Source organism: Paenibacillus germinis (assembly GCF_013141785.1).
Classification (GTDB): domain Bacteria; phylum Bacillota; class Bacilli; order Paenibacillales; family NBRC-103111; genus Paenibacillus_E; species Paenibacillus_E phytorum.
The window spans coordinates 1-57,671 of record NZ_WHOC01000167.1; the positions used below are offsets into that span (position 1 = coordinate 1).

Sequence of the window (57,671 nt, forward strand, 5' to 3'; positions counted from 1 at the left end):
TGCAATCTCAATTGTAGTCACTTGCGTGACTGAATTTGCTGATTTGCTTCATTCATTTGTTCAGTTTTCAAGGAGCTTTATTGCGTTACCGTTTAAAGCGTTAATGCATCGCTCTTGCGGTGACAAGAAGTAATATTATCAGGTTTCAAAACGAATTGCAAGCAATTTTATACATCCATTATCTTACATCTTCACAAACCCCGTAGAGATGCCATTTCGGCGCCATATATCCTTTTTCCCAAGCAGATGAACGCCGCCAATCCAATCATCAATGCCATTTAGGTACTGATGATCCAGCTCACAAGTATGAACTAGTTTACCCATGTCCGTCCTAAATAATCGCCATTTTTCAAATTGAAGCGGCAGTGCTTCGCTGTAACTAGGCAGCTTGTCCCCTCCAGCAAGACGGACCAGCGGAATCTCACATTTGCGGATACTATCCACAGTAGCCCAGAACTGCAAATCTCCGAGGCCGTAGTGACTAGCCGTTTTACTTACTTTTTGAAATAACGACAGAACAGACAACTCTCCGTCCCCAATCAGATCAAGAATTAGCTGCTGGATGGTGTTCAAGCCATTTCGCATAGATGGATAGCGTTCTGAATTGGCTTGTAGGGCCTTTTTAAGAAAAGGCAGTGCTGATAAATCCTCTTCCAATAAAGTCGTCATAAGAAGTGGCTCAGAAGCTGCGTAAGCTGTCCAGACCTTGCAGGCCAAAAGAAGTTGTTCTTCATTTACAGGCAACCACTTGTCGTGCAATAGAGTAATTTGATCAACGTTTAATTGTCCTAATCCATGAAAGAACTCAACGCCAGGATAATGATTGATACTTAACAAAGATAGTTTAAAGGGTCGATTAGGGAGAGCGAATAATCTCGATAGCAAATAACAAAGCATCAATTGGTCATATAAATCATGCTCAAACCACAGGACAATTTCGTCTACTTCCACTGCGACACTGTCCAGCACTTCTTCCTGCTGTAGGGTAATGGACTTGAATATTTCCTCAGGAATGCCGTGCAGGCGATTCATATAGGCCGCCCTCATAGATAAAAGGACACTATCAGACATCTGCATGCCGATAGGTCCTTCATATAGTGACTCGCGCCACACCAATATATCTCCATCGATACCCGAAGCACGCAGCTTATCTCCAAATGCGTCTCCATTCACTATATGAAGTTTATTCGGCATGGCACTGTCCCCTTATTTGTGATTTAAGCTTCACCTAAAAGCTGTAAAAGCTCCTGTTCATCCTCAATGATCCGAATTCCAAGTTCTTGCGCTTTCGTCAGCTTGCTTCCGGCGCTTTCCCCTGCGATCACGATGTCCGTTTTCTTAGAAACACTGCCAGTAATCTTAGCTCCTAGCGCTTCCAGCTTCTTGGCACATTCGTCACGTCCCATGGTCGATAGCGTACCTGTGAGGACAATGGTTTTACCAAAGAACGGATTGTCAGGGCTAGCCAATACAACCGCAGGCTCTTCAGCTATTGGATTGACGCCAGCAGCGAGCATACGCTCAATACTGGACACCATTACAGGGTCACGGAAGAATGAGTAAATACTCTCAGCTACTATTCCGCCTACATCTGGAAGCCCGATTAGCTCCTCAGGCGTAGCCGCCATAATCTTCGTTAGGCTGCGATAGTAGTCTGCCAGCACCTTGGTCGTGGTTTTACCCGAGTTAGGAATGCCTAGGGCATAAAGGAACGAAGCTAGATCGCGCGATTTACTTTTTTCAAGGGCATCAAGCAGGTTGCGGGCCTTCTTCTCGCCAAAGCGATCGAGCTTGACGAGATCCTCGAATTGTAGGGTGTACAAATCCGCAGGATCACGGACATCCAGCTCTTGATGCAGCTGTGAGGCAGTCATTTCGCTGAAAAACTCAATATCCATCGCATCGCGCGAAGCAAAATGCGCCATACGCCCAACCAGCTGCGGACTGCAGCCGAGACGGTTCAAACAGAATAGATGCGCACCACGCATCTCAAGTTCACTGCCGCAGGAAGGACAATGCGTCGGAGCTACAATCTCCTCGCCGTCATTCTCCTCGGTTACTTTGCCGAGAATCTCAGGAATGACATCATTGGAGCGACGGATGTAGACGAGGCTGCCTAAGGCGTGCTTGAGGTTTTTGCGCTCGATATCGCCGACATTGTTGAGCGTACAGTTCTGTACGGTAACTCCAGCGAGATCTACGGCTTCAACGCGGGCAAGCGGCGTTATTTTGCCGGTGCGGCCGACTTCCCATGACACACTTTGCAAAATGGTTGTTGCTTCTTCAGCCTCGAACTTATACGCGATCGCCCAACGAGGGAATTTCTCGGTGTAGCCGAGCACTTCTCTTGTTCGCATGTCCGTAATCTTGACGACACTTCCGTCAATCAGAAAATCAAAACCAAGGCGCTCTTCGGCAATCTGCTCCAGCTCTGCGCTTACTTCTTCAATCGTGCTGAAATACCGTGTACGGTTGCTCACTTTAAAGTGGTTGTCACGAAGAAATTGAACCATATCGAAATGATTTTCAAATTGGATACCGTCGGAGTAACCCACATTATAGAAGAAAGCGTTCAGCTTACGCTCTGCCGTTACTTTGGGATTGAGATTGCGCAGCGCTCCGGCTGCTGCGTTGCGGGCATTTTTGAGCGGATCCGTTGCAGTTTGATTGTACGCCTCGAGAACGGAGAGGAACATCATACCCTCACCTTGCACTTCAATGGTTCCGTCCTTATATGGGATCTCCAGCGGGATGGATTTGATCGTCTTGATCTGGGCTAAAATGCCCTCACCAACCGTACCGTTTCCTCGCGTAGAGGCTTGAACTAGCTCTCCTTGCTTATAGGTAAGGTTCAGCGTGAGTCCGTCGAACTTCAATTCCACCACATACGTCGGGTCTGGCAGCGGGTTCTCAGGATTCTTGCTGTTGTAATCTGCAATTAACTTAAGTACACGTGTATGCCAAGCCTGCAGGTCTTCGGCATTTTGTGCTTTGTCCAAGCTCCAGAGTCGGGCCAGATGCTTGTGTGGATTAAAGCCTTTGAGAATGTCGCCGCCCACGCGCTGAGTAGGAGAAGAAGGCAGGGTAATCCCTGTCTCCTTCTCCAACGCGGTCAATTTATTGTATAAAGCATCCCACTCGGCATCGGAAATCGCCGGTTCATCGAGCGTGTAGTAGTTATGGTTATGTTTGTTGATTTCTTGGATGAGGGTTTTCATTGCCGCGATGGCATCTGTCATTACGGGCTCTTCCTCTCTAATGGGTAATAGGGGTTAGTGCGGCAAATAAAGGCGCAAGCGGCTCCTATTCTTTCGTAATAGGAGCGAACTTCGCAAGCAGGCGCTTCAAGCCAACAGGCGCCGGGAAAGCAATTTGCAGCTCGGTATCATCACCCGAGCCTTTCACTGACACAACGGTGCCGATGCCCCACTTGCCATGCGACACTTTGTCGCTGGCTTTGTAGTCCGGCACCGCGCCGCCTGCGGCAGGCTGCGGAGCCCGGAACGCAGCCGGCTTCGCCCCGGCTGCAGGGCTTGGCGCAGCCGCGCCCGTACTAGGCCGTCCGAACGAGGACGGCGTGCCCCAAGCTGACGAGCCGGCGGAGCCGCGGCCCGCTTGTGAGGCAGTGGCGCTGCTGCCACTGCTGCCCCACGAGCTGCCACTGCTGCGGCCAGCTCGCGAGAAGCCTCCACCGATGGAGCCGCCCATCGAGACATTCTCCAGGAGTTCCTTCGGAATCTCCTGAAGGAATCTCGATGGCGCGTTCGCCGCGGTGCGGCCGAAGAGCGTGCGCATACGGGCGCACGTGAGGAAAAGCTCTTGCTCTGCGCGCGTGATACCGACATAAGCCAAACGGCGCTCCTCTTCGAGCTCTTCGTTATCGGCGAAGGCACGGCTGTGCGGGAAGACACCTTCTTCCATCCCGATGATGAATACAACCGGGAACTCTAGACCTTTGGCGCTGTGCATCGTCATGAGCACAACGGCATCTTGCTCTTCCTCGCTTTTTTCTTTATCCAACGTATCGATATCGGCGATAAGCGCCAAATCGGTCAGGAACGAGATGAGTGACTTGTCCTCGTTACGTTTCTCGAAGTCCATCGTCACGGACAGAAACTCCTCGATATTTTCGAGACGAGCCTTGGATTCAATCGTATTCTCACGCTGCATCTCCAAACGGTACTGCGACATCTCCAGTATTTTCTCCGTCAGTTCAGTTACTGATAAGTATTCAACCATGCGGTTCAGGTTATCAATCATTTCGCGGAAATCAGCTAAAGCGTGCTTAGCCTTCGACGTGATCTCGAGTGAATCGACTTCCTCCAGCATGGCATATAAGGAAATACCTCTTCGTCCCGCCATTTCGGCCACTCGATCCATCGAGGTGTCACCAATGCCCCGCTTCGGCACGTTCACAATTCGGCTCAAGCTGATATCATCGTCCGGATTGGAGATAAGGCGCAGATACGCCAAAATATCTTTGATCTCTTTCCGATCGTAGAACTTTACGCCGCCAACGATGGTGTATTGGATATCGGATTTAATGAGAATTTCCTCAATTACCCGAGATTGTGCGTTCGTCCGGTACAGAATAGCGTGATGGCCGAACTTTTTACCATTGGACTTATTTTTATTAATTTCACTCGTAACGAAATAGCCTTCTTCGTGCTCAGAATCAGCTTGAAACAGCTTAATCCTTACGCCGCCCTCTTTATCCGTCCATAAATTTTTGGGTTTACGACCCGTATTATTGGCAATGACCTTATTGGCAGCCTGCAAAATATTAGATGTGGAGCGATAATTTTGCTCCAAAAGAATAGCAGTAGCATTCGGATAATCTTTTTCAAAATTAAGGATATTCGAAATATCAGCTCCGCGCCAACGGTAAATGGACTGGTCACTGTCTCCCACAACGCAAATGCGCTTATGTTTGGCCGCAATCATTTGACACAACATATACTGCGCCCTGTTCGTATCCTGATACTCATCGACATGGATATATTGAAATTTATTTTGATAAAACTCCAGAACCTCTGGAACTTCATTAAACAAATGAATGGTTGCCATAATTAGGTCATCGAAATCCAGGGAGTTGTTGCTTCTAAGCTTCTTCTGATAAAGCGTATAAATTTTCGAGGTCAATCCGTCGAAGTAGTCACCGATTTTATCTTCAAATTGTTTAGGAGAGATGAGTTCATTTTTGGCTGTAGAGATGGCCGCTTGAAAGGTCTTAGGTTCGTACTTCTTGGTATCAATGTTCAGTTCTTTGCAGCACGTTTTGATGACCGATAACTGATCACCGGAATCTAGAATGGTAAAATTCGAGGTGAAACCGATGCGTGAAATGTCTCTGCGCAGCATGCGTACACACATCGAGTGAAACGTGGAAACCCAAATATCACTCCCGCTGCCGCCAACCAGCTTGCCGACACGATCCTGCATCTCACGTGCCGCTTTATTCGTAAACGTAAGTGCCAGAATGCTCCATGGCGCCGCTCTACGCGTGCCAATCAAGTAAGCAATACGATGCGTTAGCACTCGTGTCTTCCCGCTTCCCGCTCCAGCCATAATCAGAAGTGGGCCGTCAACAGCTTCGACTGCTTTGCGCTGCTCGGGATTCAACCTTTTTATCGCGTCTAAAATATTGACTGTCTCGTTCATAAGTTACCTTCCTGTTCTATCAAAGTTCACGGTCTGAAGCGCCTGCTCCAGATCACTATAAATAATGTTACCGACGACGATGGTATCTGCGACCTCCGCTGCTTGCTGCGCTTTATCTAGGCTGTCAATGCCTCCGCCATAGAATAAACGGGCATCCTCCAGCACTTGTCGCGTCCGCCTTACCAGCTCCATATCACCAAACACACCGCTATATTCCAAATAAACAATAGACATGTGAAAAAGCTTGTCCGCCATGCGTGCGTATGCCGCAACATCCTTGACATCCAAGTTCCTACGAGCCGATGTTAATTTCGCCGCTGTAGCTTCGCTATTCAGAATAATATAGCCTTCGGCTATTATCTCGTCCCAATTGAGCATAGAACCATATTCCTTCAACGCCTCGTGATGCTGCCCAACGATCCAATTCGGATCACCCGCATTCAGAACAATCGGAATTAGGAATAAATCGAACCCTGGGACGATGGCCTCTTGATTGGATATCTCAAGCACACAGGGCACCTCATACTGACGAATGCGAGATAGAAGATCTACTGTGTTATCAAAAGTTACCCCTGTTGAGCCACCCACCATGATTGCATCCGTCCCAGACTGGCATAGCCGATCGAGCGCTTCATCTGAGATGTCCCGATCTGGGTCAAGCTTAAATACATGCTTCCACTTACGTATATCGACGATCAATTGTTTCCCTCCGATTAGGCGGCAATACTGCCATACTATCAACAGTCTATGCTACGTATTCAGGTGTGTCAAATGCCAAAAGACGGGCTAAGCGCCCGCCTTTTCAAGGAATATGTACGTAATGTTATCTGATCTACGCCCAAGCTAGATTTCCAGTCAAATACGCACAAATGTTCCCAATTATTTTACTTCAATATTAAGAATTTTCTCTACATTGATATCCGTATGATCATTCTGCTGAAGCTCGAGTCTAATTTCATGTTTACCTGCTGCTAGATTATTTAGTGTTAACGGACCTGTTTTGGCAATCATCGTTTTCATCTTACCATCCACATACAAATGAAGATGCCCTTCTCCTTGTACTGCTTTTTGATCCATATGATCAGCTAATTGGAAATTATTTGTCTGATACGTGATCGTTACGTTTCTTCCCTCAACTTTAGTTACCTGTGCATCGATGGCTGGCTTGGCGCCTGCGGTCACCGTCTTCACACTGCTTTCCGTCTTCCCTTGAGCCACTGTAGTCGCTGCCTTGGTGTCCTTCAAGCCTGTTGAACCGCTGCTAGCAACTTCCTCTTTGGAACCACATGCTGTTGTTAATGCTCCTAGTACAATTAAAGTAGCTGCGCCGTAAATCCACGTTTTTCTCATCAGCATTAGCACCCTTCTCCCATAAGTTTGGACATCCTATGTTCCTTATATATGTGTGACAAGCTGGTTCCATACCATGATTAGAGAAAAGTGGGACAAATAAATATTTGATAATAAAAAAGACGCCCTATAGCTAAAAGCTAGGACGTCTTGGTCTTGAGGGAACAATGCGATTTAGAAGCTGTATTTACTTCCCTCATGTTGTTGCTTACTGAGATAAGAGCTTTCTCCTGCCGTCGAGGTCTGAGCACCTGTGTGACTGCGGGAAGCGTTGGTAGAACTTGCCGATTTGCTTGTAATGCCAGTAATGCCAGCATTTTCAGATGCGCTATATCCGGATGATGCGGCATAACCCTGAGATTGACCGTAGCCGGTTTGTCCATAATTCTGATCTTGAAAATTTTGTCCTTGCTGGTTGCTAATATAGGCTTGCTGTTGACTTGTCTGGTTTGGTGAAGGCTGTGTATGGGTTGAATATCCTTGCCCTTGATTATTGTACACAGCATTAGGATATTGAGAGGCACTAATCATGGGTTGGATAGGTGTCTGTGTTTGATATAAAGCAGCAATCTGGTTCTGTTGTTGGCTCTGCGGCTGATGTTGCTGCGCAATAGTTATCTGGTCTTGCTGCTGATAGCTAGCCGTGTTGGTTTGACTCAAATTTTGTTGTACAAAGGACTGCAGCTGAGCTGCGATCTGGCTTTGTTTCTGCAGTTCTTGTTGAATGTGCTGCTGAGGAGCAGCTTGAATCTCATATTGGCCAAGCTTCTGGATTTCCTGAAATACGGCAGCTTGATCCTGCAATGTCTTTTGCAATAACGACTGGAAGGCCTGCCTGATCTGCGGATTAGCGGCTTCCAAAGCTGCAGTCGTATATTCACGAGCACTACGTTTCAACTCGGAAAGGACAAAGTTCGCGAAATCCTCATCTTTTAATTGTCCTTGTTGCTGCTGGTTTGGCTGTTGCTGCTGTTGTTGATACGGGTTTTGCTGATACATGCTTCTTGCACCTCCTATTATGTACGAATTAATGGGTAATGCCTGATTGCTGCTGTAGGGTGTTGATGAGGACGCTAATGTTTTGCAGCCGCTCCTGAGAAAGATGAGACAAGGTTTGCTTCAAGGACTGACTTTGGCTATTCAATGCTCCTTGTACACAAAGCTTTGCTAACAAATCCTCATTTTTCAGTGTATCCGCTAGGTATAAAAGCTCTTTGGTGGAAATGTTTTGGTTCTCTTGATTGCTGTACATGTGAATGTTACCTCCTTTCCTTTCCTTTTTTGTAGGTTTCCCAAATTATTCCGTTTTATGTGTCATTGGAAAAAAAAGTTAATGAAAAAAACTGCCCCAACACAGCACGTTTGAACTGTACGGAGCAGTTTTCCTGTTAAGAGGCGGGCTGAGCCGGTTTGCCGGCATAGGCATCCGCCAATTTCTGTATATCTGCGGCAGTAAGCAGGTACGCCCATTGTCCGCCTTGCTTCGCCAACCAGACTTGATCTTGGCTTAGCTTGCCTTCATAGAGCTCGGTGACCTCTTTGCCATCTACAGACAATACAAGCTCCACTTTGAGCTCACCGCCCGCAGTTGGTTTCTGAGCCGCTGGCTGTGGAAGTTCAGTGCTGTGCAGGAAGATCAGCTCATCCAGCAGCGGATTCGCTTCCGCGCCTTTCAGCTCTTTATCACCAAGCTTCCAGTTAGCCTCAGCAGCTACCTTGTCTTTGTCTGTTTTGGCAAGCGTCCAAGTCTGACCTTTCCACGTCAGCTTTACGCTCTGCACCTTGTCGCTTTCGAATTGGACTGGGCTAGCATCGGCAAAGTCTACCGGTTCTTTGCTGAGCGCAGAGAGCGACTGGTCACTCACCTGATACACAGCAGGAGATCCCTCCACCTGAACATAGGAGAAGCCTTCAATAGGAAGAGCCGTACCCACCAGCAGTCCTTTCTTCGAGCCGTCTTTTAACGTAACTTCATAAGTTCCAAGCGGCTTATCTAACCCATAGTTGGATAGATTACTTACCTGATCTTCAACTAGTTTCGTTGATGTCACCAAACCGAGGCCATCCAACCACGAACCCACTTGATTCGTATTAATCGGCGCTGCTGCCGGGCTTTTCATTTCCCATCCGCTGCCGCTCCGAGCTAATTCGATCTGCTGTACCTCTGTTTTTACATGAATGGACTGCACGTCTTCTTGCTTGAGTGTGATGAGCGATTTCGGTTCATCTTTTTTCTCTTGAAAGAAGTCTTTGCTCGAAGCGTACCAAAAACCGCCGATACAAATTACGACTAACAGAATTGTTGGAATAAACCGTTTCATCCTCGTCTCCTCCTCCACCAGATCAAGCCGCCAATGACTAGGAACAAGAGCGGTAAGAACACGATCGTTACGAGGAAAATGGTATTCGCTTGGCTAGGCGTAATCATCGCTTGTTGGAATGCATCCCCTTGACGCGGACGAATTGTGATCTGATCCTTCTGTTCCTGCAGCCAGCCAATACTGTTCAGAGCAAAATCCTTATTTCCTTGATTCTGAATATCTTCATCCAGTACGAACGTAGATCCCCCTAGAATAACGGCTTTAGGCTTGTTATCCTTACCCGAAATCGCGTAGCCAAGGTTGAGCGGTCCTTTGACATCTGTCGCATCCTGTTTGGTTTTGGATTGTGCAAGAAGGTTGATATCGGTTTCCCCGTAAGCTTTATCTGTCGTTTTCAAAAGCAGGGACTGGGTGTAGTCTGGTGCACTGCCATCCGCATTCAAGCTTACAGCCAGCGACAGCATCGTAATCAAATTATTGCTGGACAGCTTGTTGGTAATGTCATGCGGGCCATACTCCGGAATAATCGTCAGCGGATCATAGAGCGACGTTTGTTTCGGCTCAATCGCAATCGCATGTTGATCCTGAATGCCGTATGTTTTCATGATCGCATCGATATTTTTCCACTTGGTTGCCATATCTTTATTGAAGCCTAATGCCATATAAATCTTGCCTTTATCCTTCAAATAAGCTTCAATCAGCGCTGCTTCTTTATCATTCAGGTCATTTTGCGGGCCAAGCAGCATCAGCATCTGCGCATCGTCCGGTATTTTACCCTCAACGAACAGATTAAGGTCCTTCACGACATAGTTAGCGGCTTCCAGACTGCTTTTCAAAATGGTCATGGCATTCAGTGGATATTCCTGATGACCGGAAAGCAGATAAACCGTATGCTTCTCTGTGGACGTGAGGCTCTTAATGGCCTGGGTAAACTTCTCTTCCCCTGAGAACGTGTAGGAGCCATCCTGTTGGCCGACAAACAATTCATAGAAATTGATATTCTGCTTTTTAGAACCCATTTCAAAAATAATCGTTCCGCCTTGATCGACACCATACTGCTTGGCCATCGAAGGCTGTTTCAGCATATCGTATTCATCATACGTAATCTTACCGCTTTGCTTCTTATATTCGGTCACCATATCAGTGACTTGTCGCGTCACAAAACCGTTGTTGTCCCCGCTATTCGTAAAGGCAACGATGTGAATATCTTGATTTAAGTTTTTGAGTGTGGCAACTGTTTGCTCGGAGAGCGTAAAGCTCTTATTTTTCGTCAAATCGACCTGAAAGCCTTTCAGCGAGTGAAGGAAGATGGTCAAAATGATGAAAATGCCGATAACGGCGATCGATAGAACAGTCGCATTAGTTCCCCGTATCCACTTATTCATCCCGCTCACCTCCAACGCTTTCTTTCAAGGACTTGTATGCAAAGAACCAGGAACACAGCTGTTAATGTGATATAAAAGAGGATGTCTCCGCCGTGCAGGACGCCCTTTTGCAAGTTCGTCAGATGGCTCGTCAATGAGAATTGAGCGACATAATCCTTCAGCTTGCCTGTCATGCTGCCGCTTACCCAATCAAGCAGCCACAGCAAAAGCAATATAACAAAACCTGAAATACCGGCAACCATCTGATTGTTGGACAAACTGGAAGCGAACAAGCCAATGGCCATCATCGCGCAGCCTAATAGGAACATACTTAGATAAGACAGCCACATAACAGGCTTATCCAGCGTTCCGAAGGCAGACATAATGAGCGGGTAGATCAAGCTGATCCCTACTAGCCCCACTTGTACAATAAAAGCGGACAAATATTTACCCAGCACGATTTCACCAATACCTGCTGGTGAAGTCAGAAGCAGCTCATCGGTGCCTTGACGGAACTCATCCGCGATGAGACGCATCGTTAAAAGCGGGATGATAAATAGGTACACGAATGTGGTATTTCCAACAACGGAACGCGCATCCACAATCGGTGGCTGACCGTTAACGAAGTTGATGTAGAAGAAAAAGCTCGATAGCAGCACATAGAAAGCGAACGCCACGTAAGCAACAGGCGAAAAGAAATACATTTGAAGCTCTTTCGAGCAAATGGCCCAGATTCTACGCATCGGTGTCTACCTCCTCCTTCGGAGAGCTGTCGGCTTCGGCAGGTTCATCCGTTGTCAACTTGAGGAAGATATCCTCTAGGCTGAGGCTTTCCCGCTTCATCTCGAGGATTGGATAGCCTGCGCCTGCCAAGCGGAAGAACAACGCCTCGCGGATATCGGAGCGATCTGCGGAGGTGACGAGCAGCTTCACAGTTTCGGCAGCTAGCGTTGGTGCTGCTGCTGGCGGTTCTGTGGTCGCTGCTTCTTTCGATGCCTCGTCGTTGACGAACACATCCTGCGCTGCAGAGGCAGCGATAGTTGCAGCGTCGCTCGGCGCGTCGACTTCTTTCACTTCTGCGACCGCCTCAAGGCTGCGCAGCTCGGTTAAGATCCGCTCGCGAGGTCCCTTGACCTCGAGCGACACCTCGAACGTCTCGCCCATCGTGCGTCCGAGATGTTCTGGGCGCTCGTCGAGAACGACGCGGCCTTGGTTAATAATGAGAACGCGGTTGCAAATTGCGTTAATTTCCGGGAGAATGTGCGTGCTCAGCAGCACCGTATGGTTCTCGCCCAGCTCATGAATCAGCTGGCGGATCTCGATGATCTGCTTCGGATCGAGGCCAGACGTGGGCTCGTCCAGGATAAGCAGATCCGGTTGGTGCAGAATCGCTTGCGCGAGGCCCAAGCGCTGCTTGTAGCCCTTAGACAAGGAGCGAATGATTTGCTTCTCGCGGCCTTGCAGACCTAGCTTGTCGATCGCTTCACCGACACGCAGCTTCTGCTCCCGTGCAGGCACATCGCGAAGATTTGCGATAAATCGTAAGTAAGCTTGCACCGTCATCTCTGGATAAAGAGGCGGTGTTTCGGGTAAGTAGCCGATTTTGCGGCGTGCTTTCTTCGGATTATCAGCCATGGAGTGACCATCCACCCATATTTGACCATGCGTAGGGTTCAAATACCCCGTAATCATGCGCATTGTCGTTGTTTTGCCAGCACCGTTCGGCCCTAAGAAGCCGACGATCTCACCGCGCTGCATCGAGAAGTCGATGTTGTGTACGCCGCGATCATTTTCGTACAGCTTGCTGACTTGTTTGACCTCAAGCATCCAAGATCCCCCATTTCTACTCGTTCATATAACCATCATCACTATACCCGTGTAACAATAAACCAACCTTAAGCAAATCTGAAAAATAGATTAAAATATTGTGTCTAAATTGTGAACGAACAGAGTGGGAGGGATGACGAGGCTAAATCGTCGATTGCTAACTGATATTTGTATAAATGATGAGGATTAAATGATAGCCTAAAAACCTAACATTTTAGAGATCTTTTCAAGTAGTCGTTGCTGTGATGTCAATTGTTGAGATATGTCATCATATCGTTTGTTTAGTGATTCTGCAGTATCAAGCATTTCACTTCGGATTTCTTGCTCCAACATTTTACTTACCTTTTGCGTGTGAAGATGAAGCAAATTGCGCAGGTCCTTTACATCCTCCAAAACGCCTTCATAACGTTGGTTCAGTAACTCCGTTGTGGCAGTAAGTATTTCACCTTTGGGATCTTGATCCGACTCTTCAGTTACTTTTTGTTGAACGGTTTCGATCGCATGCTGCAATCCCGATACTTCTGTAGAAACACCCTCGATTTGTCTATTCAGTAATTCTAGTGCAGCAGCAACTTCACTTCTAATGCCCCGTTCGAACACATTAGCTACATTTTGCGTTTGGAGATGAATCTCATTTCGCAGGTTCTTTACATCCTTTGAAACGCCTTCATAGCGTTGGTTCAGTAACTCCGTTGTGGCAGTAAGTATTTCACCTTTGAGATCTTGACCCGAAACTTCAGTTACCTTTTGCTGAGCGGTTTCGATCACGTTTCGCAGTACCGTTACTTCATCAGATATGGTGCCGTAGCGTTTGTCTAGCGATTCTGCAGTAGCATTTATTTCACTTCGAATTTCTTGTTCCAACTTTTCACTTACCTTTTGCTTGTGGATATGAATCTCATTACGCAGGTTTTTTACATCCTTTGAAACACCTTCATATCTTTGGTTCAGTAACTCCGTTGTGGCAGTAAGTATTTCACCTTTGAGATCTTGCTCCGAAACTTCAGTTACCTTTTGCTGAACGGCTTGGATCACGTTTTGTAGTTCCGTTACCTTTTGTGTATGGAGACGAATCCCATTATGCAGGCTCTTTACATCCTCCGAAACGCCTTCATATCGTTGATTCAGTAATTCCGTTGTGGCAGCGAGTATTTCACCTTTGAGATCTTGCTCCGAAACTTCAGTTACCTTTTGCTGAACGGTTTCGATCACATTCTTCAGCCCTATTACTTCTACAGATACACCCTCAATTTGTCTGTGTAGTAATTCTAGCGTAGTAGCAATTTCACTTCTAATGTCCTGTTCGAACAAATCAGTTACATGTTGGGTGAGAATTTGGATCACGTTTCGCAGTTCCGTTACTTCTTCTGAAACGTTCGAAACTTCGATAACCTTTTGCTTGACCGCATGGATGATGTTACTAAGTTCCGCGACTTCATTACTTAATTGAACGAACTGAGAGTTTGAGTGATCCATCATAGGTGACAAAAGCCTGCCACCTGCTTTAGACGAGATACCAACCTTTTGATTCAGGTCGTCTATATGGTCCTTTAAATTCCTTGGAGATTTATTCGCTTCTATCTTTCGCGTGAGGAGCTGTACCATGTTACTTAATTCCATCGTATCTTTACTTAATTGCAAGTTGGCGTTGTTCATAACTGGAGGTAAAATTGAGTTGTCTACGGTAGGAAGTAAATTGGAGTCAGGAATAGTAGTAGGTGTAGGAGGTAATGGCTTTTCATCATTGAGTGCGATAATTGCTTTCTGACGCATTTCCTGTAAATATTCTTTTATAAATCTAGGCGGTTTATTGTCATCGCTCAACTTGGAAATGATCTCAAATATTCCAATGGCTTCTTCTGTGTACCTTTGGGATCCGCCAAATACTTTAGTTGGAAGAAATTCGCGATAATAATTTGACCAACCCCTTACAACTTCTCGTGTTTTTCCGATTTTACCAGCGATTTCGGTGAACTTATATGTCCTTTTCATTGTTATCTATCGTCATCCTTTCTTCTTATGTCCATTAGGCTTAGGCATTAGTTGTAACATATTATTCAGGACATCAAACAAGTGACAACAAATGAAGGAAACATTTAATAAAGTCCGCGTTTCCTTTTCTTCCAGAAACAACAAAAACCCAGTGCCTAAGCGGCACTGAGTCTGTTTTTCACACTATAGATCCTCTATTTCACCAGCTGGCCGCGAGTAACACCTAATTGGTTCGTCGCTTTCAACGAACGCCATACTTGCGTACCGCTAATCTCACCATCAATCGCGCGACGGTACAAGTCGAGAATTTCGCGCACTTTGTCTGGCGTCTCTTCAAGGAACTCCACACGGAAGGATCGGATGCCTAAATCCATGAAATGACTCAAGTACTCGGCACCAGATTGATCCACCGCGTTATACACCGTATTACGACAACCTTCATCGACACGCACCGGGTGAGACATACCGACACGGTCTTGCAAAGAAACGCTGTGATCCTCACAAGGACGACCGCAGTTTGTAAAGTCAGTGCCTTCGCTCAGGAACGTACAGTACACGCAGTGCTCCGTATGGAACATCGGCATGTGCTGATGGATAACAACCTCAAGCTTCGAGGTCTCAGCACGGCGAAGTAAATCGACCATTTGCTGAATGTTCAAATCGTAGGAAGGCGTAATCTTCGAAAGGCCCGCTTCTAGGAACAAGGCAGCTGTTTTGTGGTTGGCCACATTGAGCGAGAAATCCCCGATTAACTGCGGTTTCGGCGCGTCCGGATTTTCCAACCGATGCTTCAAGAAGAAGTAGGCTGCGCCCGTATTGCGGATCAATACCGCATCCGGATTTAGTTTTAATATATGGTTAAAATAGCCCGTTTCCCCTGGCATATGAATACGCGGTGTCACCAAGGCGATTCTGCGCCCGGCTGCACGAACGGCTTCCACGGCCGCAGGGAACTGCTTAATAAATTCGAAATCCGCATAAATAAACTCGATATCCGTTGTCTCGAGCACGGCCTTCACCTGATCCAGGTTACGGCAAAGTGCAGTAAGCTCCACAGCCTTGCGTTCCGCTAGGGAAAGCGCAGGAGCATTCGCGGTAGCGTTGGTGATAGCTGCCTCAGCAGCTGACTGAATCACGTCGTCATACACGCCGATTTCACGCTTCATGTAAGCCGGTGGTTTCTGCCGCTCGTCTTCCATCAGCTCCACAGCCATGCGGCGCATGCTGTTAAGTTCACGCATCGGCACGATCAGCTCGCCGGTCAACTGCACATCCAGCTGACTGAGTGCATAAATCGTACCGCCAAGGCGTCCGAACTGCTCCGTAAAGAGCTGTTCGTCCATCGGTCTTTTCTCCGCGCGAACCAGCGGCAGCTCGGATTGTACGAAGACGGTATGTCCGCCTTGAATATCCGTCCACCAGCTTTTGAGCGGCTCACCTTCTACACCGCTGACCTTCACGCTTACAGGGAAAGTCCGGTAAGGCTTATCGGTCTCAAATGTCTGGCGCAGGCGCTTGTCCAGCTGAGGATCATTCGTCTTCCAGATACGGTCTCCGACATGCAGACGGCCCAGCTCCACATCATTGCGTCCCATAATGATCTCGATGAGTCCGCCCTCGGCTTCACCTTCGAGCTTTTCTCCCTTGCGGCGCAAATCGTAGATGCGCCCGCCTTCTTCCTTCTTCGTCGGATCCCCGGCGTCGAAAACAAGCCCGTCACCGCGCTTGAGCGGCGCCTCCAGCTCACAGATCACGCCATCGCGCAAAATCTGTTTGATGCGGCCTACGAAAACCCCACGGCTCTTCGGAAACGTGCCGTCGACAAGCTGCTTATTGTTGGTTCCATTCAAGAAACCAACCGTAAATCCACGCGAGAAGCTTTGCTGAAGCTCACGAACCTCTTCTTTGGTCGGACGGGCATCCTCCCCATCGAAATAACGGTCAATCGCACGGCGATACTTACTCACGACATTGGCCACATATTCAGGGGTCTTCAGACGCCCTTCAATTTTGAAAGAGCGTACGCCAGCTTCAATTAGCTCCGGCACGATCTCTATCGCTGCCAAATCCTTTGGCGACAGCAAATACGTGACATCGCCCATCGGCTTTTGCACGCCATCGACCATCAGATCATACGGCAAGCGGCAGGCTTGTGCGCATTCTCCGCGGTTTGCGGAACGCCCGCCCCACATTTCAGAAGTCAGACACTGACCGGAATAAGATACGCAAAGCGCACCATGTACGAATACTTCCATTGGAAGCTTCGCTTGATCACCGATTTGTTTAATCTGCTTCAAGTTATTTTCGCGGCCTAAAACAACGCGTTCAATATCAAACGGCTTCGTAAATTCAACCGCCTCAGGCGATGTAATCGTCATCTGTGTGGATCCGTGAATTGGGAAATCCGGGGAGATTTGGCGAATCATTTTAACCAAACCAAGATCCTGTACAATAACCGCATCAACACCGGCGTCCACACAAGCATCTATTAATTGCTTCGCATCATTCAGTTCTTCCTCAAACACAAGGATGTTGAAGGTCAGGAAGCCCTTTACTCCATATAGATGAAGAAACGACATAATATCCGGCAGTTCAGCCATCGTAAAGTTATGTGCGCGTGCTCTAGCATTAAATTTCTCCACACCAAAAAACACGGCATCCGCTCCATTGGCAACAGCCGCTCTCAAACAATCCCAATCCCCCGCAGGGGCCAACAATTCTATATCTTCTCTGCGTATCGTACGCATGGCAGCAAATCCTTTCAATAGTAGATCCTCGGGTCATCCTCAAAGTCTTCTCTTTAGTGTAACAGAAAGGGTAGGTAGTAATCTAGGGTGGGGGGTAATTACAAGCTTAGCCAATATCCGACAGTTACGCCTCATTGTCAAACGTTTCCTTCTCAAGCTGAAACCCTTTAGAAGTTAACAAAGTTTCCTATGAATGCTATAATGGCAAGGATAGTGACCTTTTTAGTAATTGAGGGATACCTTTGGTTTTGTCGAAAATTCGTGTTCTTAAACTATGCGTCATCAGTATCCTATTTATATTCATCCTTCTACTATTTTTACCAAAAGTAGATGAAACTAAGCTCCTCTATGCGACGAGCGGGGATCATTATGATGCGGCAGCCTATGGAAATTTTCAGCAAACCTTGCAAGCAGGCGTTCACATTGACAAACAAAACCTACTTTACCTATCAACGAGCCAGCTTCGTAAATACGATGCGATTTATCTGGATCCTGCCCTTGCGCAAGATGCCGGGTGGGCGGAACAAACTTCAAAACTAGTAACATTCGTGAAGCAGGGCGGACATTTATTAGTGGAAAATGAGTTCTCGAGCGGTTTTACACCGGAATTTATAGGTGCTAAAGAGGTTGTGGACTTAAAAAAAGTGCCGCTCACGAGTATGGGTGGACCCCAATTGGCAGCTTCAACACAGAGTCTGAGTTACCCACATGTGCCTGTTAACCTGCAAGGTATACAGCAAACTTTTCAATTGTTTAGCCAGAGCTATCTCAAACATAATTCACTGGAAGACTTACCCGGCTTTAACTTGGGATATGGCTTCGTTCCTTCTACTGGTCAAACGATAGTCTCAATGAACATGGCCGGGAAGCCTGTTTCGCTAGTTATGCAGAACCGCGTTGGAAGAGGCACTGTGCTGATCAGCAGTAACTTTCTGCCGAATCGGTACTTCCTAACAGGCTACGACATGATGAGCGGCATGGATCCGAAGCTAGGCTTCTCTCAGCTGGCTGAAAAGTATCAAGCAGCAATAAAGCGGGTCCCGGGAACGACTTATTTCAATAGAAAAACGTTACCGATTGAGCCTTACTTTAACTTTGCTTTTGCCGCAGCGAACATGCAGTATCGCAGTGAGCTGCTGGCTTATGTATCGAAAGAAACACTTGGTTACAGCGTGAAAAAAATTCTTGGCCCTTATGGAAGGCCTGCGATGGCTTTTCAGAATCATTTTGAGGCGATGCCCGCAATTCAGCAGAAAGACGGCATTGCTTGGGCGGAGAAACTGAAGGAATATAACGAGATTCCCTCGTTTACACTCGTGCGGAACGCCTTCTACTGGGGGCAATGGCGCGAGAGCGTGACAGTGCAGCTGGGCACGGGGACGAACGCGCAGCCGAAGTTCGTCGGTGAGCTGCCTGGCTCGGGTTACGCGAGCGGGCTGCATGTGATGGCTGCCGGCAAGCCCCTGCGGCAGGCTTTGTTCCCGCAGTATCGCGATCTATCGAGCGCGATTGAGCTGCCTTACCGCGCGTACCCGACAGCCGCGGATATGAACGGCGACGGCCGCACGGACCTCGTGGTCGGCAGCTCGGATGGATTCGTGTATGTGTACACGAATCAAGGTGTTGACGCGGCGGCCTATACGAGTGAGCCGCCGCCTGAGGGCTTGGCGCTGCCAGACACGTTCGGCGCGCCGGTGAAGCTGCAGCTGGAGTCCGGCGTGCCGCTCCAGCTTGGCCCTTACAGTGCCGTTCACGCGGTAGACGTGAACGGGGATGGCCGCACGGACCTCGTCGTCTCCGACGAGTCTGGGGCGGTACTGCTCCTGCCGCAGCTCGCTAGCGGCAGTTTCGCGAAGCCCGCGGCGCTGCTCGCGGGCGGGAAGCCGCTGCAGCTGCCCGGAGGGCCTGCAGCGCCGTTCGTCGCCGACGTCGATGGCGACGGCAAGCTCGACCTTGTCCTAGGCGGAGCCGATGGACAAGTGTGGCTCTACAAAGGCCGCAGCGCAGCGGCCCTCACGCTCGAGCAGGGCAGCGCACTGTTCCCGCTGCCGCAGCATGCCACGCACGCCGCACCATCCGTGCGTGACATCAACGGCGATGGCCGACTCGATCTCGTGGTCGGCAGCAGCGATGGGGACCTGCAAGTGTATCTTCAAGGCGCTGATGGCGCTTGGGCGGATACGGGTCCCCTACAGGGCACAACCCTGAACCAAGTCGGCGATCACGCCTTGGTTGCTGGCCACTACTCCGTCCCGCTTTGGATAGATCTTAATCACGACGGCAAAGATGACCTGGTCGTCGGCGGTATCGAATTCGGGTCCCCCGTTTCGATCGACGACCCGCAGTTTCCTTATCAAGCGGAGTTGAAGGAGTTCATCCAATACGCTCGCGATAATCATTTACAAATCGATCCGCACGTGTTCGTGCATAATTTCAAAAGTGCTGAGCAGGAACGCATCGAGCTTTCCCTTCACAAGAAAGCTTTCGATAAGCTCGGCATCCCTTGGCTGAACCTTGGAACGAACCAACACACATGGCGCATCAATAACATAGACCACCAGCAAACACTGGAGAATGAACAGCAGCAAGGATTATGGTACAATTTCGGATTTTTATCGCCCGATTCGCCCGTAATTCCACGTCCCGAAGAAATTTGGTCACTTCCCTTCCTATTACAGGATAAACAAGGGAATACAGATCATACGATGCTGATTCATACACCAACGCCGGTACTACGGACAGGAGATTATGCAACGACGGACGTTTTCGAATCGATGGTTAAATTGGACATGCCGATTGATTATTTCGAGCACATCGAGTACCATTTTCCCGTACCATCCAAAGTTGCTGATTTAACCGAATTCGCTGACTACTTTGACAAGCTTCGTACGAAGCATAATTATAATTTTATGACCGAGACCCAGATGGCGAAGTCATTCTTAACGGCTTTGAAAAGCGAAGTTCGTATCAGTCAGTCATGGGCTTCTTATTTATGGGACAAGCTGAAAGATCGTTTAGCTGGAGGCAGTCCACACTTTCATGCCACTTTGACACCGAATGCCGACAAGGTACCAGGCTTGGCTGGTGAGTATTCTACAACACTGGGTGTAGTGATAGAAAAGGGCGAAAAACTTGCCCTATACTCCCTACAAAGTGATTCGGATATTTACACGACAATTGATAACCGATTCTATCTAGGTTTGGCTAAGCCATCCTCCATCGGTATTGGAGCGACCAGGGAAAAATTCCATGTCGTGCGTTCTAATGTCCCTTTTGAGCTGACACAGCAAGGAAATACTCATCAATTAGTCCTGAAATCAGCAGGTCTGCAGCAAGTGAAGGTATTCAGTCCTACGGAGCTGCTCTTTGACGGATCCGATGCCAAGATCGAGCATGACGCCCAAACACAAATGTACACCATCACCCGATACGGTGATTTGACGACACTTTCTTTTACCGCAAAGTGAACTAACGTTCCTTTATCTTATTACCACTTTTATGTTAACCAGGAGGCTTTCCAAACATGTCTAATGAAGAATTATTAGCGCAGCTTGAACAGCATATTCGCGAGCGTTATGAAATTGCTGAGGATGACGATGATTTTGATGTTGATGTTCATCTCTTTGATTATGGCTTCATTGACTCCATCGGCGCCACAGCGCTTATCGCCCATATCGAAAAAACATACAGCATCCAAGTGACGAATCAAGATTTAATGCTGTACTCCATGAACACGGTAAGCGAAATTGCCGATTTTATTTCCAAGAAGACTGCGAGGTAACCCACTCATGTTGACATGTAAAATTTCTTTAGAAGGCCTGGCTGAAAGTCAGCATGGACAAGTCAAATACGCGTCCGCCTTTGCCGATGAGCATATTCAGGATATTTCCCTTGTGGATGGTCACATTATCATTACCCATAACTCTCCGAATGGAAACGAAGGTATTACCGAGCGGGTTCAACGTCTCATTGAACGTTTCTCACACGGCGATTTCGGCTTCAAGGAAAACATTCTATTCGAGCATAAAGTCGATACCCCTTACGAAGGCGATATTATCGCTGAGCTTGTAGAGCGTAAAGCAATTAAAGTGTTGGAGCCCGGCCTTTTTATTTTCCGTGAGCCTTTCTCCAGCTTAATGCGTTTCTTCGATTATTCCTTTGTAACGAAGATCGCCAAGCGTTTCGAAGGCATGCAGGAAGAGTCTTATCCTGCTGTTATTCATAGTCACACTTTGAATAAAACGAATCACTTCACTTCTTTCCCTGAGCACATTCATTTCGTGACTCATCTACGTGAAGATCTGGACGTCATTGAGTCCTTCTCCCAATCCATCCGTGAAGCTGGCGGTTGGAGCCAAGAGCAGCCGCTGGCGCTTGATAACAACATGGTGAAACCGAACTTCATGATGAATCCTTCTACTTGTTATCACTGCTATGAAGGCCTAGAGAATGAAACGCTTGAAGGTGACGGCATCGTCGTTACAGCCATTGCGAAATGTCACCGCTTCGAGTCCAAAAACCACACCGATTTCGGTCGTTTGCTCGACTTCTCGATGCGCGAAATTATTTTCGTTGGTAAACCCGACTTCGTCAAAGAAAATCGGCTAAAATCGATCGAATATCTGAAAGAGCTTGCCGTTGAATGGAACGTGGACAGCATGATGGAGATCGCCAACGACCCGTTCTTCACGAACGATTTCCAAGTGAAAGCGTCCTTCCAACGCAATCAAGAGATGAAATATGAGCTGCGCTTGAGCATTCCTCATGTGAAGAAATCAATCGCCTGCTCCTCTGTAAATTTCCATAGCAACACGTTCGGGAATGCTTTTAATATTAAAATGGGCAAGCGCAACGCCGTTACTGGCTGTGTAGGCTTTGGAATCGAACGCTGGGCGTTCGCGTTCTTGGCGCAGTACGGTCTCGACGAGCAGCAGTGGCCTGCCACATTCCGTGAGCAGTACCATGCTTGGCAGGAGAAGGCGCTGTAAGTGCCTTCTCTGTTCTATCCCTAACTGCTTTGCTTGGCGGACCTTAGGCAGATCGGTTGATTGATCATTGTTGAGTGAATCCCTACAAGTGATTCCTCGGCCGTCTAAGTTGTATTTTGTGCAACAATATCTCGATAAAATGGTCTTTACCAGCAGCAAAGTTGCATTTCGTACAACAATTCTGGTCCATAAACGACTAATATGATGAAAATCTCTCTGAATTGTTGTATTTTATACAACAATTTGCCAATATGCTGATGGAATTAAAATTATTGTTGCACAAAATGCAACTTCATTAGTTGGGTGAATTGAGCTTGTTGGATTCATCGGATATGCGGAGGGCGTATATTCATTGAACTCGTCCAGTACATTAAGCAACCAGCATATTTACACCAAAGTAACATCACATGGCCCACACGCCGACATTAGCTGTACGATATACAGTTCCTTGTCAGCTGTGGGCTAACTAATGCTTCATGCGTTCTCTATGGCAAGCCAAACGTTATGAAGCGTCCATCCTATACAAAGATAATGAGTGATACCGTTGAAAGTAGCTGCATTTCTCAAAAAAAATAGCTTCGTACTCGGCCTGCTGCTGGCAATCGTCGTCTCCGACCTGCTCATTTCCTGGTGGAACCCGATGGTTAGCTCGCGCCGTTTTTACAAAAACGACTTTACCAAAACGCTCTACCATCATGGCTGGTCCCAATCGGGTCCGGTTTTCTTCGGTAATTCGTCCGTTACGGGTGCGTATATCGAAGAGAAATCCGAAGCCCATTTGGTTGAGATGGGACTTTCCTACGGAAAGCTAACTGATCTGAAAGCCATCCTATCGAATAACCTTTACCAGGTAAAAGATGAGCTTGTGATTGGCATCGATGTTCACACCATGCTGGACTCACTTGAAACCGATCCAACCTACCAATGGTTCAAACCCTGGTATCAGCCTTATATTTACACCTATCGAGACTATTTCCGGGATTCTGGTGAAGAGTTTGCTCGTAATTTGCGCAAAGGCAGCCTAGCCTACGAGCCCCGCTGGATTGATAAAGAGCTGTACCCCGGTCGCAAAGACGATGCATTCCTAAAGACGAAATGGACCGATTATGACAAACGCTTCGGTTCCATGACACTAAAGGATTTTCAGGCAAATTTGGATGCTCTGCAGTGGGTTATCCAGTATGCGAATAAGCATCAACTTCCTCTGCGTGTGATTTGGATGCCGTGGAACAAAGGCTATGCGGATCCGCCTTATGTCGCCTCCTTGATGCAAGAGGCAAACCGTCAGCTGCAAGCTGCGAATGTGCCTACGCTGGATTTGCTGCACAAATACGATCCACGCTATTTCCATGACCTTGTCCACTTGAACCGCGAAGAGGGCGCGCCGATATTTACGAAGGAGGTTGACACATGGTTAAAATCCTTAGGAAAACCATCGAAGTCCTAATCTACCTCGTGATGCTGTATTTAGTTTTCATCTATTTTACCGGCAAGGGCTTGTTTATCTACGAGAAATTCTAGTATTTCTTAACTTCTAGATGTCTAAGTTGAGACCGATCAAGCTTTCGAAGCGAGGAGTTCTATAGCTATGTTTTATATGCACATGAACGCAATTATCGCTATGATTGGCATGGTTGCCGTTCTGATGCTCACCCGCAAGTGGGCTAATAACAAACGCATTCTGATGATTATTTTCAGCCTCTGCTTCCTGCTGCTGTTCAGCCAGAAGCTGCTCATTTTCTATGCTGCTTTTACGGTCATTAATTATGCTGGCTTTGTTTATCTATGCCGAACGACGCTGTGGCGTAAAGCAACCTTTATTTTCGCGATTGCTGCTAATGTTGTCGGTGTATTTCTGGGTGTCCGGCTTTTCGTCATGGACATTTTTCACAATCCATTGTTCGATGCTATCATCTATTTAGGCCTCATTTATAACGTTCTTAAAGTGATCGATGCTTATTATTTTGCTTATTTCTTCGGTAAAGAAGGCCAAGTTCCAGCCATTGATTACGCGAATTACCTGCTATTCATTCCAACTTTTACATCGGGACCGATTTTAAAATTCCGTGATTTCATGGCCGATAGTAAAAAGCCTTACAACGTAGACGCTGCACTCTTCGAAGACAGTGTGAAACGAATCATTTTAGGATTGTTTAAGAAAATTGTTGTGGTCACCTGGATGACCAGCGTTTTCGATCAAGTGCTGAAGCAGGATTTGCACACCCATCAGTCGTTATTTTTATTGATCTGGTTCTATGCACTCATTTATTTTGATTTCTCCGGTTATTCCGATATGGCGATCGGCTTTGGGCGATTGATGGGCTATACGATGCCTGAGAACTTTAAGCGTCCACTCTTCTCGCCTTCTATGACGCAGTTTTGGCGGAATTGGCACGCGACGTTGGGCGATTTTTTCCGTGATCATATCTTCATGTTCTTCTCTCGTACCGCTCCATCCCGCTGGGTAGCCTCCAGCTTGTCCGTTCTGATTATGGTCTTGATTGGTCTGTGGCATGGCTTTACATGGCTTTATTTCTTCTACGGACTCTATCATGGGATCATTCTTGCCATCGAAAATATATTTAAAATCACTACGGTTAATAAAAAGAAAGTATCCAAAACCTATTTCTACTTCCGTTGTTTCATGACACAAGCGTTAGTTACGTTCTCGGTTATTATCTACAGTTCCAATTATGAGACGGTACTTCGGATCTATAAAGGCTTGCTTCATTTTACTGGATGATAGTGGTATAATTTGTGTGGTTGTTTACCATTTATGGAGGTGTACCTAATGAAGTTAGGCGTTTTTATGGTTCTGTTCGGTGGAAAACCTTTCGAGGAAGCGTTGGATTACATTGCTGCGAAAGGCTTAGAAGCTGTTGAAATTGGTACAGGGGGCTATCCCGGTACAGCGCACTGCAACCCAAGCGAACTCCTCGCAGACGCAGGGAAATTAAAAGCATTCAAACATGCGGTAGAATCCCGCGGTTTGACAATCAGCGCACTTAGCGCCCACGGTAACCCGCTGCACCCGCAAAAACACATTGCTAAAGAGTTTCACGATGCTATCATACAAACGATTGATCTTGCTGAACGCCTAGAGGTACCTGTGGTTAACACGTTCTCTGGCTGTCCTGGCGACCATGAAGATGCGAAGTATCCGAACTGGCCGGTAGCGCCTTGGCCGAACGATTTCCAAGAGATTCTGGACTGGCAGTGGGGGAACAAAATTATTCCTTACTGGACAGAGACAGGCAAGTACGCTTCCGACCGCAATATTAAAATCGGACTAGAGCTTCATGGTGGTTTCTCCGTACATACGCCAGCAACTCTCCTTCGTCTGCGCGAAGCAGCCGGTGAAGCAATCGGAGCGAATCTTGACCCGAGTCACATGTGGTGGCAAGGTATCGATCCTGTTCAAGCGGTTCAAATTCTTGGCCGTGCCGGAGCGATTCACCATTTCCACGCCAAAGATACATCCCTTGATGTTAACAATGTGAACCGTTATGGTGTAACTGACATGCAATCCTATGCTAACATGCTTGACCGCGCTTGGCAGTTCCGTTCCGTTGGCTATGGTCACGATATGAAAGTTTGGGCTGACATTATTAGCGCTCTGCGCCTTGTTGGTTATGACTATGTCGTGAGCATCGAGCACGAAGACGGTTTGATGTCCGTTGAAGAAGGATTCTCCAAAGCAGTGCAAAATCTGCAACAAGTGCTCATCAAGGAACCTCTTGGTGAAATGTGGTGGGTATAAGCATTCGCTCAAGGATAAACGACTCCGTCGTCCTTCTGGGACGAGCGCGTTTGTCAAGGTAGATGCGAAGCAAAAGTATAAAACTTGTACTTTCTTATCTACTTACATAAAACAAAAAAGCCCGCAGGCGCCGTTGATCTTACGATCTTGGTCCTGTGGGCTTTTATCTTGTTTTGCTCGGAATTACCAGCCTCTGATCATAACGACATCCATGAAGGCGAATACGAACAAGGCAACCCCCGCAAACCCTAAGGCAAACAAATTTCTTCTAGGGTTGATCAGCTCTCTGATGAAACCAATGGCGATGACCACCGTGAAGATCAAAACATAAATATCAAAGCTTGTATACGTACTTGTTGTTGCTGCTGCTTCCGCTAATAACATGGTGAAACCTCCTTATAGTAACTCGGTGCAAGGCACACGTCCTGCTATTTTAATTCTATGTTAGCTTGATTGGGCACTAGATGCAAGTGATTACACTGATGTGTAACAAGTTTGTCACCTTTTGCATGGCTTGACCACACTTGACCACATCACAAGGCCGTGATTGGATGGGTTCATCGGAGGCCGTACATCAAATCAATGATTGCTTCTTGATGAATCGGGATTTCTCAAACCTGCCTTGTAAGTATAAAATGTCCATCTTTTCGAGTATTTATAACTCTGGGCATGCTAAGATTCAATGCTTACCTTTACACACAAGCTACAAAAAAATAAACCCGAAATCCCTATCAGGGACTCTACGGGTTCTATGTTTACATAGATTTGCACTTCTTAAACGACTAGTCCGTACACGGGGTCGAATTCTTTATGCTCCTCGATGTATGCGTTTTGTAGTTTTTCTGCTAATTCTTTTTCCTGCCAAGCTAAGAATCGAAAAGGATCAATACCTAAAGCAGAAACAATCTCTTGTAACTCTAACGTCGGTTTCATAACAAGCCTCCATAAAGTAGATAGATTAGACTGCTTATATCCTCGATCATGGATAGTTAGTAAGAGGGATATTTTTCGTATGCAACTTATAACCTAATTATAGGTCTATTCTCCCTCATTGTGATAGAGGGTTAAATTGTCGAAGCTTGTATCATTCAATTAAGTCTTAACAAAATTCAAGGTATGTTCGTCGGAATTGTGACAAAAGAACAAAATAAGCTTGGCATCATGATCTCTTGTATCGTGAGCCAAGCTTATTCGGGTAACTTTTACTAGCCGACTGATTCTTCTAACACTTCGAGACGCTTTGCGTAGTTCTCAGAGCGCTCCCGATCCCGTTCAAGGATCGGTTTCAAGTACTGGCCGGTGTAGGATCCGGCCACCTTCACGACATCCTCCGGCGTACCGGCAGCCACGATCAGTCCTCCGCGGGTACCACCCTCGGGGCCTAGATCGATGACGTGGTCCGCCGTCTTGATCACATCGAGGTTATGCTCGATGACAAGCACCGTTTCACCGTTCTCGACGAGACGGTGAAGCACCTTCAGCAGACGATCGATATCGTGGATGTGGAGCCCCGTAGTGGGCTCATCCAAGATGTAGATCGTCTTGCCTGTGCTGCGGCGGTACAGCTCCGCCGCGAGCTTCACACGCTGGGCTTCGCCGCCGGACAGCGTGGTCGCTGGCTGGCCGAGGGTCATGTAGCCCAGCCCCACATCCAGAAGTGTCGTCAGCTTACGATGAATACGCGGCAAGTTCTTGAAGAACTCGCAGCCGTCCTCAATCGTCATCTCTAACACTTCGGAAATGCTCTTGCCTTTGTACTTCACTTCCATCGTCTCGCGGTTGTACCGCTTGCCTTTACAGACTTCACATGGCACGTACACGTCCGGTAAGAAGTGCATCTCGATCTTGATGATGCCGTCTCCACGACAAGCCTCACAGCGGCCGCCCTTCACGTTAAAGCTGAAGCGACCCTTCTTGTAACCGCGAACCTTGGCTTCGTTCGTATTCGCATAAACATCACGGATATCGTCGAACACACCGGTATACGTCGCTGGATTCGAGCGTGGCGTACGACCAATCGGTGATTGGTCAATATCGATGACTTTATCAATGTGTTCAAGGCCCACAATTTCCTTGTGCTCACCAGGACGCACCTTAGCTCCGTTTAAATCACGCGACAAGGTTTTGAACAAAATCTCGTTAATCAACGTACTTTTGCCTGAACCGGATACCCCTGTTACACAGGTGAACACACCGAGTGGCACTTTAGCCGAGACGTTGCGCAAGTTATTTTCTTTGGCGCCTTTGACCTCGATCCATTTCCCATTCGGCTTGCGTCGCGCTGCTGGAATAGGAATGAAACGTTTGCCGCTAAGGTATTGTCCTGTAAGAGAGTTATCGTCTTTCATCAACTCTTTAGGTGTACCTTGCGCAATGACTTGTCCGCCATGAATACCGGCACCAGGACCGATATCGATAATGTAATCTGCAGCCATCATCGTGTCTTCATCATGTTCCACGACGATTAATGTGTTACCAAGATCACGCATATGTTCGAGCGTCTGAATCAGACGCGTATTATCTCTCTGATGCAGTCCAATGCTGGGCTCATCCAAAATATAAAGGACACCCATCAAACTAGAACCGATCTGAGTAGCCAAGCGTATCCGCTGTGCTTCTCCACCCGATAACGTACCTGCGGCACGATGCATCGTTAAGTAATCAAGACCTACGTTGACTAGGAACCCTAGGCGAGATCTGATTTCTTTGAGAATCAAATTGGAAATCGTCAACTCTCGTTCATTCAAGTCCAGCCCTTTGAACCATTCCTCAGCATCACCAATCGAAAGCGAAGTTGCATGAGCAATGTTTTTGCCATTGATCGTCACAGCCAACGTTTCGGGCTTCAGACGCTGTCCTTTGCACTTCGGACAAGGCTTCGTGCTCATATACGTCTGAATGTGCTCCCTAATCCCCTCAGAGAACGTATCTTTGAATCGGCGTTCTAAGTTGCGAATGATACCCTCGAAAGGAACTAACGCTTCCTTGCTCGCACCCATATCATTCTCGTAGCGGAAGCGAATCTTCTCCCCGCCTGTTCCATAGAGGATAACCTTCATCTGATCACTGTTTATCTCAGAAACAGGTACATTGCGCGGAATGGAATAGTGTTCACAAACTGCCGCAAGAAACTGCGGATAATAGTTGGAAGTGCTGCCGGCCCAAGCTTCGAACGCTCCCTCTTCAATCGTTAGCTTCGCATCAGGAACAAGTAAATCAGGATCAACGATCATCTGACTACCTAGTCCGTCACAGTCGGGACAAGCACCGAATGGACTGTTAAACGAAAACATTCTCGGCGCTAATTCCTCAACGCTGAAGCCGCACTCCGGACAAGCTAAGTTCTGGCTAAAGAGCAACTCTTCTTTGTCGATGATATCGACAATTACCCGGCCATTTGCCAACTTGAGCGCTGTCTCCAGGGAATCTGCAAGACGAGTTTGAACATCCTCTTTGATCACGATACGGTCAACAACGACCTCAATCGTGTGCTTTTTATTTTTGTCGAGTTCTATCTTCTCAGCAAGATCGACCGTTTCACCATTGACACGAACCCTAACGAATCCCTGCTTTTGAATATCAGCAAGCAGCTTTGTATGTTCGCCTTTGCGTCCTGAAATAAGGGGAGCTAGAATCTGGAGCTTCGTTCGTTCTGGATACTCCATAATGCGATCCACCATTTGTTCCACGGTTTGCGATGTAATCTCAATGCCATGGGTCGGACAATGCGGACGTCCAATTCGAGCATATAGTAAGCGCAAATAGTCGTAAATCTCCGTTACGGTCCCAACTGTGGAACGCGGATTACGGCTTGTTGTCTTCTGATCAATGGAAATAGCCGGTGATAGACCTTCAATCGAATCTACATCCGGCTTATCCATTTGCCCTAGAAATTGTCTGGCATAGGCAGATAGAGATTCAACGTATCTGCGCTGCCCCTCCGCATAAATCGTATCAAAGGCAAGCGACGATTTCCCTGATCCACTTAAGCCGGTGAGAACAACAAACTTATCACGTGGAATCGTGACATCGATATTTTTCAGATTATGAGCTCTCGCTCCTTTAATGACGATTTGATCTCTAGACACAGTACCCTTCCTCTCCTATGTGAAGCTGAAGCCCCTTCTAGGCGTCAGCTTTCATTTCCATAATAGCATCACGCAGCTGCGCGGCTCGTTCGAACTGTAGGTTCTTCGCAGCCTCTTTCATTTCGCCTTCCAAACGCTCGATCAGCGATGCGCGATCCTTCTTCGACATTTTCGCACCCTTCACATCGGCCAGATAATCCGCTTTCTGTTCAGCCACCTTCGTAGCTTCAATGACATCGCGAATTTTCTTGGCAATCGTCTGTGGTGTGATCCCCAGCTTCTCATTATGCGCTTCTTGCAGACCTCGACGGCGACTCGTCTCATAGATCGCTTTCTGCATGGAATCTGTTATTTTATCTCCATACATAATGACACGACCATCTGAATTCCTCGCCGCACGGCCGATCGTTTGAATCAGCGATCGTTCTGAACGCAAGAACCCTTCTTTGTCCGCATCTAGAATAGCGACTAGCGAAACCTCAGGTAAATCAAGCCCTTCCCTAAGGAGGTTAATCCCCACAAGAACATGGAAGGTCCCCAACCGCAAATCACGTAAAATCTGCATACGCTCAAATGTCTTGATATCCGAGTGCAAGTACCGAACCTTAATACCTATTTCCTTAAAGTAATCAGTTAAATCCTCCGACATCTTTTTCGTTAAGGTCGTAACGAGCACCCGCTCATCTTTACGAATTCGATCATGAATTTCGGCGATTAAATCATCGATCTGACCCTTGGTTGGTCTTACTTCAATAATCGGATCCAATAACCCTGTAGGACGAATAATTTGCTGCGTCATTACTGGACAATGTTCCAACTCATAAGGTCCAGGTGTTGCTGATATATATAAAATTTGGCTGACTTTCTCCTCAAACTCCTCAAAGCGTAGAGGACGGTTATCAAGTGCAGATGGCAAACGGAAACCGTGGTCAACCAATACTTCTTTTCTCGCCCTATCCCCATTATACATCGCGCGAATCTGTGGCAAACTCACATGAGATTCATCGACCATGAAGAGCATATCGTCTGGGAAATAATCCAAAAGCGTATAAGGCGTAGCCCCCCGCTCGCGGAAGGTCAACGGTCCTGAGTAATTCTCAATACCATTGCAGAAACCCATCTCTTGCATCATTTCCATATCATAGCGCGTCCGTTGTTCCAGTCTCTGTGCTTCGAGCAGCTTCCCTTGCTCTTTTAGCTCGGCAAGACGTTCCTCAAGCTCACGCTCAATATTCACGAGCGCGCGCTTCATCGTATCTTCGTGCGTCACAAAGTGAGACGCCGGGAAGATAGCGATATGATCGCGCTCGCCGATTATCTCGCCGGTGAGCACATTGATTTCCGTAATCTTTTCAATCTCATCACCAAACAACTCAACTCTCACCGCTTGTTCGCCATGCGACGCTGGAAAAATCTCAACGACATCTCCGCGCACGCGAAACGTCCCGCGGACAAAATTCAAATCATTACGCTGATATTGAATATCCACGAGCTTGTGTAAAATCTCATTGCGCGATTTCTCCATACCTACACGTAAAGAAAGCAGCATATTGCCATATTCAATTGGCGAACCCAAGCCGTAAATACACGACACGCTCGCTACAACAATAACGTCACGGCGTTCAAATAATGAGCTTGTCGCTGAGTGGCGAAGCTTATCAATCTCTTCATTGATGCTGGAATCTTTCTCGATGTAAGTGTCAGAGGAGGCAATGTAGGCTTCTGGTTGGTAGTAATCATAGTAACTAACGAAGTAGGAGACGGCATTATGAGGGAAAAATTCTTTAAATTCACTGCACAACTGTGCGGCTAACGTTTTATTATGCGCAATAATCAGGGTAGGACGGTTCAACTTGGCAATGACTTGCGCCGCTGTGAACGTTTTTCCCGTCCCCGTCGCACCTAAGAGCGTCTGATGCTTATTACCCGCTTGTATACTTTGAACAATTTCCTCAATCGCTTTAGGCTGATCGCCTTGCGGAGAAAAATCGGATACAAGCTCAAACTTCTTGGAGCTAATTTCCAGTTCACTCATCAATAATCACCTACACTTATAGTGGTTGTTTAAAAAGTTCACTTTTTTAAACCTACATTTTATCGAAATAAATCGAACTTTTATCCTATTAACTTTCCTAATGCTATTTCCGATATAGAAGTTTATGGAACTTATTCGCACAAATATGAAGGAATCTCTAAAATCATCCATCATAAGAATGTTTGTTCTGGTTTTTCCATTATACCCTTTTTGAATCATGGATGCAAACGGCAATATCTGTTACGGCCTGTATAAATTTTATGGAGAGCGGCTCCAACGATTTTATCTGGTTGCTTTATGGTTCCTATTCTTTTTATGCTAATTAGGAGTGGTACAGTCATGGATTTGACAACAGTTTTAGGATTAGTATTGGGTCTTGTAGGTTTAGTCGGCGGGTACATGTGGGATGGCGGTCATATTAGTTCATTGATCATCCCGAGTGCCATGCTAATCGTTTTCGGCGGAACCTTAGGTGCAGTAGCCATCAGTTTCCCGCTCTCTATTTTAGCCAAAATCCCAAAAGCTCTAGGCATTGCCTTCAAAGAAGTAAAAAGAGATCCGGGAGCAACGATTGATGAACTTGTGGAAATGGCTTCGATCGCTCGTAGAGAAGGTGTACTAGCCCTAGAGCAACGCGCACAGGAGCATACAAATCCGTTCCTGAAAGATGGTCTGCTTATGGTGGTTGATGGAACTGATCCCGAGCTGACCAGACAAATTCTAGAGCTTGAGATGGACGCCATTGAGCACCAGGTTAATAATATGTCAAAAGTGTTCGAAGCCGGAGGCGGATATGCACCAACCATGGGAATTATCGGTACCGTTATGGGGCTCATTCACGTACTCGGTAATCTCGACGACCCCTCCAGTCTCGGACCTGCCATTGCTGTTGCTTTCACAGCTACCTTATACGGTGTTATGAGCGCCAACTTGGTCTATCTTCCGATTGCTAATAAAATTAAGGTTCGCGGCAAAGAAATGGTTTCCGAAATGGAACTGATGTTAGAAGGAATTCTTGCCCTTCAAGCCGGTGAGAATCCACAATTAATTAAGAAAAAACTGAATTCCTTCCTCCACGATAAACCAACGAAGAAAGTCGTAGAGGAGGATGTCGATAATGGCACGGAGAGGTAAGAAGCACGAGGAACATGTCAATCATGAGAGATGGCTCATTACTTACGCTGATTTAATCACCCTTCTGCTCGTTTTCTTCATTATTATGTATGCAATGAGTAAAGTCGATGTTCAAAAGTATTCCGTTCTGGCCCAAGCCTTAAACATGCAATTCCAGAAAGCCGACTCGGTTTTGGATAAAGGCTTTGGCGTAAGTGGTCAAATGACCCCTAAGCAAGGCGATGCCCAGACACCGCAGAACCAGAACCAGAGCCAAGTTGACAATAAAGAAGAGAAAGATAAAACAAAGCCTGAAGAAAATGAAAAAGAGAAGCGCGAAAAGGAACTTCAAGATCTTTTAAAACAAGTCCAAGCTTATATTAAGGATCAAAATCTGGAGGCACAAGTGTCCGCTAGCGATACAGAACGCGGTGTGGCAATCACCCTTAATGACTTATTCCTATTCGACCTAGGAAAAGCTGATCTGAAAGCGGCCTCCTTTCCTATTCTACAGAAGCTTGCTTCACTCATCCCTACGCTGAACAGCAAGGTTAGCATTGAAGGGCACACCGATAACTTACCGCTGGCTACAGGTTCTCCTTTCAAAGACAACTGGGGATTATCATTCGCCCGTTCCCTATCGGTGCTTCGCTATTTTAGCTATACGGCCAAGCTGGATAACAATAAATTTATTGCTACCGCCTATGCCGATACGATGCCAAAAGTAGCTAACACCAGCGATGAGAACCGCAGCAAAAATCGCCGCGTCGAAATCATTGTACTGCGTGATGGACTTTCTCCTACAACAACGGTTAAATAAGCAAAAGACCCTTCCTCTTTCAAACGAGAGGATAGGGTCTTTTTTTTAAAATCACATAGATTTCGTCGAATCATTGGATAACAAGCCGGTCAATTTACTTCGCAAATAGGAAAACAGATGCAGGGGTCTTTGCTCTAGGAAGTACAGAGCATCCTGATCCGGAGCTAAAATAATTCCTAGTTGATGATGATCGCCAGAGTAAATCGCTCGCTGCAAGAAACGCACCTCACCCTGCTCATTCAGCACCTCCAGCCTGCAGAAGGCGGAATTCAGCCTCATGGCAACGTGCAGATCGGTTTTCGTCTTGATTTTGTGACCGTTCACCTTATGAATGAGTTCGCCAGTTTGAATACCTAGCTCGTGGGCAGGACTGTTTGGCACTACTGACAACACCATAAGCCCTTGCTGTGAGTGAACGTAGAACGGCACCAGCTTATCTTCTACCCATTGGTTATACCGAATCAATCCTTCATGTAAAGCAATGCTTAATACGGCTCCTACAAGTAGAATCGGCGGCCAGAAATGAGCGGCAATCGCTGTAACTAATAGGATGACGCCATATAAGTAGAGCAAGCTTGCACTGAAACGGGCTTGTTTGCGGGGAAGCTTCGATATCGTAAGCTCCGTAAAGCCAATCATTGCCGGGAAGGCAAGAAGCGTCCACCCTGTTGCGAGGTTCGAACCGAACAGCGTTTCCCATGGAAGACCTTGTATACTTCCCCCTGTCATAGGAACGAGCAAGAACAAGGGAACAGGCCAGAAGCCTTGCAGCTGTTGCCCGCCGATAATTTGCCCTCGTCTTCCTTCTAGGAACAGCGGTGTTGCCATGCGTGCCCCTTGAAAACCGACGAGCGTCCCTTCTAGAAGATGAAGTACGGCGACAATGACCAGCAAGGAAGGAATATCCGCGCCAACTACAATGTCCAGAACAGGTACCGCCTCCTGGAGGCTGGCTGCATTCGGTATCCACGAAAGAATCACTTGCGCGATTCCCAAAATACCTACCGCATAAGCCAAACACAAGAATCTAACACGCATCATAACTAGGATAATCGATAGGACCCATAACAGAATTACCGTGTTCGCTTCGATATTAACACCTACGAAGAGCATAAGTACGGAGGCACTGATACCGCCTAACCAACCCCAGAGTACGGTTCGCCATGTCTCATTCAATAAAGAATGCAAGCGCGTGTGAAACAGCTTACGCTCCATCTGGATCTGCTTCCGATAATGCAGCACGATAAATAGAATACCTATATAGTAAAAAGGATTCGCAAACAACTGCCCTACAGCCTGCAGCAGTCTGTCCAAGAGTTGAATCAATACATCCATACGAATCTGGGCTCCTTGATGAAAAAGAAATAGGAAGGCAGCCGTAGCAACCTTCCTACACTAATTCGACTATTAGAGCTTATCTCCTGCCCATCTTGACGAATTTCCATTATCTGATCCTTATTATTTCCCGATTTGCTTTTGAATTTGCCCAATTGCTGCCTTCAACTGCAAATCGTTCTTCGGCTCACGGATTTGCGCCAAAATTGATTTTTCGATTTTAGCCGCTGTTTCCGTGTCTACCTCGCCAGTCATTGGTAAACCGTTAGTCCTTTGGAAAGCTTTAACAGCTGTAACTGTCTTATCATTGAAATAACCGTCCGAACGCTCTGGGTTAAAACCAAGACCTGTCAGCATAAGCTGTAGATTCTTCACATCATCGCTTGTCATATCCTGTTTAAGCACACTTTTCTTAGACAGCGGAGCTGCTTTGAAATAACCTGGCTGCTCAACTGGGATATCCGGTTGGATCCCCGTTTTGTGAATCCAGTTGCCGTTAGGCGTTAACCATTTGTACACCGTCATTTTAATATTGCTGCCGTCGCCCATTTCCTTCTCGAAAGTAACCTGAACGGTTCCTTTCCCGTAGGAAGTTTCGCCAATAATCTTGCTGCCAACCGCTTCTTGGAAGGCTCCTGCCAATATCTCCGAAGCACTCGCACTCCCCTTGTTCACAAGAACAGTAACCGGATAGTTCTTGCCTGAACCCGTTGAAGGTGTCGGCTCCCGCTTCCCATCCCGATTCTCGACCTGGACGATCGGTTTGCCGCTCTTGACGAAAGGATTCACGATGTCTACGACCACGTTCAACAGACCGCCCGGGTCATTACGCACGTCGATAACTAGTCCTTTCATCCCTTTGGCTTCAAGGCTTTTCAACTCTTCGGCAAAACGGACGGCTGTATTCGAGGAGAATTGGCGAATCTCAATCTTCCCGATTTGGTCCTGCAGCATCTCGCCATAAACCGTTTCAACGTCAATATTATCCCTGACCACGATGACTTGCACCGGATCACCGGCACCTTGACGAAGTAAGTCCAGCTTCGCCTGCGTCCCTTTAGGGCCGCGGATTTTCATGACTGCTTGGTTGAGTGTAAGCCCGTCCAACTTCTCTCCGTTGACCGAGACAATCACGTCTTTGGATTGAATACCCGCTTTCTCAGCAGGAGAGCCCTTGATTGGAGAAACGATAACGAATTTACCTTCCTCAATCGAAACCTCTGCCCCTATGCCTTGAAAAGAGGACGTAATACTCTCATCGAACTGCTTCGCTTCTTTCTGATCCATATACACGGTAAATGGATCTTCCAGAGATTCCAGCATGCCATTGATTGCTCCGTTGACCAGCTTATCATGATCCGGCTGCTTCAAATACTTGCTCTCGATCAATTGAAACGTTGTAGAGATTTTGCTCAAATCCTTACTCGATAGCCCGGATGAAGAGGCAGTGGATGCGGCTGTACTGCCCGCTGGCTGCTCTTTCCGCCCCCAAGAAAAGGATGAATCCACAATCGTCAGTGTCACGATACTGCTTGCAAACATAGCTAACAAAACAAATACTATGACCGTGCGTCCTTTGAATTGCAAAGCGCGTTTCACCACCTTTTTCCTAAAACCCATTTGGGTTCGCCTGTTTGTAGTATATGACAAGCTATTCCCGTTTTATAACCAAGTTCCCCTATCGTAAGAATGGTTTAGGATCGGTTGGAACTTCATTCTTCCTAACTTCAAAATGCAAATGGTTCCCTGTCGATTGACCTGTCGAGCCAACACCGGCAATCTTCTGTCCGCGTTTCACCAAATCGCCAACTTTGACATAGATCCCATCATTCATAATATGTCCATATACCGTCCATAACCCATTCCCATGATCCACGATGACGCAATTCCCGTAGCCGTTCATCCATGATGCATAGATGACTGAGCCGTTCTCAGCTGCGAGAATGCCCGTTCCCTTGGGTGCTCCCAAATCAATCCCTTTATGGCTCTCAGATCTGCCTGTAACCGGATTGATTCTATTCGTGAAATCAGATGTAAGCGGCGCTTGAGCAGCCAAAGGGTAACCCAGTTTCCCACCGGAATAAGTGAAAGGCGACTTCGCTTTACTAGCTGCACGTTTCTTCGCCTGTAAATCAGCCTCTTGCTTCGCTAATTGTGTAATCTGTTTATCGCTTTCTTCAGAAATATCCTCTAGCACCCTCTCTTGCTTCGTAAGAGAAGCAATCTTAACTTCCTTGGCCTTCTCCTTCGCTTGGAGATCGTCCCTAAGGGCGTCGGCATCAGCATAAAGCGCCTTAACCTTCTCAAGCTGTTCCTCTGTATCTATCTTCTTCTGGGCAACCGTTTCTTTATCTTTCTTATTTGCCACTAGTATCTCTTTATCTTGATTAACAATAGATTTCAAAGCTTCAATACGGTTCAAAAAATCAGAAAAACTGGTCGCGCTAAGCAGCACATCCATGTAGGAAACAAAACCGTTCATATACATCAAGCGCACTCGGGATTTCAGCATTTGATCGCGAGTCTCCACACGCGCTTCCGCTTCATCCAATTGTTTAGCGTTATCTGCTAATGTATCCGACACTTGGTCGATTTCTTCATTCAACTTCGTGAGCTTCTTACTAGCTTCATTCACCTGATTGACAAGTGTGTTCATATCCTTGGTCGCCTGGTCCTTCTCCGTATGAACCTTCGTGATTTGATTCTGCGCGTCATTCGCCTTCTGCTGCGCTTCCGCCTTCATCTTCTTGAGCTGAGTCAACTGCTGATCGATCTTTTCCGTTGTTGAAGCGGCATACCCCGCATAAGGAACCGCCAATGAAGCCGCAATCCCAAGAGTCAACACCACAGGTAGAATCTTCTTCTTCAAGCACGTAGCCTCCCTATCGTCAAAACCTGGCACTTCTTGAATCTTTTATACTTTGAATCTCTTAAATTCTTAATCTATGAATCTTTGAAAATGAAAAAAATAAATAAATGCTTTTAAAGCCGGCTTTCAGAACCGAGAAGGTTGGACGAAAATGGGAGTAGGAGGAACGGAGTGTAGCAAGCTACATGAGTACCGGACTACCCCATTTTCGTTCAAGATTCGATGCCGAGTATGCTTCCAGAAATACATCGTTATCAAAGTCGGCTTTAAAAGCCTCCTTAAACCCTGAGGAATTTGCGGACTGAGATTAGGGATCCCCAGATGCCTATTACCATACCAATACCTAACAACAAAGTCGTCATCGTAGGAGCAATCTCCCCGAAAGGTGTTAATTCAACCATAAGCAGATTCAAGTTCAGTGAACTCGTGTTAAGCAGCTTCCAGTACCCACCTAGAATAATAGCTGTCGGGATCACAGAGCCGATGAATCCGAGTAGAGCACCTTCTATAAAGAACGGCCAACGAATAAAGGAATTCGTCGCACCCACCAGTTTCATAATTGATATTTCTTTGCGTCTGGCCAAAATCGTAATTTTGATCGTATTCGCGATCAGGAACACAGCGGTAAATGAAAGTAAAATAACGATACCAATCCCGACCCAACGAACAATTTGTGTCACCTTAAATAGAGCTTCAACCGTACCTTTGCCATAATTCACCTTGTAGATAGGCTTTGGATCTTTGCCGATGTTGAGCGCGCTGATTTGATCAGCAACGACTGCCACATTGCGTGGGTCATCGACTTCGATGGTGAACGCATCGTTTAGCGGGTTGTTTTCCCCTTCAAATCCATCTAACAAAGCTTTACCGCTCTCACCAAGCTTTTGCCTTAAATAAACAAGGCCCTCTTCTTTCGAAACAAACTTAATGGTTTTTACCTCATGAATAGCTTGAATTTGAGATTCGAGCGCATTAATCTGATCCTGCGAAGTGTTAACCTCTAGATACACATTAATCTCAACCTGTTTCTCAATCTGACCTGCAATATCATTCACATTAAGTGTAATAAGGACAAAAATACCTAAAATAAATAACGAAATGGCAATCGAACTAATCGACGCGAACGTCATCCAACCATTCCGAACGACATTCTTCGTACCTTCTCGCAAATGACGAGAAATTGTACTAATCTTCATAGCCGTATTCCCCCCGTACCTGGTCACGAGCAATGAGTCCATGCTCAATCGCAATGACTCGTTTACGCATCGTATTTACGATTTCTTTGTTATGCGTAGCCATGACTATGGTGGTTCCCCGGAAGTTAATTTCCTCCATCAATTTCATGATTCCCCAGGAGGTCTCAGGGTCGAGATTTCCTGTCGGTTCATCGGCGATAATGACAGCTGGGTTGTTAATTATTGCCCGGGCAATCGCTACCCGCTGCTGCTCGCCTCCAGAAAGCTGAGAGGGCAGCGAATTCGCTTTATCCTTCAACTTAACAAGCTCGAGCACTTCCATGGTGCGTTTCTTAATCTGCTTCTTAGGTGCCTCGATAACTTCCATAGCGAAAGCCACATTTTCAAAAATATTAAGCTTAGGAAGCAGTCGATAATCCTGGAAAATAACGCCGATATTTCGACGCACGTAAGGAATCTTACGCTGTTTCAGCTTTTCCAAATTAAAACCATTCACGAAGATTTGACCCTTAGTAGGCCGCTCTTCTCTATACATCAACTTCATAAATGTAGATTTACCTGCGCCGGAAGGTCCAACAACGTAAACGAACTCATTGCTGTCCACTTTTACATTAATTCCTCGCAATGCATGAGTGCCGTTGGAGTACGTTTTCCATACGTCCTGCATTTCGATCACAATATCACATCCTAATATATGGATCTTTGCGTAGCAAAGTCTCTCTGCTGTTGGATCTTTGAGTTTACTCAAAGTCTCTCTGCTTGTAAAGATAGCTTTTAACCATTCGACACAATTGCTGAAATTCCTTCTAAAATAGCTTTGAAAATCCTGTTGAATACCGTCATTATATCATTTTCTTAGTGAATATGAGAAATCCAACGCTAGTAATGTCGAACAAGAAAACTATAATATACGCAAAAACCGCCCTACAAAGGACGGTCATGTCATTAATTTTGTTTATTTTTAGGCGCGGCTACACTAGACCGGACGAGAAGTTCCGTTGGAAGCACCAATTGTTTGGTTACTTGACGGCCCTCAAGCATGTCAATAATCATCTGGGCAGATTGATAACCGATTTCATACGGATTTTGGCTAACGGTTGTTAAAGCAGGAGAACAAACATCTGGACGCTGAGACATAAGCCTGTAGGTAGCGTCACGAGCGCCCTCATCCGAGAACCCCCCATCAGCCCTGCTTGTTTATGTATTCGGAAATAAATTTTTCATCCATTGGACCATGTCCGACGGTTTTTTTGTTCTCCTGGGCTGCTGGATAATCCCCTAGCAAGTACTAAAACCCCTTAGCTAACGATACATATAATAGTACAGGCATCCTTGTGCCTGAACCGCTTGTATCTGAGCGCAAAGGAGCCGCTGTACATGCCAAGCCAAATTAGAAAAGTTATCTTCTATACGTCTATCGTCTTAGGCATGCTAAGTGCGTTTAGCATTGCTCTATACGTCTATGGTTCTAAGCCTACACTCCCTGCAGATTTCACAGTTGCTGGCTGGCGGGTTGGAGGAATGCCCTATGATAAATTTCAACAAGAATACGAACAGCGCCTACAGCTGCTCTCATCTTATCCCGTTCAATTGCAATCCTCCCGATCGAACATTCCCAAAAAACAACTGTCGCTTGGACAACTAGGTGTTCAGTACCAAAAGGAAACCCTAGCTCGTTCGCTTGGGCAGCTATTCGGAGGCTCTCCGATAGAGCGTATAAAAGCTCGCTGGACCCTACGTCACGCGAATATACCGCTTGAGGTCACTGTCAATCAAGCTCAGCTAAACACCGTAGTCAAAGAAGCTTGGAAGGACCTCTATAGTCTTCAGCCTGTTGCCGCAAAACGCATCGTAACCAATGAAGATTTACTAGCTTTCGAGCCCGAACGCAAAGTGCTGAGAATTGATACGGCTCATTTGCTTGAACACTTGAAAGAAATTGCTCCATCCATAGGCTATATTCACAATGCCGCTCCAATCACACTATCCTTGCCTTTATATGAGCAGGGCCCCGCGGTAACGATGGAGTCATTGAAGCGTCAGGGCATCGATCGTAAAATCTCGGAATTTACGACCTCATTCCCCCCTTCGGGTGAAGGGAGAATTCACAATATACGCTCCACAGCAGCCTCTATTCAGGATTTGCTAATGGCACCGGGAGAGACGTTCGACTATAGCAAGATTATTGAACAAACTGAAGCCCAATTCGGCTATAAGGAAGCACCAGTCATCCTAAACGGCAAGCTCGTGCCAGGCATTGGAGGCGGCATTTGCCAAGTTTCTACAACGCTTTACAATGCTGTCTTGCGGAGTGGACTAGACATTGTTGAGCGGCGCAATCATTCACTCCCTGTTAGCTATGTTACGCTCGGCCAAGATGCAACTTTCGCCAGCGGCTATATTAATTTCAAATTCCGCAACAATACAGATGCCTATCTATTGATACGAACCATAACAACAGAACAAGCCGTCACCGTGAAGCTTTTCGGTCATATGTCGCCATCTATTACCTTTGACATCAATTCCAACATTGTAGAAACAATTCAACCACCGGTTAAATACATACAAAATTCAAGCCTGAAACCTGGCATTACACGCCCTATCAGTACCGGCAAGGTTGGCTACAAGGTAGAGACATATCGGATCAAAAGAGAAAATGGTACGATCGTCAGTAAAGAATTAATCTCGAAGGATCAGTATTCTCCAGTGCCTACTATCATCGCCGCCAACCGGAGTGACATCAAGTCTGAAGAAATGAATCCCTCAACGCCAGAGCAGCCCATCCTTGAAGATGGCGTGAAAGGACCGGTTAACCGGTAATATATAGAGGCTTCTGCCTCTTTTGCGAATAGGAAAGGTCATGTGACTGTAGTTACTAGGTCATTATGACTTTTTTCTATTATGATAGGAATATGAAATAGCACACAAGGAGGCTAGGCGATGAGCAAAATCGATTATTTCAAAGAATTAAACTATCGACTGCGTGGACTTCCCGAGAAGGAGCGCCAAAATATATTGTCTGTATATGAAGAATTGTTTCAGAAAGCCATTGAAAATGGCAAGCAAGAGGATGATGTAGCCCAGTCACTCGGCTATCCGCGAGTTCCTAACTGGGACGCTCAGAAGGAAACACCAAGTACTGGGCAAGAGCCTTCGAAAAGCACGCCTAGCGATGCGGTAGAGAAATCTTTTTCCAGACCTGAACCGACTGCTGCGCCTAAGCAAGCTCCTGAAACTAAGGGCTTTCCACCTTATACGCATCCACAGGGCACGAACCCTTATATGAATACCAATCCATACCCTTATCCTGTTAAACAGGAGTCGAGTATTAAGGCGATCATCGTAAGTATTATGCTTGGATTTTTTAACCTTATTTTCGTTGTTGGTCCTTGGTTCGGTATTCTCGCTACGTTAATTGCCCTATTTGTTTCGGGCTTTGCGCTCATCATCTCGCCAATCGTCGGCATTCTCGACAGTTATATGGGTACGGTCGGCAGCGATATGCAGTTCATTGGATTCGCAATGCTTGCTTGTTTCGGCTTGGGCATTATATTGACGACGCTAAGCACATGGTTGTTTAAAGTATTTTTCAAACTCAGCTGGATGTACATCCAATTTAATGCCAAATTGATTAAGGGGGCTTAAGCTATGAAACGTGGAGTCAAATTTTTCTTACTGCTCGGCTTTGCCTGCCTTGGGGTCGGCCTTATTGGAGCAGCTGTTTCTTTTAAAGCGGTTGATTGGAGCGCAGGTGTCACGAATATTGATATCGAAAAGAAGATTCCTGCCGCAAATATTGATACATTAATCATTCAAAATGACATCTCCGGGGTAACCTTTATCCCTAGTAACTCCGATGAAATTAAAGTGCATCTGGTAGGAACGATTAGCGAGCATAATGCTAATAATTGTACCGTTGAAGCTGCAACGGAAGGAAGCAATGTATGGCGTGTAGACGTCTGTACGCAGAAAAAATCACAAATTAATATCGGTTTCGATTTGAACGAATTGAAAAGAGTGATCGCTTACCAAGGGCTAGGCATCAAAACAGAAGTGACGCTTCCAGATAAATTGTACAAAGCGATCACGGTGTCTTCGGATACAGGACGCATCCACTTTAATGAAGTGAAAGCCGACAAACTCACAGCCAGCACGGACACAGGCGATATCACCATTGAACGTTATGAAGGTAAGCAGCTGAACCTTCAAACGGATACAGGTCATATCAACGTGGAGAATGGCCAAGGTGATGTAAAGATGAAAACAGATACAGGCAGCATTACAGCTAAACTGCACGATATCGGAGATTCCGTATCGCTAGAAACCGACACGGGTACGATTCGGCTTCAGCTCGATCCTGCTCCAAAGAATGCAAGCTTCGATCTGAACACCGACACAGGCAGTGTCAATCTGGAAGTACCTGGTGTAAATGTACAACGGACTGATCATCATTCCGCAAAGGGCACCATCGGTGATGGCAGCAAAAAAGTGACGGTACGAGCTGATACAGGGTTTATCTCCGTTACCGGTAGATAAGAAAAGCCTTCAATTCCATCGATTCGGATGGTATTGAAGGCTTTTTCTCTTATTTGCTTTTTTCTAAATAAACTTGCAACCACTCGTTCGACTGCGTCAGCACTTGCTCAGCACGAGCAATCGCCTCTGTCACTTGGTTGCTGGCCGTTCCGCCGTAGACGTTACGCGCGTTAACCACCTGTTCAGGCTGTAAAACTTGATAAATATCGGACTCGAAAAGACTAGAGAAGGTTTTGAACTCTTCGATGCTCATATCGAGCAGGTATTTTTGGTTTTGGATGCAGTACAGCACAGTTTTGCCAATCACTTCGTGCGCCTGACGGAAAGGCAATCCTTTGTTCACAAGGTAATCAGCGATATCCGTTGCGTTCGAGAAATCTTGATTCACAGCTTGTCTCATGCGATCCGAGTTTACTTTCATCGTTGCGACCATAGGAGCGAATAATTGAAGAGCGCCCTGAAGGGTACGAACCGTATCGAACATGCCTTCTTTATCTTCCTGCATGTCCTTATTGTAAGCCAGCGGCAGCGACTTGAGTACGGTCATCAAACCGAACAAGTTGCCGTAGACGCGGCCTGTTTTGCCGCGGACAAGCTCAGCCACGTCCGGGTTCTTCTTCTGCGGCATGATCGAGCTGCCGGTGCAGAACGCATCATCGAGTTCGATGAACGCGAACTCGGTCGAGGACCAGAGCACCATTTCCTCGCTGAAGCGAGAAAGGTGCATCATGATCATGGACGCGTTAGAGAGGAACTCGAGGATGAAATCGCGGTCGCTGACCGCATCCAGGGAGTTCTCGTACACGCGTCCGAACCCGAGCTGCTCCGCCACGAAATGGCGGTCGATCGGGAAGGTCGTGCCGGCGAGCGCGCCAGCGCCGAGCGGCAGCATGTCTACGCGCTTGTAGCTGTCCTGCAAGCGCTCAAGATCGCGCTGGAACATGCTGACGTAAGCCATCATGTGATGTGCGAACAGAATCGGCTGAGCACGCTGCAGATGGGTATACCCTGGGATAATCGTATCCAGATTATCCTTCGCTTTCTCAAGCAAAGCCTCTTGCAGCTTGATCAGCAGGCCTACGAACTCAACCACCCGCTTGCGCAGGTAAAGATGCATGTCCGTCGCCACTTGATCGTTACGGCTGCGGCCCGTATGAAGCTTGCCGCCGACAGGGCCGATCAAATCGATCAAGGTTTTCTCGATATTCATATGAATATCTTCATTCTGAATCGTGTATTCCAGCTCGCCGCGGCGAATCATGCCTTGCACAGCATGCAATCCATCCTTGATTTTCTCGACATCATCCGCAGGAAGAATGCCGCACTTGCCAAGCATCGTCACATGCGCCAAGCTGCCTTCAATATCTTCCTCAGCTAACTCTTTATCAAATGTAATCGATGCGGTATATTCTTCGACCATTTGGTCGGTTTTCTTCGTAAATCGTCCACCCCAAAGCTTAGACACCGTGCATGGCTCCTCTCGTATTAACACCTAATATAGGGATCTTTGAGCGGCGCTCAAAGTCTCTCTGCTGGACAGTCCTTATGGTCAGCCTTATTGACAAGCTTATGGACAACCCAAAGGCTTTCCACAAGGGAAAGCCAGCGGATCGTGCTGCTATATAATTACTTCTTTGCTTTTTGTTCTACGCCGGAGGATACTTTCAGACGAAGCGCGTTCAAGCGGATGAATCCAGTTGCATCGCCTTGGTCATATGCTTTCGTCGGATCTGCTTCCATTGTAGCAATTTCCGGATTGTACAAGGATACTGGACTTTTCACACCAGCGCCAATTACGTTGCCTTTGTACAATCTCAAGCGTACAGTACCTGTTACGTTCTTTTGGCTTTCTCCCACAAGCGCTTGAATCGCCAAACGCTCGGGTGCGAACCAGAAGCCATTATAAACTAGTGTTGCATATTTCGTAATGAGGGAATCACGAAGGTGCATGACATCGCGATCCATCGTCAGGGATTCCATTTTGCGGTGAGCGGTGAAAAGGATCGTACCGCCCGGAGTCTCGTACACGCCGCGGCTCTTCATACCGACGAAACGGTTCTCAACCATGTCCACGCGGCCAATACCGTGCTTGCCGCCGATTTCATTCAAGGTTTCCATGACTTGCAGTGGAGACAACTTATTGCCATTGATGGCTACGCAGTCACCTTTGTCGAACTCAAGCTCGATGTACTCCGCTTGATCCGGTGCATCTTCTGGAGCTACGCTCAGGACGTACATGCCTTTGTTTTCGTCAGATGCAGCATCGAACCAAGGATCTTCCAGCATGCCGCTCTCGAAAGAGATATGCAGCAAGTTACGATCCGTCGAATACGGCTTCGCCGCTGATGCAGTAACCGGAATGCCGTGTTTCTCGGCATACGCGATCATCTCAGCGCGACCTGGGAACTCTTCGCGGAACTGCTCAAGACGCCAAGGCGCGATAACGGACAGCTCAGGCGCCAACGCCGCTGCTGTCAGCTCAAAGCGCACTTGGTCATTCCCTTTGCCGGTTGCTCCGTGAGCAATCGCTGTTGCGCCTTCAGCGCGAGCGATCTCGACCATGCGCTTCGCGATCAAAGGACGAGCAATCGAAGTGCCGAGCAGGTATTGCCCTTCATACAAAGCACCCGCTTGAAACATCGGGTTGATGAAATCCTTCGCAAACTCTTCGCGCAAGTCGTCGATGTAGATCTTGGATGCGCCGGTTTGGAGCGCTTTTTCCTCCAGACCGTCCAGCTCATCCTTTTGCCCAATATCCGCTGTAAAAGCAATAATTTCGGCGTCGTAAGTCTCCTTGAGCCACTTCAAAATAACCGATGTATCCAATCCGCCGGAATAGGCGAGAACGATTTTTTCCTTAGCCATGTCTACTAATCTCTCCATTTCTATGTCTGTTACGAATTATTATATCATTGTCGCGGCCATAATAGCCTTTTGCGCATGAAGACGATTCTCTGCTTGGTCAAAAATGATCGAATTCGGGCCATCGATAACGCCCTCGCTCACTTCTTCCCCGCGGTGTGCAGGCAAGCAGTGCATGAACAAGTAGTCTTGCTTAGCATGCTTCACAAGCGCCTCGTTAATTTGGAAATTCTTGAAAGCAATCTCCCGCTCCTGCTGCTCCGCCTCAAAGCCCATGCTTGCCCAAACGTCCGTGTAGACGACGTCCGCATTTTCAATCGCTTCGCGTGGATCACGAGTAAGGAGGACACTGCCTCCGGTTTGCGCTGCGTTCTCTTTAGAAATCTGAATGACTTCCTTGTCGGGATCGTAGCCTTCCGGCGAGGCAATCGCGAAGTTCATCCCTAATTTACTTGCACCCATCATGAGAGAATGCACCATATTGTTGCCATCCCCGATGTAGGCGACTTTGAGACCTTTCAAACGGCCTTTTTTCTCCAAAACCGTCTGATAATCAGCCATAACCTGACAAGGATGAGCATAATCCGTCAATCCATTAATGACCGGTACTGTTGATCCGCGAGCAAGGTCAATCACTTTGCGGTGTTCATACGTACGAATCATGATGCCATCCAGGTAACGGGACAGTGTTTGTGCAGTATCCCAAACGGTTTCGCCGCGTCCAAGCTGCAGATCATTTTTGCTGAGGAAAAGAGCCTGACCTCCAAGTTGGTACATTCCTACTTCAAAGGAGACACGCGTACGCGTCGAGGATTTCTCAAAAATCATTCCCAGCGTCTTACCAGCCAACACAGCATGCGGCTCTCTAGCTTTCTGTTTGCGTTTAAGCTCAATCGCATAGTGAATCAAATATTCAATTTCTTCTGATGTATAATCAACTAAAGCAAGAAAATCCTTGCCCTTCAACTGGGCAGCCAGTTCTTCCTTTACAGCCATATTCATGTTATCCAACCTCTCTTAAACGGAACTTTTACTAAACGCTGCTGATGGTTGATGCCTTCTGGGAGAGGACACTGCACACCACGTCTAGGGCTTGATCTAAATCTTCTTGCGGTATAGTCAAAGCGGGCACCAAACGAATAACATTCGGCCCTGCCGGAATCACGAGTACACCTTGCTTATGAATTTCACTAATGATTTCACCTGCTGGCTGTGTGCATTCGATCCCGATGAGGAGACCAATGCCGCGAATATTGCTGATAAGCGGATTGCCTGCAAGCTTGCTCTCCAGCTTCTTCACTGTGTATGCGCCTAATTCCGCAGCGCGCTCTGGCAGTTTATTCGAGATAATCGTGTCCACAGCCGCATATCCTGCAGCCGTAGCTATCGGCGTTCCACCAAAAGTTGACCCGTGGCTTCCAGCGCTGAATGCTTCAGCCAAGAACGCTTTGCCTAACATAGCACCGATCGGAAACCCTCCACCGAGGCCTTTGGCCAACGTGAAAATATCCGGTTCCACCCCATAATGCTCATAGGCAAAAAGCTTACCTGTACGTCCTACGCCCGTCTGGATTTCATCCACGATCAGAAGCAGGTTCTCTTGCATGCAAAGCTCTGCAATTTGTTTCACGAACTCCGGATCAGCCGGCAGCACGCCGCCTTCCCCTTGCACCATCTCCAACATGATGGCACAAGTATGCTCATTTACAAGACTGCGGACAGCCTCGATATCGTTATAAGGCGCATAGACGAAGCCGCCAGGAAGCGGATGGAAGCCTTCCTTCACTTTATCTTGACCAGTAGCGGTTAATGTCGCCAGCGTGCGTCCGTGGAACGACATGTTGAACGTGATAATCTCGTACCGACCATTATTCAAAACCTTCTGGTTATAGCGACGTGCCAGCTTAATTGCAGCCTCATTCGCTTCCGCGCCAGTGGAACAGAAGAATACCGCGTCTGCACAGCTATTATCTGTGAGTAGGGTTGCCAGTTTCTCCTGATTCGGAATATGGAAAAGATTGCTCACATGCCATACTTGATCGAGCTGTTCAATCAACTTCTCCTTCACCGCTTGAGGCGCGTGCCCGAGGTTCGTTACCGCGATCCCGCTCATCAAGTCGATGTATTCCTTGCCTGTATCATCCCAAAGACGGCTGCCTTCCCCCTTCACTAGCGTGATTGGATATCTTGCATAGGTTGGAAATAGCGAGCTTTTTCCTGTTTCAGTCATGTACATTCCCTCCTTAAAGTTTGTGGTTCAACCCATAAGTTCGAACTTGTGCCAAGCTAAATAAAGACATATCGCTGCAGCTGCATATAAAATAATAGCTGTTGTTCGATTTCTTCGCATTTTCATCCCGTATGCAATGAAGAAGATAGCTGCCGCTAATTTCGAGAAGCCTTGATAAGCTGGATGATTTGCAAAGTAAGAATTGCTAAAAATGAGTGCAATAAGCAAGGTTATTGAAATAAGTATTTTAAACCATAGAGGCTCTCTTAGGAATTGTTTAAACATAAAAGTAATCCGCTGCATCACAGATACCTCCGTTCAATAACCTTTTGAATGGTAACGATGTTATTCATCGCTATGGAGACAGCCTGACGTTAAACTTTAATTATAACGATGAAAATCATCGTTAAGTGAGTCAATTTACAGGTTTACCTACCTTACAGCCCTATTTAAGGATGAAAAATATCATTAAACTCGCTCCGGAGTCCTGAAGTTGCAGCATAATGATGAAAAACATCGCTATAGCGGTATTTCAAGCCCGTATCAGTCGTCGATACAATGAAAAACATTGTTAGCGCACAATCCTCGTGCCGATCCCCGTGCCCTTCAGTACTTTGCTCAACACATTCGGCTCAGATCCGTTCACGATGACAACTTCTTGGACCCTGCCTTGTATACAAGCAATCGCTGCTCGAACCTTCGGAATCATACCCCCGTAGATATCACCGCTCGCGATCATCTCTTCAATCTCTGCCACGCTGACAACGGGAAGCACCCGTTTCTCGCCATCCACTGTTTTCATAATGCCGGGGACGTCTGTCACCACAACCATCTGCTCTACACCAAGGTGAGAAGCAACAGCTCCTGCTGCTGTATCGGCATTAATGTTATAACGCTGGCCGCCATCCTCGCCAAGTCCAACTGGTGCGATCACCGGGATGTAACCCATACTTACGATACCTTGAATCAGCTCAGCGTTCACTTTCGTGACATCACCAACAAGGCCAACCTCGTGACTATTCGCCACCGGCTTCGCTTCAATCAAATGTCCATCCACACCGGACAATCCAAGCGCCATTGCGCCTGTTAATTGAATTCGGCGTACGATCTCTTTGTTAATCTGGCCGGAAAGCACCATCTCCACAACGTCGAGCACTGCTTCATTCGTCACCCGCAGACCGTTTACAAAACCGGACTCAATCCCGAGCTTCCCAAGCGTCTCCGAAATAGCAGGACCGCCGCCATGAACGATGACAGTTACAATACCCTCATCCTGGAGCTGACGCATATCTTCAAAGAAACTAATCGGTAATGCAGCCAGCGTGCTGCCGCCGCATTTCATCACAAAGCAATTGTTCTTCACTAGCTTTCGTTCCCCTTTGCTTCCTTATGTGCTAGCTAAAACCAAACCTAAGTCCGATAAGCCGCATTGATCCGCACATAATCATATGTTAAATCGCAGCCCCAGCCCGTTGCCTTGCCAGCGCCCATATGTAAATTCACATGAATTTGAATCGTATCTGTTTTCAAATAAGCAAGCGCCGCTTCCTCGTCGAACTTCACTGGACGCGACTGCTCTAACACTGAGATATTGCCTAGGCGAATATCGACGGTGTTCACGTTCACCGGCTGCCCGGAGTAACCGACTGCCGCAATGATCCGACCCCAGTTCGCGTCCGCGCCATAAACAGCGGATTTGACCAAGCTGGAGCCAATGATCGACTTCACGATCTTACGTGCCGCATCGTCGCTCTCCGCGCCGACTACCGTCGTCTCGATCAGCTTCGTCGCACCCTCGCCGTCGCGCGCAATCGCCTTGGCGAGGTACTCGCCAACGTACTGGAACCCTGCCGCGAACGCTTCCCAATCCGGATGCTCCGGATTCAAAGCTTCGCCGCCGGCCAGCCCGCTTGCCATCGCCACGACCATGTCGTTGGTGCTAGTATCCCCGTCAACAGTGATCATGTTGAACGTAGAATCCGTGATCCTGCTCAGCAGCAGCTGCAGGTATTCGCTCTCAATCGGCGCGTCGGTTGTCATGAAACCGAGCATCGTCGCCATGTTCGGGTGAATCATCCCCGAACCCTTCGCTGCCCCGGCAATGTGAACCTCTTTGCCGCCAACGACAACACGGACGCACGTCATCTTCTGCGTGAGGTCCGTGGTCAAGATCGCTTGGCAGAAGTCGTTTCCGCCTTCTGCCTTCACTTTAAGCGGCAGCTGCTCGATGCCGCTCAGCACTTTCCCCATCGGCAATAACTCGCCGATGACACCCGTGCTCGTCACGCCGACGTGGTGCTCCGCCACGCCTAGCGCCTTCGCACTAGCAGCGCGCATCGCATATGCGTCGTCCTCACCTTGCTGGCCGGTACACGCATTCGCGTTGCCGCTGTTGACGATCATCGCCTGCAGCTTGCCGCCTTGGGCGATGCTCTCCTGCGTCACGCGCAGCGGTGCCGCTTGGAACGCGTTCAGCGTGTAAACGCCAGCCGCTGCCGCCGGTACATCACAGACGATTGCGCCTAGATCATAGCGCTCCGTCTTCTTTAATCCACAGTGCAGACCACCTGCACGAAAGCCTTTCGGCGTCGTTACTGTGCCCTCTGGCACGACAGTAAAGCTCACTAGATCTAGCATGTTCGTCCTTCACCTGTCCTCATCTTCTCGTTATGGATACACCGGTGCGAACAACAGCCCTGTCGTTTCGTCCCAGCCTTGCATCATATTCAAATTCTGAATAGCCTGACCTGCAGCGCCTTTAACCACATTATCGATGACAGAAACGATGGTCACACGCCCCGTGCGCTCATCCACCGCAAAGCCGATGTCGCAGTAGTTCGAGCCGAACACTTCCTTCGTAGAAGGAAGCTTTCCATTTTGACGAATCCGTACAAATCTCCGACCTTCATAATACTGGCGGTACAATTCGATGAATTCCTCGGCGGTGTGTTCACCTTGTATAGTTGCATACATGGTAGCCATAATTCCGCGCGTCATAGGCACAAGATGTGTCGTGAACGTCGTAACAACCGGTTTACCTGCAACACGGCTGAGCGCCTGCTCGATTTCCGGAATATGCTGATGTTTATTCACTTTATAGGCTGTTAAATTCTCATTCACTTCCGCGTAGTGCACGCCTAGATTAACGCCGCGACCCGCGCCGGACACGCCGGATTTGGCATCAATAATAATCGTAGATGGATCGATCCAACCCGCTTTGACTGCAGGAATCAGACCAAGCAGCGTCGCTGTCGGATAGCAGCCTGGGTTAGCGATTAAATCACTGCCCTTCACTTCATCACCGAACACCTCAGACAAACCATAAATGGATTGTGCCAATGTTTCCTCAGAAGCCGCTGGCTTTTTATACCATTTTTCATAGTCAGCACTAGATTTCAATCTTAAATCTCCAGAAATATCAATGACCTTCAGGCCAGCTGCCAGAAGTTTTGGTGAAAGTTCTGCACTCACACCAGCTGGTGTCGCCAAGAACACAACGTCTGCTTTGCCTGCAATCAAGTCAACATCAAGCACATCTAGAATATCCACAACCACTTCCTGCAAGTGTGGAAAATGCTCCGCGATCGGCGCTCCTGCATTAGAAGTCGAAATGACCGAAGTGATCTGTACCAAAGGATGCGCCTGCAACAGACGAATCAACTCCGCACCACCATAACCCGTGGCTCCAATAATAGCCGCCCTAACTCCTTGACCCATTTGAATTTCCCTCCCGATGTTCCGAAAATATATGTATTATTATACAGTCGTATACATAATAATTCAATGAATTTTTTTATGCGGATTTTGACAATTGAATTGTGCCTATGCAAGGCATTTCAAGGCTTTTTTACATTAAAATCGACAAACCTTTTATTCTTTGGGTTCATACCTTCCGACAAGAAGTATACATAATATGCATCGTTTAAACGCAACATGTGCATAAAAACATTTTTTTCTCATCGATACCCATTTGTTTAACAAATCAATTATCCCAAATTATACGGCATACGGGCAAATCTTGTATGTGATTATTTCAAATTATTCAAGAAGTGTGGGTAAGTAGTATGGTTATCCACAGATTATGCACACTTTATCCACAAGCGACTCTTCCCTCAACAAAGTTATGCACAAAAAGACGCACCTTAAGTGCGCCAATCTATCACAAAGCTTCTCGCTATGCATGTCGTTTGAAACCTTCCCCTAATACCTCATTCGTTTCGCTCAAAATGACAAAAGCCTGCGGATCAACCGACTGGACTAGTGTTTTCAATCGACTTACTTCATTTTGTTTCACAACGACCATTAAGACCGTTCGCGATTCGCCTGTAAATCCTCCAGACCCACTAAGCTCCGTAAGTCCACGGTCCAAATCGTATAAAATCGCCTTGCGTATGGCTTCTGTATGATCGGAAATAATGAAGGCCACTTTGGCATAGTTGAAGCCGAGTTGAACGATATCGATCGTTTTCGTGGTGACAAATAACCCTATTAACCCGTACAGCGCATTTTCCGGTGTGAAAACAAGCGCAGAGCTTAGAATGACCAAACCATCAAAAATCGCTACCGAAAATCCTAAACTTAAGCCTGTGTATTTATGCAGCATTTGTGCGGCCAGTCCAAGTCCCCCAGTGGAACCGCGTCCTCGAAAGACGATTCCGAGTCCAAGTCCAACACCAATGCCTCCATAGACAGACGCAAGCAAAGGATTTTGCGTAGGCACCCCTAAATGGCTCGTTACGAGTACGCACAGCGGAAATATGACCGACCCGACTGCCGCCTTAACCCCGAATTGTCCACCTAGCAGCCATAAGGCTAATAAGAAAATCGGTATATTCAGGGCCCACTGCGTAATCGCCGGGTTCAAACCCGACAAATGCTGAACAATCGTAGAAATACCCGAAACCCCACCTGTTGCAATTTGATTCGGGTTCAAAAAACAGTTAAAACTAGCCGCCATAATCAGCGAGCCGATCAACATCAATATATACTCAAATACGGTATGCGCTGGACTTCCTATCCGTATTCGCGGTTCTTTTCTGGGCACAAACGGCCCTCCTCTCGGTACCATTTAATCAGGCCCATAACTACAACAGGGGTGCACTCATATTTTTACCGTAAAATATTTCGTCCATTTCCCACTTTACACTTTCCGTAATGTCCTTCTGTTCCGCTTCGCTCAGCTTGTCTTTCGTATAACCGAACAAATAATTATTTAAATCGAATTTCTTCAGCTTACATTTTGTATGAAAAATGTTCTCCTGATAAACGTTTACATCGATCATGTCGTACATGCTTTTGATTTCCTCAGGAATGTAGTTCTGAATCGAACTAATATCATGGTCAATAAACAGCTTATGCCCGTTTATATCCCGTGTGAAGCCTCGAACCCGATAATCCATCGTCATAATATCCGTATCGAAGGAATGGATTAAGTAATTCAGTGCTTTTAGCGGCGAAATTTCCCCGCATGTGGATACATCAATATCCGCCCTAAACGTACTGATCCCTTCATCAGGATGATATTCCGGGTAAGTATGAACCGTGATATGGCTGGTGTTCAGGTGCATAAGCACCGTCTCCGGCAGGGGCCCGGGGGATTCCTCAAATGAAGTTTCCGGAGCGCCCTCCACAGGCCCTTCAGAAACCAACATCGTTACGCTTGCCCCTTGCGGATCATAATCCTGCTTGGCCACATTGAGCACATGAGCACCGATGATATCCGCTACCGCTTTGAGAATTTTGGTTAACCGGGCAGCATTGTACTGTTCGTCGATATATTCTATGTAGGCTTCGCGCTCTTCTTTGGTTCTGGTGTAGCAGATATCGTACATATTGAAGCTCAATGATTTCGTAAGGTTGTTAAAGCCGTGCAGTGTAATGCGCTGCTCCGTAGTAAGTGTCATGTTTCTTCTTCCTCCTTGTTGTTCCATCCCTACTATTTCCTTACCCAGATCCTGAATGACATTAAACTTGAAAAAATCCTACACCTTTCAGATGTAGGATAAACGTCTATTGCTCCATATATGCGTCTTGCGTTTAGTAATGGTTCGGTGTACCCAGCTCTTCCAGCACACAGCTCCTATGCACGGTTCTACTCCGGCTTCCGAATCTGATGACGCAGGTAAGCATCGATGAACATATTGAGATCTCCATCCATCACTGCGCCAATATTACCTGTTTCCGCTGAAGTCCTGTGATCTTTGACCATGCTATAGGGATGAAACACATAAGAACGAATCTGGCTGCCCCAGGCAATGTCAGACTGCTCGCCGCGAATCTCTGCGAGATGCTTCAGCTGCTCTTCGATCTTCCGCTCGTAGAGCTTGGATCGCAGCATCTTCATCGCTTTCTCGCGGTTCTTAATCTGCGAGCGTTCTTGCTGACAGCTCACCACGACACCCGTTGGTATGTGCGTAATCCGCACAGCCGAATCCGTGGTGTTGATGTGTTGACCGCCGGCGCCGCTCGCGCGGTACGTATCGATTTTGAGATCCTCGGAGCGGATCTCTCCCACGTCCGTGTCGTCCTCGATTTCCGGCATGACGTCACACGACGCAAACGAGGTGTGACGACGACCGGAGGCGTCGAACGGCGAGATCCGGACGAGCCGATGCACGCCCTTCTCTGCCTTCAAATAGCCGTAGGCGTTGAAGCCTGTGATCTGCAGCGTGACACTCTTCACGCCGGCTTCGTCGCCGGGCAAATAGTCGAGTACCTCGACTTTGTAGCCCCGCTTCTCCGCCCAGCGGCGGTACATGCGCAGCAGCATCTCCGCCCAGTCCTGCGACTCGGTGCCGCCAGCACCGGGATGCAGCTCAAGGATTGCATTCAGCCGGTCATACGGCTGATTGAGAAGCAAGCCTAGCTCGAAGGATTCGAGCTTCTTCTTCAAGGCATCGATGCCTGTTTCAATGTCTTTGGCTAGGCCAGCATCGCTCTCCTCTTCCTCGAGCTCGACCATGACCTGCAGGTCGTCGAACTCGTTCGAGAAGCCTTGGAACTGATCGACGACACTTTTGATGGCGTTGAGATCTGCGATGGTCTTCTGGGCACGATCGTTATCGTCCCAGAAGTCCGGCGCCCCCATTTTTTCCTCAAAATCACCGATCGCTTCAAGCTTATGATCTAAGTCAAAGAGACCCCCGTAATTCGGTTAGTCGCTTTGCTGTCTCTCTTAAATCCTGTTTTACTTCTGGTTCCAGCATGTCTTACACCTCATTTATTCTCTTGTGCCTAGGTTATACAGATCATGGCAGCAAGCTAGCAGCTTTAGCTGCCTTGTCCGTGGCACTGCTTGAATTTCTTCCCGCTGCCGCATGGGCATGGGTCGTTGCGTCCAATACGCTGCTCATCGCCGCGCACGAGCGGTTTCTTCCCGCCAGCTTCGTTCTTCGTATCCACCGCTTGACCTTCGGCTACCGCTTGACGCTCCAGGTTGCTTTGTACGTGAGCCTTCATGATGTACATCGCGACTTCTTCGCGGATATTGTCGATCATTTCTTGGAACATCTCGAAGCCTTCGAATTGATACTCACGCAGCGGATCCGTCCCGCCGTAAGCACGAAGATGAATACCTTGACGCAGTTGATCCATCGCATCGATGTGATCCATCCATTTGCTATCTACAGCACGAAGAGCAACGACCTTTTCGAATTCACGCATGAATTCTTCACCGATCTCAGCTTCACGCTCATCATAACGTTTGCTAACGAGATCTTTGATGTAGTCAATAATCTCTTCTTGTTCTTTGCCCCAAATATTTTGATCCGTAATCTGGCCTTCTTCAGTTAAGAAGTTGTTGTTCACGAAGTTAGCCACTTCCTGAAGCTCCCACTCCTCCGGAATTTGTTCCTCTGGACAGTGTGCTTTCACGATGCGTTCGATAACCGCGTTGATCATACCCTCGATGACTTCACGAATATTTTCGGACTCCAGCAGCTCACGGCGCTGTTTATATATAATTTCCCGTTGTTGATTCATTACATCGTCATACTGAAGAACGACTTTACGAACGTCGAAGTTGTTACCCTCAACGCGTTTTTGGGCCGATTCGACTGCACGCGAGATCAATTTACTTTCGATCGGTTGATCTTCTTCCATACCGAGGCGGTCCATCATCGCCATGATATTGTCAGCACCAAAACGTTTCATCAATTCGTCCTCAAGGGAGAGGTAGAACTGCGAAGAACCAGGGTCACCTTGACGGCCTGCGCGTCCACGCAGCTGATTATCGATCCGTCTGCTTTCATGACGTTCTGTACCTATGATATGCAGCCCGCCTGCATCATGTACGCCTTCACCGAGCACAATGTCCGTACCGCGGCCTGCCATGTTCGTTGCGATCGTTACAGAGCCTGGTTGACCTGCGCGTGCTACGATTTCAGCTTCTTCTGCATGATACTTCGCATTGAGTACTTTGTGCTGAACGCCTTTCTTTTTGAGCATCTCCGACAATTTCTCAGAGTTCTCAATAGACACCGTACCTACAAGTACCGGTTGGTTCAGCTTATGACGCTCTACGATTTGCTCAACAACAGCTCTGAATTTACCCATCTCTGACTTATAAACAACATCCGG

46 protein-coding genes (1 of these 46 running past the window's edge) are annotated in these 57,671 nt (G+C 47.3%); 11 read left to right on the top strand and 35 right to left on the bottom strand.

What is annotated here, in order from left to right:
- Nucleotides 1-183: 183 nt before the first annotated feature.
- From GC102_RS32275 to GC102_RS32335, 13 genes are all read right to left on the bottom strand, one after another.
- A complete protein-coding gene (locus tag GC102_RS32275) occupies nucleotides 184-1,194 on the bottom strand; it encodes a DUF1835 domain-containing protein (RefSeq protein WP_171693129.1) in 1,011 nt (336 codons plus the stop codon).
- Nucleotides 1,195-1,217: 23 nt separating this feature from the next.
- Complete coding sequence (gene ligA / locus GC102_RS32280) at nucleotides 1,218-3,239, bottom strand: NAD-dependent DNA ligase LigA (RefSeq protein ID WP_171693130.1); 2,022 nt, start codon at nucleotides 3,237-3,239, stop codon at nucleotides 1,218-1,220.
- Between the two features lie 64 nt (nucleotides 3,240-3,303).
- Nucleotides 3,304-5,661, bottom strand: coding sequence for a DNA helicase PcrA (gene pcrA, locus GC102_RS32285; RefSeq protein ID WP_171693131.1), 2,358 nt, complete (start codon nucleotides 5,659-5,661; stop codon nucleotides 3,304-3,306).
- 3 nt (nucleotides 5,662-5,664) lie between these two features.
- Nucleotides 5,665-6,360, bottom strand: a complete 696-nt coding sequence (pcrB, locus tag GC102_RS32290; RefSeq protein WP_171693132.1) for a heptaprenylglyceryl phosphate synthase — start codon at nucleotides 6,358-6,360, stop codon at nucleotides 5,665-5,667.
- Nucleotides 6,361-6,540: 180 nt separating this feature from the next.
- A complete protein-coding gene (locus tag GC102_RS32295) occupies nucleotides 6,541-7,017 on the bottom strand; it encodes a DUF6130 family protein (protein WP_171693133.1) in 477 nt (158 codons plus the stop codon).
- A gap of 168 nt (nucleotides 7,018-7,185) precedes the next feature.
- Nucleotides 7,186-8,010: a spore coat protein gene (locus tag GC102_RS32300; protein WP_171693134.1), complete on the bottom strand. Its 825-nt coding sequence runs from the start codon at nucleotides 8,008-8,010 to the stop codon at nucleotides 7,186-7,188.
- Nucleotides 8,011-8,038: 28 nt separating this feature from the next.
- Nucleotides 8,039-8,263, bottom strand: a complete 225-nt coding sequence (locus GC102_RS32305; protein ID WP_171693135.1) for a hypothetical protein — start codon at nucleotides 8,261-8,263, stop codon at nucleotides 8,039-8,041.
- Between the two features lie 136 nt (nucleotides 8,264-8,399).
- Complete coding sequence (locus tag GC102_RS32310; protein ID WP_171693136.1) at nucleotides 8,400-9,332, bottom strand: DUF4340 domain-containing protein; 933 nt, start codon at nucleotides 9,330-9,332, stop codon at nucleotides 8,400-8,402.
- On the bottom strand, nucleotides 9,329-10,717 hold the full coding sequence (locus tag GC102_RS32315) for a GldG family protein (RefSeq protein WP_171693137.1): 1,389 nt from the start codon (nucleotides 10,715-10,717) through the stop codon (nucleotides 9,329-9,331). Before GC102_RS32315 ends, GC102_RS32310 begins: the two co-directional genes overlap by 4 nt.
- Nucleotides 10,718-10,722: 5 nt before the next feature.
- Nucleotides 10,723-11,439 carry an ABC transporter permease subunit gene (locus tag GC102_RS32320; protein ID WP_171640019.1) on the bottom strand — a complete coding sequence of 239 codons (717 nt, stop codon included), beginning with the start codon at nucleotides 11,437-11,439 and terminating at the stop codon, nucleotides 10,723-10,725.
- Nucleotides 11,432-12,523: an ABC transporter ATP-binding protein gene (locus tag GC102_RS32325; protein ID WP_171693138.1), complete on the bottom strand. Its 1,092-nt coding sequence runs from the start codon at nucleotides 12,521-12,523 to the stop codon at nucleotides 11,432-11,434. The genes GC102_RS32320 and GC102_RS32325 overlap by 8 nt, the downstream gene beginning before the upstream one ends.
- A 198-nt stretch (nucleotides 12,524-12,721) precedes the next feature.
- Nucleotides 12,722-14,515, bottom strand: coding sequence for a coiled-coil domain-containing protein (locus GC102_RS32330; protein ID WP_171693139.1), 1,794 nt, complete (start codon nucleotides 14,513-14,515; stop codon nucleotides 12,722-12,724).
- Nucleotides 14,516-14,709: 194 nt separating this feature from the next.
- Nucleotides 14,710-17,262, bottom strand: coding sequence for a U32 family peptidase (locus tag GC102_RS32335; RefSeq protein WP_171693140.1), 2,553 nt, complete (start codon nucleotides 17,260-17,262; stop codon nucleotides 14,710-14,712).
- 248 nt (nucleotides 17,263-17,510) lie between these two features.
- On the opposite strand from GC102_RS32335, the gene GC102_RS32340 reads away from it, so the two are divergent.
- The 6 genes from GC102_RS32340 to GC102_RS32365 all read left to right on the top strand — a co-directional run bounded on the left by GC102_RS32340 (nucleotide 17,511) and on the right by GC102_RS32365 (nucleotide 26,010).
- Entirely contained in the window at nucleotides 17,511-20,729 is a 3,219-nt protein-coding gene (locus tag GC102_RS32340) for an FG-GAP repeat domain-containing protein (protein ID WP_171693141.1), read from the top strand.
- A gap of 56 nt (nucleotides 20,730-20,785) precedes the next feature.
- Nucleotides 20,786-21,043, top strand: coding sequence for an acyl carrier protein (locus GC102_RS32345; RefSeq protein WP_029194863.1), 258 nt, complete (start codon nucleotides 20,786-20,788; stop codon nucleotides 21,041-21,043).
- Nucleotides 21,044-21,050: 7 nt separating this feature from the next.
- A complete protein-coding gene (locus GC102_RS32350; protein ID WP_246321241.1) occupies nucleotides 21,051-22,250 on the top strand; it encodes a hypothetical protein in 1,200 nt (399 codons plus the stop codon).
- Nucleotides 22,251-22,785: 535 nt separating this feature from the next.
- Nucleotides 22,786-23,697: a hypothetical protein gene (locus GC102_RS32355; RefSeq protein ID WP_312883434.1), complete on the top strand. Its 912-nt coding sequence runs from the start codon at nucleotides 22,786-22,788 to the stop codon at nucleotides 23,695-23,697.
- 141 nt (nucleotides 23,698-23,838) lie between these two features.
- Nucleotides 23,839-24,993, top strand: a complete 1,155-nt coding sequence (locus tag GC102_RS32360) for an MBOAT family O-acyltransferase (protein WP_171693143.1) — start codon at nucleotides 23,839-23,841, stop codon at nucleotides 24,991-24,993.
- Nucleotides 24,994-25,041: 48 nt separating this feature from the next.
- Entirely contained in the window at nucleotides 25,042-26,010 is a 969-nt protein-coding gene (locus GC102_RS32365; RefSeq protein WP_171693144.1) for a sugar phosphate isomerase/epimerase family protein, read from the top strand.
- A 183-nt stretch (nucleotides 26,011-26,193) separates the two neighbouring features.
- On the opposite strand, the gene GC102_RS32370 is transcribed toward GC102_RS32365, so the two are convergent.
- The 4 genes from GC102_RS32370 to uvrB form a co-directional block, all read right to left on the bottom strand.
- A complete protein-coding gene (locus GC102_RS32370) occupies nucleotides 26,194-26,394 on the bottom strand; it encodes a hypothetical protein (RefSeq protein ID WP_171640028.1) in 201 nt (66 codons plus the stop codon).
- A gap of 390 nt (nucleotides 26,395-26,784) precedes the next feature.
- Nucleotides 26,785-26,943, bottom strand: a complete 159-nt coding sequence (locus tag GC102_RS32375) for a hypothetical protein (protein ID WP_156410880.1) — start codon at nucleotides 26,941-26,943, stop codon at nucleotides 26,785-26,787.
- Between the two features lie 272 nt (nucleotides 26,944-27,215).
- Nucleotides 27,216-30,098: an excinuclease ABC subunit UvrA gene (uvrA, locus tag GC102_RS32380; RefSeq protein ID WP_171693145.1), complete on the bottom strand. Its 2,883-nt coding sequence runs from the start codon at nucleotides 30,096-30,098 to the stop codon at nucleotides 27,216-27,218.
- A gap of 37 nt (nucleotides 30,099-30,135) precedes the next feature.
- Nucleotides 30,136-32,133, bottom strand: a complete 1,998-nt coding sequence (gene uvrB, locus GC102_RS32385) for an excinuclease ABC subunit UvrB (protein WP_171693146.1) — start codon at nucleotides 32,131-32,133, stop codon at nucleotides 30,136-30,138.
- A 339-nt stretch (nucleotides 32,134-32,472) separates the two neighbouring features.
- Here uvrB and GC102_RS32390 point away from each other — a divergent pair, with 339 nt between their 5' ends.
- Nucleotides 32,473-33,267, top strand: coding sequence for a flagellar motor protein (locus GC102_RS32390; RefSeq protein WP_171693147.1), 795 nt, complete (start codon nucleotides 32,473-32,475; stop codon nucleotides 33,265-33,267).
- A complete protein-coding gene (locus tag GC102_RS32395) occupies nucleotides 33,251-34,066 on the top strand; it encodes an OmpA/MotB family protein (RefSeq protein ID WP_171693148.1) in 816 nt (271 codons plus the stop codon). Before GC102_RS32390 ends, GC102_RS32395 begins: the two co-directional genes overlap by 17 nt.
- A 51-nt stretch (nucleotides 34,067-34,117) precedes the next feature.
- Here the strand turns inward: GC102_RS32395 and GC102_RS32400 are convergent, their stop codons facing one another.
- The 6 genes from GC102_RS32400 to GC102_RS32425 form a co-directional block, all read right to left on the bottom strand.
- Nucleotides 34,118-35,401 (bottom strand): PDZ domain-containing protein, encoded by a 1,284-nt coding sequence (locus GC102_RS32400; protein WP_171693149.1) that lies wholly within the window; start codon nucleotides 35,399-35,401, stop codon nucleotides 34,118-34,120.
- Between the two features lie 123 nt (nucleotides 35,402-35,524).
- The gene (locus GC102_RS32405; protein ID WP_171640120.1) at nucleotides 35,525-36,988 is read right to left on the bottom strand and encodes a S41 family peptidase; all 1,464 of its coding nucleotides are present in this window, start codon (nucleotides 36,986-36,988) and stop codon (nucleotides 35,525-35,527) included.
- A 91-nt stretch (nucleotides 36,989-37,079) separates the two neighbouring features.
- Nucleotides 37,080-38,270, bottom strand: coding sequence for a murein hydrolase activator EnvC family protein (locus tag GC102_RS32410; protein WP_171693150.1), 1,191 nt, complete (start codon nucleotides 38,268-38,270; stop codon nucleotides 37,080-37,082).
- 278 nt (nucleotides 38,271-38,548) lie between these two features.
- Nucleotides 38,549-39,466: a permease-like cell division protein FtsX gene (gene ftsX / locus GC102_RS32415; RefSeq protein WP_171693151.1), complete on the bottom strand. Its 918-nt coding sequence runs from the start codon at nucleotides 39,464-39,466 to the stop codon at nucleotides 38,549-38,551.
- On the bottom strand, nucleotides 39,456-40,142 hold the full coding sequence (ftsE, locus tag GC102_RS32420) for a cell division ATP-binding protein FtsE (protein ID WP_047682153.1): 687 nt from the start codon (nucleotides 40,140-40,142) through the stop codon (nucleotides 39,456-39,458). Before ftsE ends, ftsX begins: the two co-directional genes overlap by 11 nt.
- A 269-nt stretch (nucleotides 40,143-40,411) precedes the next feature.
- On the bottom strand, nucleotides 40,412-40,603 hold the full coding sequence (locus tag GC102_RS32425; protein WP_171693152.1) for a substrate-binding domain-containing protein: 192 nt from the start codon (nucleotides 40,601-40,603) through the stop codon (nucleotides 40,412-40,414).
- 240 nt (nucleotides 40,604-40,843) lie between these two features.
- Here GC102_RS32425 and GC102_RS32430 point away from each other — a divergent pair, with 240 nt between their 5' ends.
- The 3 genes from GC102_RS32430 (at nucleotide 40,844) to GC102_RS32440 (ending at nucleotide 44,002) form a co-directional block, all read left to right on the top strand.
- On the top strand, nucleotides 40,844-42,286 hold the full coding sequence (locus GC102_RS32430; RefSeq protein ID WP_171693153.1) for a VanW family protein: 1,443 nt from the start codon (nucleotides 40,844-40,846) through the stop codon (nucleotides 42,284-42,286).
- 120 nt (nucleotides 42,287-42,406) lie between these two features.
- Complete coding sequence (locus tag GC102_RS32435) at nucleotides 42,407-43,111, top strand: HAAS signaling domain-containing protein (protein WP_171693154.1); 705 nt, start codon at nucleotides 42,407-42,409, stop codon at nucleotides 43,109-43,111.
- 3 nt (nucleotides 43,112-43,114) lie between these two features.
- Entirely contained in the window at nucleotides 43,115-44,002 is an 888-nt protein-coding gene (locus tag GC102_RS32440) for a DUF4097 family beta strand repeat-containing protein (protein ID WP_171693155.1), read from the top strand.
- 49 nt (nucleotides 44,003-44,051) lie between these two features.
- Here GC102_RS32440 and argH read toward each other — a convergent pair whose 3' ends face one another.
- The 12 genes from argH to secA form a co-directional block, all read right to left on the bottom strand.
- On the bottom strand, nucleotides 44,052-45,467 hold the full coding sequence (gene argH / locus GC102_RS32445) for an argininosuccinate lyase (RefSeq protein WP_171693156.1): 1,416 nt from the start codon (nucleotides 45,465-45,467) through the stop codon (nucleotides 44,052-44,054).
- 161 nt (nucleotides 45,468-45,628) lie between these two features.
- Nucleotides 45,629-46,867 (bottom strand): argininosuccinate synthase, encoded by a 1,239-nt coding sequence (locus tag GC102_RS32450; RefSeq protein ID WP_057303277.1) that lies wholly within the window; start codon nucleotides 46,865-46,867, stop codon nucleotides 45,629-45,631.
- Nucleotides 46,868-46,906: 39 nt separating this feature from the next.
- Nucleotides 46,907-47,866 carry an ornithine carbamoyltransferase gene (gene argF, locus GC102_RS32455; protein WP_171640056.1) on the bottom strand — a complete coding sequence of 320 codons (960 nt, stop codon included), beginning with the start codon at nucleotides 47,864-47,866 and terminating at the stop codon, nucleotides 46,907-46,909.
- A 31-nt stretch (nucleotides 47,867-47,897) separates the two neighbouring features.
- Complete coding sequence (gene argD / locus GC102_RS32460) at nucleotides 47,898-49,094, bottom strand: acetylornithine transaminase (protein WP_171693157.1); 1,197 nt, start codon at nucleotides 49,092-49,094, stop codon at nucleotides 47,898-47,900.
- A 27-nt stretch (nucleotides 49,095-49,121) separates the two neighbouring features.
- A complete protein-coding gene (locus GC102_RS32465) occupies nucleotides 49,122-49,397 on the bottom strand; it encodes a hypothetical protein (RefSeq protein WP_171693158.1) in 276 nt (91 codons plus the stop codon).
- Nucleotides 49,398-49,665: 268 nt separating this feature from the next.
- Nucleotides 49,666-50,436 carry an acetylglutamate kinase gene (argB, locus tag GC102_RS32470; RefSeq protein ID WP_171693183.1) on the bottom strand — a complete coding sequence of 257 codons (771 nt, stop codon included), beginning with the start codon at nucleotides 50,434-50,436 and terminating at the stop codon, nucleotides 49,666-49,668.
- Nucleotides 50,437-50,504: 68 nt separating this feature from the next.
- Complete coding sequence (gene argJ, locus GC102_RS32475; protein ID WP_171693159.1) at nucleotides 50,505-51,731, bottom strand: bifunctional glutamate N-acetyltransferase/amino-acid acetyltransferase ArgJ; 1,227 nt, start codon at nucleotides 51,729-51,731, stop codon at nucleotides 50,505-50,507.
- Between the two features lie 30 nt (nucleotides 51,732-51,761).
- Nucleotides 51,762-52,811: an N-acetyl-gamma-glutamyl-phosphate reductase gene (gene argC / locus GC102_RS32480; protein WP_171693160.1), complete on the bottom strand. Its 1,050-nt coding sequence runs from the start codon at nucleotides 52,809-52,811 to the stop codon at nucleotides 51,762-51,764.
- 457 nt (nucleotides 52,812-53,268) lie between these two features.
- Nucleotides 53,269-54,162: a YitT family protein gene (locus GC102_RS32485; protein WP_171693161.1), complete on the bottom strand. Its 894-nt coding sequence runs from the start codon at nucleotides 54,160-54,162 to the stop codon at nucleotides 53,269-53,271.
- A 16-nt stretch (nucleotides 54,163-54,178) separates the two neighbouring features.
- Nucleotides 54,179-54,997 carry an adenosylmethionine decarboxylase gene (gene speD, locus GC102_RS32490; RefSeq protein WP_171693162.1) on the bottom strand — a complete coding sequence of 273 codons (819 nt, stop codon included), beginning with the start codon at nucleotides 54,995-54,997 and terminating at the stop codon, nucleotides 54,179-54,181.
- A 188-nt stretch (nucleotides 54,998-55,185) separates the two neighbouring features.
- Nucleotides 55,186-56,299 (bottom strand): peptide chain release factor 2 gene (gene prfB / locus GC102_RS32495; protein ID WP_171693163.1). Its coding sequence is split into 2 segments (ribosomal slippage): nucleotides 55,186-56,226 and nucleotides 56,228-56,299, totalling 1,113 coding nucleotides; the frame shifts between segments, so codons are not numbered across the junction.
- Nucleotides 56,300-56,363: 64 nt separating this feature from the next.
- Nucleotides 56,364-57,671: the 3' portion of a preprotein translocase subunit SecA gene (gene secA / locus GC102_RS32500; RefSeq protein ID WP_171693164.1), read on the bottom strand. The gene runs 1,212 nt beyond the window's last position; 1,308 of the gene's 2,520 nt are visible here — the last part of the coding sequence; the start codon falls outside the window, past its right edge — the gene reads right to left on this strand; it ends in the stop codon at nucleotides 56,364-56,366.

Coding starts and splice junctions, on each gene's coding strand:
- speD (WP_171693162.1), bottom strand. CDS start 54,997: ATGACACTTACTACGGAGCAGCGCATTACACTGCACGGCTTTAACAAC.
- ftsX (WP_171693151.1), bottom strand. CDS start 39,466: ATGAAGATTAGTACAATTTCTCGTCATTTGCGAGAAGGTACGAAGAAT.
- argJ (WP_171693159.1), bottom strand. CDS start 51,731: ATGCTAGATCTAGTGAGCTTTACTGTCGTGCCAGAGGGCACAGTAACG.
- GC102_RS32320 (WP_171640019.1), bottom strand. CDS start 11,439: ATGCGTAGAATCTGGGCCATTTGCTCGAAAGAGCTTCAAATGTATTTC.
- GC102_RS32350 (WP_246321241.1), top strand. CDS start 21,051: ATGTTGACATGTAAAATTTCTTTAGAAGGCCTGGCTGAAAGTCAGCAT.
- GC102_RS32400 (WP_171693149.1), bottom strand. CDS start 35,401: ATGGATGTATTGATTCAACTCTTGGACAGACTGCTGCAGGCTGTAGGG.
- GC102_RS32370 (WP_171640028.1), bottom strand. CDS start 26,394: ATGTTATTAGCGGAAGCAGCAGCAACAACAAGTACGTATACAAGCTTT.
- GC102_RS32330 (WP_171693139.1), bottom strand. CDS start 14,515: ATGAAAAGGACATATAAGTTCACCGAAATCGCTGGTAAAATCGGAAAA.
- GC102_RS32430 (WP_171693153.1), top strand. CDS start 40,844: ATGCCAAGCCAAATTAGAAAAGTTATCTTCTATACGTCTATCGTCTTA.
- GC102_RS32465 (WP_171693158.1), bottom strand. CDS start 49,397: ATGCAGCGGATTACTTTTATGTTTAAACAATTCCTAAGAGAGCCTCTA.
- GC102_RS32360 (WP_171693143.1), top strand. CDS start 23,839: ATGTTTTATATGCACATGAACGCAATTATCGCTATGATTGGCATGGTT.
- GC102_RS32275 (WP_171693129.1), bottom strand. CDS start 1,194: ATGCCGAATAAACTTCATATAGTGAATGGAGACGCATTTGGAGATAAG.
- GC102_RS32315 (WP_171693137.1), bottom strand. CDS start 10,717: ATGAATAAGTGGATACGGGGAACTAATGCGACTGTTCTATCGATCGCC.
- GC102_RS32325 (WP_171693138.1), bottom strand. CDS start 12,523: ATGCTTGAGGTCAAACAAGTCAGCAAGCTGTACGAAAATGATCGCGGC.
- GC102_RS32435 (WP_171693154.1), top strand. CDS start 42,407: ATGAGCAAAATCGATTATTTCAAAGAATTAAACTATCGACTGCGTGGA.
- GC102_RS32345 (WP_029194863.1), top strand. CDS start 20,786: ATGTCTAATGAAGAATTATTAGCGCAGCTTGAACAGCATATTCGCGAG.
- GC102_RS32390 (WP_171693147.1), top strand. CDS start 32,473: ATGGATTTGACAACAGTTTTAGGATTAGTATTGGGTCTTGTAGGTTTA.
- GC102_RS32365 (WP_171693144.1), top strand. CDS start 25,042: ATGAAGTTAGGCGTTTTTATGGTTCTGTTCGGTGGAAAACCTTTCGAG.
- pcrA (WP_171693131.1), bottom strand. CDS start 5,661: ATGAACGAGACAGTCAATATTTTAGACGCGATAAAAAGGTTGAATCCC.
- argB (WP_171693183.1), bottom strand. CDS start 50,436: ATGAAATGCGGCGGCAGCACGCTGGCTGCATTACCGATTAGTTTCTTT.
- GC102_RS32375 (WP_156410880.1), bottom strand. CDS start 26,943: ATGAAACCGACGTTAGAGTTACAAGAGATTGTTTCTGCTTTAGGTATT.
- GC102_RS32335 (WP_171693140.1), bottom strand. CDS start 17,262: ATGCGTACGATACGCAGAGAAGATATAGAATTGTTGGCCCCTGCGGGG.
- uvrB (WP_171693146.1), bottom strand. CDS start 32,133: ATGAGTGAACTGGAAATTAGCTCCAAGAAGTTTGAGCTTGTATCCGAT.
- GC102_RS32450 (WP_057303277.1), bottom strand. CDS start 46,867: ATGGCTAAGGAAAAAATCGTTCTCGCCTATTCCGGCGGATTGGATACA.
- argF (WP_171640056.1), bottom strand. CDS start 47,866: ATGAATATGGCTGTAAAGGAAGAACTGGCTGCCCAGTTGAAGGGCAAG.
- argD (WP_171693157.1), bottom strand. CDS start 49,094: ATGACTGAAACAGGAAAAAGCTCGCTATTTCCAACCTATGCAAGATAT.
- GC102_RS32300 (WP_171693134.1), bottom strand. CDS start 8,010: ATGTATCAGCAAAACCCGTATCAACAACAGCAGCAACAGCCAAACCAG.
- ligA (WP_171693130.1), bottom strand. CDS start 3,239: ATGACAGATGCCATCGCGGCAATGAAAACCCTCATCCAAGAAATCAAC.
- GC102_RS32295 (WP_171693133.1), bottom strand. CDS start 7,017: ATGCTGATGAGAAAAACGTGGATTTACGGCGCAGCTACTTTAATTGTA.
- GC102_RS32440 (WP_171693155.1), top strand. CDS start 43,115: ATGAAACGTGGAGTCAAATTTTTCTTACTGCTCGGCTTTGCCTGCCTT.
- GC102_RS32395 (WP_171693148.1), top strand. CDS start 33,251: ATGGCACGGAGAGGTAAGAAGCACGAGGAACATGTCAATCATGAGAGA.
- argC (WP_171693160.1), bottom strand. CDS start 52,811: ATGGGTCAAGGAGTTAGGGCGGCTATTATTGGAGCCACGGGTTATGGT.
- GC102_RS32305 (WP_171693135.1), bottom strand. CDS start 8,263: ATGTACAGCAATCAAGAGAACCAAAACATTTCCACCAAAGAGCTTTTA.
- GC102_RS32425 (WP_171693152.1), bottom strand. CDS start 40,603: ATGTCTCAGCGTCCAGATGTTTGTTCTCCTGCTTTAACAACCGTTAGC.
- GC102_RS32485 (WP_171693161.1), bottom strand. CDS start 54,162: ATGGTACCGAGAGGAGGGCCGTTTGTGCCCAGAAAAGAACCGCGAATA.
- GC102_RS32310 (WP_171693136.1), bottom strand. CDS start 9,332: ATGAAACGGTTTATTCCAACAATTCTGTTAGTCGTAATTTGTATCGGC.